Annotated in this window: 53 protein-coding genes and 4 tRNA genes (2 of these 57 cut by a window edge); 28 read left to right on the forward strand and 29 right to left on the reverse strand. The window is 49.6% G+C overall.

Annotated features, from left to right (window positions below):
* From pnp to EHT25_RS03880, 4 genes are all read right to left on the reverse strand, one after another.
* Positions 1-1,161 carry the 5' portion of a polyribonucleotide nucleotidyltransferase gene (gene pnp / locus EHT25_RS03865; RefSeq protein WP_124870917.1) on the reverse strand. Its footprint begins 981 nt before the window's first position, so 1,161 of the gene's 2,142 nt are visible here — the first part of the coding sequence; it begins with the start codon at positions 1,159-1,161; its stop codon lies off the left edge, out of view.
* Between the two features lie 197 nt (positions 1,162-1,358).
* A complete protein-coding gene (gene rpsO / locus EHT25_RS03870; protein WP_124870920.1) occupies positions 1,359-1,634 on the reverse strand; it encodes a 30S ribosomal protein S15 in 276 nt (91 codons plus the stop codon).
* A gap of 90 nt (positions 1,635-1,724) precedes the next feature.
* Complete coding sequence (locus EHT25_RS03875; protein WP_124870923.1) at positions 1,725-3,242, reverse strand: LptF/LptG family permease; 1,518 nt, start codon at positions 3,240-3,242, stop codon at positions 1,725-1,727.
* 5 nt (positions 3,243-3,247) lie between these two features.
* Entirely contained in the window at positions 3,248-3,643 is a 396-nt protein-coding gene (locus tag EHT25_RS03880; protein WP_124870926.1) for an START-like domain-containing protein, read from the reverse strand.
* Between the two features lie 111 nt (positions 3,644-3,754).
* On the opposite strand from EHT25_RS03880, the gene EHT25_RS03885 reads away from it, so the two are divergent.
* Positions 3,755-3,828 (forward strand) — tRNA-Met (locus EHT25_RS03885).
* Positions 3,829-3,986: 158 nt separating this feature from the next.
* On the opposite strand, the gene holA is transcribed toward EHT25_RS03885, so the two are convergent.
* The 6 genes from holA to EHT25_RS03915 form a co-directional block, all read right to left on the reverse strand.
* Positions 3,987-5,006 carry a DNA polymerase III subunit delta gene (holA, locus tag EHT25_RS03890; RefSeq protein WP_124870930.1) on the reverse strand — a complete coding sequence of 340 codons (1,020 nt, stop codon included), beginning with the start codon at positions 5,004-5,006 and terminating at the stop codon, positions 3,987-3,989.
* Positions 5,007-5,048: 42 nt separating this feature from the next.
* Positions 5,049-5,654, reverse strand: coding sequence for an acyl carrier protein phosphodiesterase (locus EHT25_RS03895; protein WP_124870933.1), 606 nt, complete (start codon positions 5,652-5,654; stop codon positions 5,049-5,051).
* A 12-nt stretch (positions 5,655-5,666) separates the two neighbouring features.
* Positions 5,667-6,167 (reverse strand): deoxycytidylate deaminase, encoded by a 501-nt coding sequence (locus EHT25_RS03900; protein ID WP_124870937.1) that lies wholly within the window; start codon positions 6,165-6,167, stop codon positions 5,667-5,669.
* A gap of 130 nt (positions 6,168-6,297) precedes the next feature.
* The gene (locus EHT25_RS03905; protein ID WP_124870940.1) at positions 6,298-7,641 is read right to left on the reverse strand and encodes an ABC1 kinase family protein; all 1,344 of its coding nucleotides are present in this window, start codon (positions 7,639-7,641) and stop codon (positions 6,298-6,300) included.
* A 76-nt stretch (positions 7,642-7,717) separates the two neighbouring features.
* Complete coding sequence (locus tag EHT25_RS03910) at positions 7,718-8,386, reverse strand: TetR family transcriptional regulator C-terminal domain-containing protein (RefSeq protein ID WP_124870943.1); 669 nt, start codon at positions 8,384-8,386, stop codon at positions 7,718-7,720.
* 31 nt (positions 8,387-8,417) lie between these two features.
* Positions 8,418-8,909, reverse strand: a complete 492-nt coding sequence (locus tag EHT25_RS03915) for a YajQ family cyclic di-GMP-binding protein (RefSeq protein ID WP_124870946.1) — start codon at positions 8,907-8,909, stop codon at positions 8,418-8,420.
* Positions 8,910-9,115: 206 nt separating this feature from the next.
* On the opposite strand from EHT25_RS03915, the gene EHT25_RS03920 reads away from it, so the two are divergent.
* Positions 9,116-10,381 (forward strand): T9SS type A sorting domain-containing protein, encoded by a 1,266-nt coding sequence (locus tag EHT25_RS03920; RefSeq protein ID WP_124870948.1) that lies wholly within the window; start codon positions 9,116-9,118, stop codon positions 10,379-10,381.
* A 3-nt stretch (positions 10,382-10,384) separates the two neighbouring features.
* On the opposite strand, the gene EHT25_RS03925 is transcribed toward EHT25_RS03920, so the two are convergent.
* From EHT25_RS03925 to EHT25_RS03940, 4 genes are all read right to left on the reverse strand, one after another.
* Positions 10,385-12,478 (reverse strand): ComEC/Rec2 family competence protein, encoded by a 2,094-nt coding sequence (locus EHT25_RS03925; protein ID WP_124870951.1) that lies wholly within the window; start codon positions 12,476-12,478, stop codon positions 10,385-10,387.
* On the reverse strand, positions 12,478-12,927 hold the full coding sequence (locus tag EHT25_RS03930; protein ID WP_124870954.1) for a GNAT family N-acetyltransferase: 450 nt from the start codon (positions 12,925-12,927) through the stop codon (positions 12,478-12,480). Before EHT25_RS03930 ends, EHT25_RS03925 begins: the two co-directional genes overlap by 1 nt.
* A gap of 110 nt (positions 12,928-13,037) precedes the next feature.
* Positions 13,038-14,366, reverse strand: coding sequence for a M43 family zinc metalloprotease (locus EHT25_RS03935; protein ID WP_124870958.1), 1,329 nt, complete (start codon positions 14,364-14,366; stop codon positions 13,038-13,040).
* Entirely contained in the window at positions 14,347-15,294 is a 948-nt protein-coding gene (locus tag EHT25_RS03940) for a PhoH family protein (protein ID WP_124873489.1), read from the reverse strand. Before EHT25_RS03940 ends, EHT25_RS03935 begins: the two co-directional genes overlap by 20 nt.
* A gap of 379 nt (positions 15,295-15,673) precedes the next feature.
* Here EHT25_RS03940 and dnaB point away from each other — a divergent pair, with 379 nt between their 5' ends.
* Positions 15,674-17,308, forward strand: coding sequence for a replicative DNA helicase (gene dnaB, locus EHT25_RS03945; protein ID WP_124873491.1), 1,635 nt, complete (start codon positions 15,674-15,676; stop codon positions 17,306-17,308).
* Between the two features lie 57 nt (positions 17,309-17,365).
* Here dnaB and rlmD read toward each other — a convergent pair whose 3' ends face one another.
* On the reverse strand, positions 17,366-18,817 hold the full coding sequence (gene rlmD / locus EHT25_RS03950; RefSeq protein ID WP_124870961.1) for a 23S rRNA (uracil(1939)-C(5))-methyltransferase RlmD: 1,452 nt from the start codon (positions 18,815-18,817) through the stop codon (positions 17,366-17,368).
* A gap of 68 nt (positions 18,818-18,885) precedes the next feature.
* On the opposite strand from rlmD, the gene EHT25_RS03955 reads away from it, so the two are divergent.
* Positions 18,886-21,135: a T9SS type B sorting domain-containing protein gene (locus EHT25_RS03955; RefSeq protein ID WP_124870964.1), complete on the forward strand. Its 2,250-nt coding sequence runs from the start codon at positions 18,886-18,888 to the stop codon at positions 21,133-21,135.
* A gap of 57 nt (positions 21,136-21,192) precedes the next feature.
* Here the strand turns inward: EHT25_RS03955 and EHT25_RS03960 are convergent, their stop codons facing one another.
* The gene (locus EHT25_RS03960; RefSeq protein WP_124870967.1) at positions 21,193-21,657 is read right to left on the reverse strand and encodes a CHRD domain-containing protein; all 465 of its coding nucleotides are present in this window, start codon (positions 21,655-21,657) and stop codon (positions 21,193-21,195) included.
* A 178-nt stretch (positions 21,658-21,835) separates the two neighbouring features.
* Here EHT25_RS03960 and EHT25_RS03965 point away from each other — a divergent pair, with 178 nt between their 5' ends.
* Positions 21,836-22,648 (forward strand): SDR family oxidoreductase, encoded by an 813-nt coding sequence (locus tag EHT25_RS03965; RefSeq protein ID WP_124870969.1) that lies wholly within the window; start codon positions 21,836-21,838, stop codon positions 22,646-22,648.
* A gap of 38 nt (positions 22,649-22,686) precedes the next feature.
* Here the strand turns inward: EHT25_RS03965 and EHT25_RS03970 are convergent, their stop codons facing one another.
* Positions 22,687-23,427 (reverse strand): SH3 domain-containing protein, encoded by a 741-nt coding sequence (locus EHT25_RS03970; protein WP_124870972.1) that lies wholly within the window; start codon positions 23,425-23,427, stop codon positions 22,687-22,689.
* Between the two features lie 117 nt (positions 23,428-23,544).
* Here EHT25_RS03970 and EHT25_RS03975 point away from each other — a divergent pair.
* From EHT25_RS03975 to EHT25_RS03985, 3 genes are all read left to right on the forward strand, one after another.
* Positions 23,545-23,620: transfer RNA gene (locus EHT25_RS03975), tRNA-Lys, on the forward strand.
* Between the two features lie 71 nt (positions 23,621-23,691).
* Positions 23,692-23,767 (forward strand) — tRNA-Lys (locus EHT25_RS03980).
* A 153-nt stretch (positions 23,768-23,920) separates the two neighbouring features.
* On the forward strand, positions 23,921-24,463 hold the full coding sequence (locus EHT25_RS03985; RefSeq protein WP_124870975.1) for a DUF4136 domain-containing protein: 543 nt from the start codon (positions 23,921-23,923) through the stop codon (positions 24,461-24,463).
* Positions 24,464-24,513: 50 nt separating this feature from the next.
* Here EHT25_RS03985 and EHT25_RS03990 read toward each other — a convergent pair whose 3' ends face one another.
* A complete protein-coding gene (locus EHT25_RS03990; protein WP_124870978.1) occupies positions 24,514-24,903 on the reverse strand; it encodes a DUF3127 domain-containing protein in 390 nt (129 codons plus the stop codon).
* Between the two features lie 136 nt (positions 24,904-25,039).
* On the opposite strand from EHT25_RS03990, the gene elbB reads away from it, so the two are divergent.
* The 3 genes from elbB (at position 25,040) to EHT25_RS04005 (ending at position 26,946) form a co-directional block, all read left to right on the forward strand.
* Positions 25,040-25,744: an isoprenoid biosynthesis glyoxalase ElbB gene (elbB, locus tag EHT25_RS03995; RefSeq protein ID WP_124870981.1), complete on the forward strand. Its 705-nt coding sequence runs from the start codon at positions 25,040-25,042 to the stop codon at positions 25,742-25,744.
* 374 nt (positions 25,745-26,118) lie between these two features.
* Positions 26,119-26,200: transfer RNA gene (locus tag EHT25_RS04000), tRNA-Leu, on the forward strand.
* A gap of 119 nt (positions 26,201-26,319) precedes the next feature.
* The gene (locus EHT25_RS04005; protein ID WP_124870984.1) at positions 26,320-26,946 is read left to right on the forward strand and encodes a hypothetical protein; all 627 of its coding nucleotides are present in this window, start codon (positions 26,320-26,322) and stop codon (positions 26,944-26,946) included.
* Positions 26,947-26,981: 35 nt separating this feature from the next.
* Here the strand turns inward: EHT25_RS04005 and EHT25_RS04010 are convergent, their stop codons facing one another.
* A complete protein-coding gene (locus EHT25_RS04010; RefSeq protein WP_124870987.1) occupies positions 26,982-31,163 on the reverse strand; it encodes a hybrid sensor histidine kinase/response regulator in 4,182 nt (1,393 codons plus the stop codon).
* 230 nt (positions 31,164-31,393) lie between these two features.
* Here EHT25_RS04010 and EHT25_RS04015 point away from each other — a divergent pair, with 230 nt between their 5' ends.
* Positions 31,394-32,020 carry an SOS response-associated peptidase gene (locus EHT25_RS04015; RefSeq protein ID WP_124870991.1) on the forward strand — a complete coding sequence of 209 codons (627 nt, stop codon included), beginning with the start codon at positions 31,394-31,396 and terminating at the stop codon, positions 32,018-32,020.
* A 62-nt stretch (positions 32,021-32,082) separates the two neighbouring features.
* Here EHT25_RS04015 and EHT25_RS04020 read toward each other — a convergent pair whose 3' ends face one another.
* Complete coding sequence (locus EHT25_RS04020) at positions 32,083-32,688, reverse strand: deoxynucleoside kinase (RefSeq protein WP_124870994.1); 606 nt, start codon at positions 32,686-32,688, stop codon at positions 32,083-32,085.
* Positions 32,689-32,784: 96 nt separating this feature from the next.
* Here EHT25_RS04020 and trhO point away from each other — a divergent pair, with 96 nt between their 5' ends.
* Positions 32,785-33,741, forward strand: coding sequence for an oxygen-dependent tRNA uridine(34) hydroxylase TrhO (gene trhO / locus EHT25_RS04025; RefSeq protein ID WP_124870997.1), 957 nt, complete (start codon positions 32,785-32,787; stop codon positions 33,739-33,741).
* Here the strand turns inward: trhO and EHT25_RS04030 are convergent.
* Positions 33,727-34,233, reverse strand: coding sequence for a GNAT family N-acetyltransferase (locus EHT25_RS04030; protein WP_124871000.1), 507 nt, complete (start codon positions 34,231-34,233; stop codon positions 33,727-33,729). The two genes, trhO and EHT25_RS04030, sit on opposite strands and share 15 nt — an antisense overlap.
* Before the next feature lie 135 nt (positions 34,234-34,368).
* Here EHT25_RS04030 and surE point away from each other — a divergent pair, with 135 nt between their 5' ends.
* On the forward strand, positions 34,369-35,202 hold the full coding sequence (gene surE, locus EHT25_RS04035) for a 5'/3'-nucleotidase SurE (protein ID WP_124871003.1): 834 nt from the start codon (positions 34,369-34,371) through the stop codon (positions 35,200-35,202).
* A gap of 13 nt (positions 35,203-35,215) precedes the next feature.
* The gene (locus EHT25_RS04040; protein ID WP_124871006.1) at positions 35,216-36,808 is read left to right on the forward strand and encodes a GH3 family acyl-acid amido synthetase; all 1,593 of its coding nucleotides are present in this window, start codon (positions 35,216-35,218) and stop codon (positions 36,806-36,808) included.
* A gap of 72 nt (positions 36,809-36,880) precedes the next feature.
* On the opposite strand, the gene EHT25_RS04045 is transcribed toward EHT25_RS04040, so the two are convergent.
* Both EHT25_RS04045 and EHT25_RS04050 read right to left on the reverse strand, forming a co-directional pair.
* Complete coding sequence (locus EHT25_RS04045; protein WP_124873493.1) at positions 36,881-37,519, reverse strand: LysE family translocator; 639 nt, start codon at positions 37,517-37,519, stop codon at positions 36,881-36,883.
* A gap of 7 nt (positions 37,520-37,526) precedes the next feature.
* On the reverse strand, positions 37,527-38,075 hold the full coding sequence (locus EHT25_RS04050; protein WP_124871008.1) for an NUDIX domain-containing protein: 549 nt from the start codon (positions 38,073-38,075) through the stop codon (positions 37,527-37,529).
* Positions 38,076-38,145: 70 nt separating this feature from the next.
* Here EHT25_RS04050 and EHT25_RS04055 point away from each other — a divergent pair, with 70 nt between their 5' ends.
* Together EHT25_RS04055 and EHT25_RS04060 are read left to right on the forward strand one after the other, a co-directional pair.
* On the forward strand, positions 38,146-39,144 hold the full coding sequence (locus EHT25_RS04055) for a cation diffusion facilitator family transporter (RefSeq protein ID WP_124871011.1): 999 nt from the start codon (positions 38,146-38,148) through the stop codon (positions 39,142-39,144).
* A 231-nt stretch (positions 39,145-39,375) separates the two neighbouring features.
* Positions 39,376-40,311, forward strand: coding sequence for a sugar phosphate isomerase/epimerase family protein (locus EHT25_RS04060; RefSeq protein WP_124871014.1), 936 nt, complete (start codon positions 39,376-39,378; stop codon positions 40,309-40,311).
* A gap of 75 nt (positions 40,312-40,386) precedes the next feature.
* On the opposite strand, the gene folE is transcribed toward EHT25_RS04060, so the two are convergent.
* Both folE and EHT25_RS04070 read right to left on the reverse strand, forming a co-directional pair.
* Complete coding sequence (folE, locus tag EHT25_RS04065) at positions 40,387-41,121, reverse strand: GTP cyclohydrolase I FolE (RefSeq protein ID WP_124871017.1); 735 nt, start codon at positions 41,119-41,121, stop codon at positions 40,387-40,389.
* Complete coding sequence (locus EHT25_RS04070; protein WP_124871020.1) at positions 41,084-41,500, reverse strand: 6-carboxytetrahydropterin synthase; 417 nt, start codon at positions 41,498-41,500, stop codon at positions 41,084-41,086. Before EHT25_RS04070 ends, folE begins: the two co-directional genes overlap by 38 nt.
* A 338-nt stretch (positions 41,501-41,838) precedes the next feature.
* Here EHT25_RS04070 and EHT25_RS04075 point away from each other — a divergent pair, with 338 nt between their 5' ends.
* From EHT25_RS04075 to EHT25_RS04105, 7 genes are all read left to right on the forward strand, one after another.
* Positions 41,839-43,197: a Gfo/Idh/MocA family protein gene (locus EHT25_RS04075; RefSeq protein ID WP_124871023.1), complete on the forward strand. Its 1,359-nt coding sequence runs from the start codon at positions 41,839-41,841 to the stop codon at positions 43,195-43,197.
* A gap of 114 nt (positions 43,198-43,311) precedes the next feature.
* A complete protein-coding gene (locus EHT25_RS04080) occupies positions 43,312-44,544 on the forward strand; it encodes a sugar MFS transporter (RefSeq protein ID WP_124871026.1) in 1,233 nt (410 codons plus the stop codon).
* Positions 44,544-45,620 (forward strand): mevalonate kinase family protein, encoded by a 1,077-nt coding sequence (locus EHT25_RS04085; protein WP_124871029.1) that lies wholly within the window; start codon positions 44,544-44,546, stop codon positions 45,618-45,620. The genes EHT25_RS04080 and EHT25_RS04085 overlap by 1 nt, the downstream gene beginning before the upstream one ends.
* Before the next feature lie 149 nt (positions 45,621-45,769).
* Positions 45,770-47,788 carry a (E)-4-hydroxy-3-methylbut-2-enyl-diphosphate synthase gene (gene ispG / locus EHT25_RS04090; protein WP_124871032.1) on the forward strand — a complete coding sequence of 673 codons (2,019 nt, stop codon included), beginning with the start codon at positions 45,770-45,772 and terminating at the stop codon, positions 47,786-47,788.
* Positions 47,789-47,881: 93 nt separating this feature from the next.
* A complete protein-coding gene (locus tag EHT25_RS32910; RefSeq protein ID WP_221622238.1) occupies positions 47,882-48,070 on the forward strand; it encodes a DUF6728 family protein in 189 nt (62 codons plus the stop codon).
* Entirely contained in the window at positions 48,067-48,420 is a 354-nt protein-coding gene (locus EHT25_RS04100) for an MmcQ/YjbR family DNA-binding protein (protein WP_124871038.1), read from the forward strand. The genes EHT25_RS32910 and EHT25_RS04100 overlap by 4 nt, the downstream gene beginning before the upstream one ends.
* A gap of 66 nt (positions 48,421-48,486) precedes the next feature.
* Positions 48,487-49,035 carry a tetratricopeptide repeat protein gene (locus tag EHT25_RS04105; protein WP_124871041.1) on the forward strand — a complete coding sequence of 183 codons (549 nt, stop codon included), beginning with the start codon at positions 48,487-48,489 and terminating at the stop codon, positions 49,033-49,035.
* A 12-nt stretch (positions 49,036-49,047) separates the two neighbouring features.
* Here EHT25_RS04105 and EHT25_RS04110 read toward each other — a convergent pair whose 3' ends face one another.
* From EHT25_RS04110 to EHT25_RS04120, 3 genes are all read right to left on the reverse strand, one after another.
* The gene (locus EHT25_RS04110) at positions 49,048-50,241 is read right to left on the reverse strand and encodes a TlpA family protein disulfide reductase (RefSeq protein ID WP_124871044.1); all 1,194 of its coding nucleotides are present in this window, start codon (positions 50,239-50,241) and stop codon (positions 49,048-49,050) included.
* 119 nt (positions 50,242-50,360) lie between these two features.
* The gene (gene gldC / locus EHT25_RS04115; RefSeq protein ID WP_124871047.1) at positions 50,361-50,711 is read right to left on the reverse strand and encodes a gliding motility protein GldC; all 351 of its coding nucleotides are present in this window, start codon (positions 50,709-50,711) and stop codon (positions 50,361-50,363) included.
* Between the two features lie 153 nt (positions 50,712-50,864).
* Entirely contained in the window at positions 50,865-51,617 is a 753-nt protein-coding gene (locus EHT25_RS04120; protein WP_124871049.1) for a DUF4197 domain-containing protein, read from the reverse strand.
* A gap of 194 nt (positions 51,618-51,811) precedes the next feature.
* Here EHT25_RS04120 and EHT25_RS04125 point away from each other — a divergent pair, with 194 nt between their 5' ends.
* The 4 genes from EHT25_RS04125 (at position 51,812) to EHT25_RS04140 (ending at position 55,718) form a co-directional block, all read left to right on the forward strand.
* Positions 51,812-53,071: a competence/damage-inducible protein A gene (locus tag EHT25_RS04125; protein ID WP_124871052.1), complete on the forward strand. Its 1,260-nt coding sequence runs from the start codon at positions 51,812-51,814 to the stop codon at positions 53,069-53,071.
* A gap of 53 nt (positions 53,072-53,124) precedes the next feature.
* Positions 53,125-54,441, forward strand: coding sequence for a dihydrolipoamide acetyltransferase family protein (locus tag EHT25_RS04130; protein WP_124871055.1), 1,317 nt, complete (start codon positions 53,125-53,127; stop codon positions 54,439-54,441).
* Positions 54,442-54,579: 138 nt separating this feature from the next.
* The gene (locus tag EHT25_RS04135; RefSeq protein ID WP_124871058.1) at positions 54,580-55,191 is read left to right on the forward strand and encodes a hypothetical protein; all 612 of its coding nucleotides are present in this window, start codon (positions 54,580-54,582) and stop codon (positions 55,189-55,191) included.
* The gene (locus EHT25_RS04140; protein ID WP_310588723.1) at positions 55,188-55,718 is read left to right on the forward strand and encodes a 5' nucleotidase, NT5C type; all 531 of its coding nucleotides are present in this window, start codon (positions 55,188-55,190) and stop codon (positions 55,716-55,718) included. The genes EHT25_RS04135 and EHT25_RS04140 overlap by 4 nt, the downstream gene beginning before the upstream one ends.
* Before the next feature lie 165 nt (positions 55,719-55,883).
* Here the strand turns inward: EHT25_RS04140 and hemN are convergent, their stop codons facing one another.
* Positions 55,884-57,225, reverse strand: the 3' portion of a protein-coding gene (hemN, locus tag EHT25_RS04145) for an oxygen-independent coproporphyrinogen III oxidase (RefSeq protein ID WP_124871061.1). It continues 26 nt past the right edge of the window; 1,342 of the gene's 1,368 nt are visible here — the last part of the coding sequence; the start codon falls outside the window, past its right edge — the gene reads right to left on this strand; the stop codon is at positions 55,884-55,886.

Below are 57,225 nucleotides of genomic sequence, written 5' to 3' on the forward strand. Positions count from 1 at the left end.
ATTATAGTGCAACAGGAATTTGGAGAAGCCCTGGAACATGGCCTGATCAACGATCTGCTCATCCATTTTTGTCCCGAGCGTCACGGTCGTCAACGATTGGGTTTCCCCGCGGGTGAAAACCGCTGACCCGTGGGCCGAAGGTAAATAATCGACTTCCGTTGTGATCTGGCGGATTTCGTCCAGTTTCCGACCATCCAGCCGGTAGCGTTCGTCCAGTACCAACCGGCGCGAGGCTTCCCACTGCACATCGTGGAAATAGGTTTTGGCCAGCGACAGTTTAAACGCATCGACTTCTCCTTCGGGAAAAAGTGTGTTTTTGAATTCATCAAAAACCGCTTTAAACGATTCGCTGCGAACCTTTTTATTTTTATTGGCCTGCAGGGCAACGGCATAAACCTTGTCGTAACACTGCTGAGTTACCAGCTGACGCAACTCTTCGTCGTGGGTTTCGTGGCTGTATACGCGTTTTGCCTGTTTGCCTACCGCGGCTTCCAGTTCTTTTTGAGCGGCACACTGAAGCTTGATCACTTCATGAGCAGCTTTGATGGCTTCCACAACTTCTTCTTCGGAACATTCATTCATATGGCCTTCTACCATACAAACGTCTTTTGCGGTAGCCGCAACGATCAGATCGAGCGTCGCCCGTTCCAGATCGGAAGTTTTGGGATTGATCAGGTATTCTCCATCAATTTTGGCCACCCGCACCTCCGAGATCGGTCCGTTGAACGGAATGTCTGAAACCGCCAGGGCTGCTGATGCCGCCAGAGCCGCCAGAGCGTCGGGCAACACTTCCGCGTCGGCCGAAATCAGCGTGATCATAACCTGCGTATCGGCGTGGTAATCTTCGGGGAAGATCGGGCGCAGGGCGCGGTCGACCAGCCGACTGATTAATATTTCGTGATCGCCCAGGCGTCCCTCCCGGCGTTGAAAACTGCCTGGAATGCGACCCGCTGAAGCGAATTTTTCCTGATAATCAACGGAAAGCGGCAAAAAATCGGCGCCTTCTTTTCCTTCTTTATTCGATACCACCGTTGCCAGCAACATGGTATCTCCCAACCGAACAACTACCGCACCGTCGGCCTGGCGAGCCAGCTTGCCGGTTTCGATCGTAATGGTACGCCCGTCAGGAAGATTAATGGATTGTGTGATGATTTGTGACATGCTTTTTTTTAGAATATACCCGACAGCCGCTTTTTTAACCGATTGTTGCTGGTAAAAGACCGCAACTACAAAAACTTACTCGCAGACCGCTTCGTCGGACCATCCGACTGTAAAAAAATTTAAAAATAGAAGTACCCGTAAGGCAAACATGAAATCAGGGAACCTGTTTGGCGGGTTCCCTGATTGTATTGAAGGCGTTACTTCCGAAGACCTAATTCAGCAATAATGGCCCGGTAGCGATTAATGTCCTTTTTCGTTAAATAGTCCAGCAGCCGACGGCGCTTTCCTACTAGTTTCAGCAGACCCAGGCGGGTGCCGTAATCGTGTTTGTGCTTTTTCAGATGCTCTGTCAGGTGGTTAATCCGGAATGTGAACAGTGCAATCTGAGATTCAGCCGACCCAGAGTCTTCCGCAGTTCTGTTGAACCCCTGAGCAGCAAAGATTTCTTGCTTTTTCTCGGTATTTAAATACATCGTCAGATAGCTAAAACGAATGAAAAAATTGAATGAAACGCAAAAGTACGATTTTATTCATTTAGATGCAGAAAACCAGGTCAGATTTTTTCAGGCCAACTGCTTTTCCGACCGTCCGGCGCGCCAGTTGGCGTACCGGTTTTTCATTCGTCCCCACCAAATCACGTACACATCTTTGTCGAACAGACGCGAATCGTTGCGGGCCTGTTTCATCAGATAAAGTCCCAGGGGCAGTAAAATAGCGTTTGCCATCCAGGCACCAGCCGGTACCCAGATCAAATCGTCCTTGGCGTATTTATCGCCGGTCAGCGTCAGAACGTACAGCAGAATAAAAAACAGAATGGAAACCAGAACCGGGACCCCAAAACCGCCTTTCTTGATGATGGCTCCCAACGGAGCACCGATGAGAAACATGATAAAACAGGAAACCGCCTGGGTAAATTTATGGTGGCTTTCCAATTCATACCGGTTAACGGTTTTCGCTTTTTCCTTCAAATACGTCTGGTTTGACTCGGCGTAGGAAAGCATGTTTTTAGCCTGCGAAAGCGCCATGTCACTGATTTCACCCTTGATTCGGGGTTCAACGGGTCGGGCCAGCAGCGAATCGATCCACTTTCCGGCCTTCAAAACAGGTGGAACGGGTGTCGATGGATTCGTAATAATCACTGGCTGTGGTTGCCGGAATTGATACGTGTAATACTGCCGGGAAGTAGCCGCCGTTCCGGCAACGGTGGTTTTCAGTTCCTTTTTGAGCGAGTCTGTCAGCGTCGACAATTCTTTCAAATTCTTCATGTACTCGTGGTACTCGAATTGCTGCTCGTTGGTCCGTTTCAATCCATACGAATCCAGACTGATACGAAGTTTATAGTGCTGAAAACCATTCCGGAGAAATTTGGCCAGCGAATTTTGCGAACCATTGCTGGCGTACGAAACGCTCGACGAATTGTCGGTGTATTCGGTATAATCATTTCCATTATACAGCTCGAAAACCAGGTATTGTTTATCGGGCGTGGTGTACATCCGGCCCGAATCCGCGAGAATGATTTCCCGGTTTCCGGTTTCCATCCCGTTTTCCTGGTGCTTGTAGATCACCATGCCCCGGAGGGTTTCACCTTCTTTTTTATCGGCTTTAATGCTATAACCGGGCAGGTCATTGTAAAAAATCCCTTCTTTGATGCTCAGCGTAGCTTTCGAGGATTTAATATCCCAGAGCAGACTATAGCCTTTCAGATTGGCCCAGGGTGCAACTTTGTTGTTAAACCAGAAGGAAAAGATGGCAATTCCGGTCGCCACGATCAGCAACGGCCGCATGGCCCGGGTCAGCGAAATGCCCGCCCCTTTAAGGGCCGTCAGTTCAAAAAATTCCCCCAGATTGCCGTAGGTCATCAGTGAAGACAACAAAACCGCCAGCGGCAACGCAATCGGAATGGTAATGAGGCTAAAAAAGAAGATGATTTTCGCGAAAACCCGCAACTCAATGTCTTTCGACACAAACTGATCGATGTAAAACATCATCAGCCGCATCAAAAAAATAAAAACCACGACACAAAGCGTCAATACGAACGGCCCCCAAAACGACTTCAGTACGAGCTTGTCAATTTTTTTCATGCCCACTAACTACCCACAATTTCTTTTAACTTATCGATTAAACTGTTCCAGAGGGATTTAAGTTCGTCGGGATCGTTGTTGGACGAGTAGTCCGTGATGCGTAAAAACGTAGATTGAGTCAGTTCACTGACATCGACGCGGAAATCGATGTAATTATGTTCTTCCGAAGTAGCGCCGTTGCCGTTCAGAAATTCGAAGCGAACGCTTTTATTCTGGCGCATGGAAACCTGTTTGGCCAGGTGACTTTCATTATCCCAATAAAAATCAAATTGATGATCCGGGCGCATGTTCACTTTCTGAGCGAACCATTGGGAGAGTCCGGAAGCGGTGCTGATATAGGGAAACAGAACCTTTGGAGAGGCCCGAAGCTCGTATTCCGCGACAAATTTATAGTTTTCCATATCAGTGAAATTAAATAGGTAATGTGGCAAAGTTAGCAGAATTTTAATACGGTACTTAAAAAGGTGTGTTGGAGTACAAGTTTTTTTTCCTACTTTTGTGGCACGAAATCTGGCGGGGTAGCTCAGTTGGTTAGAGCACAGGATTCATAACCCTGAGGTCACGAGTTCAACTCTCGTCCCCGCTACAAATAAAAAAACCGCCCCTTTAGCAGGCGGTTTTTGTGTTTACGCCCAGTCAGCCGGTCGAAGACCCTAACCGCGGTGAAATAATAGGGGAAGCAAAAGATAACCGATGGCAGGGTCTCCCGACCGTACGACGGCCCGGCACCGACAGGGTTTGAAGTTAATGCAAAATCTCGTACACCAATTGCTTCAGAATTGCGCCCTCGTTTAAGGAAGGCGAATCGATGCCTTTCGAAAGTGCGTCGGCCTGCCGGATGGAATGGATAATTCCGGCTACTTTCCACAGCGGATACGCCCGGGCGGTTTGCAAATAGTCTTTCACAAAAAAGGTGTGAACGCCCAACAGGGTAGCCAGTGTCTTTTCGGATTGGTCGCGCGATGCCTGCACCATCAATACTTTCGTAAAAAACTGGTACAGAATAATCAGCATCGGCGGCAGCGGATTGTCCTTCGGGTTTCGGCTAAAATAGTCGGCGATGCGGTTGGCCTTCAGCACATCCCGTAATGTGAGCGCTTTTTGCAGTTCAAACACATTGTATTCTTTACTGATCCCGACCAGCCGTTCCACGGTGTCAGCGCTGATTTCCTCCCCGACTTTCAGATTGATCATGATTTTGTCGATTTCACTGGCCAGTCGTTTCAGGTCATTGCCAATGTAATCAAACAGCATCTGAATGGCTTTCAGGCTGATTTTCACGTTCTGACGGCGGCAATAGTCACCAATCCAGTCCGGTACTTTATTATCGTACAGCTTTTTGGAATTGAGCAAAATACCCTTCTGGGCAATGGCTTTGGCCAGCGCCTTGCGTTCGTCAAACGGACCGGCATGACACAGGACGAGTATCGTGGACGCCAACGGCGCCCTGGCGTAGTCTTCCAGCAGGGTCTGGCTTGCCTTCTCGTTCAAACCGCCCATCTGCTGCGCTTCCTTCACAAGTACCAGCTGCCGGTCGGCCATAAACGGATACCGCCGGGCCATGTTAATCACCGCCCCGATCTGGGTATCTTTCCCGAAAACCGTGAACTGGTTAAAGCCCCGCTCGTGCTCCGGTACGGCCACTTTTTCAATTTCATCGGCTACCAGATCGGTAAAATACGGTTCGTCGCCGTGCAACAAATACACCGGCGCAAAATTTTTCTTCCGGACGTCCTTTAATATCTGATCAATTGCCGGTGTCATAACGATACTGTATATACGTAATGAGTTTAAAAATGGGGTACCTTACCTAACCGGCGGATGAGTCGCCCGAAAAATCCAAACCTCCTGTTCCAATTCGGGAAAAAACCGGTCGAAATACGCGCCAAAGCTAGTGTAATTGTCCTTTAAATCCTCGATGGCCGTATCCAGATTGGACGGAAAAGCCGTTCGGCGCGCCATCCCTTTCAAACTTCGATCGATGCCTTCCAAAAACTGGTAATTCAGCAACCAATCGTGCTGCATCATATAACCCGCCATCCGCCGGGCCGCGTCGGGCAACTGATTCCGGTGACTTTTCAGAAAATCATAAAAACCGCTTACAAAATCGGCCAGCGACTGGTTGGCAATCTCGGAAAAACGCCGGGCCAGAAAATGATCCAAAAAGACATCAATGGCCGGCCCGGCGTACTTATGACAACGCGGTCGAACCACAATGCGCATTTCTTCAATAATCGGATGGTGATCCGTAAATTGATCGATCTGACGATGCAACCAGATACCGCGCTGAATTTCAGGTGATAAGCCGTGCCGGGGATGCGCGGGATTCCCCTTGATAAAATCCGCAATAAAATTACCAATGATCAGTCCTTCATCCGGTCCGGAAAGGTAGGCATGTGCTAATATATTCATCGATGAAGTTGCCTACAAATGAGGGTCGCCCTGCGAAATCGCGGATTCAAATCCCGGTGTCGGCTGGTATTGTACGGTTTCTACCCCGAATTTACGCAAAAACTCGACACCTTCGTCCGTCGGAATGCCTTTGTATTGCGCGTAGGAATGCAGAAAAACCACCTTTGAAATTTTCATACTATAGATAATCCGTGCGCAGGCAATGCAGGGCGACAGCGTGACGTAAATGGTTGCCCCTTCGATGGCGGAACCGTTTTTAGCCGCGTACAAAATCGCATTTTGTTCGGCATGAAGCGCCAGCGAACAACTTCCTTTGGAATCGCGGGGACAGCCTACTTCGGGAAACTCCTCGTCACAATTATGGGTTCCGGCCGGTGGACCGTTGTACCCAATGGAAATAATCCGGGTGTCTTTGGTTAAAACCGCACCTACCTGCGCCTTGATGCAGTGTGACCGCTGGGATAAATTGACGGCCAATTCCATGAAAATATCGTCAAACCGGGGCTTGCTCATCGAACGTGATTTATTTAATGGCAACACGGAATGTACCGATGGAACGGATTTTCACGGCCAAAATCCGTTTTAATTCGTTCCATCCGTCCAACCCGTGTTGCCATCAAACTTAAAACTATTTACCCGCTAATCAAGCAGCATTCTGCATTTCCTGCCGCAGTTTTTTCGAAATCAGCCAATCCGGTTTGTGCGTAACAACCTTGGCTTTCAACTCGTTGAGCATTGAATACAAGCCGAAATACGTCCGGTTGATGTATAAACCGTGCTGCGACCCGCGGGCCACCTTCGAGTTTTTCAATTCTTCCACCTGAGCCAGTTCTTCCGCAAACGCATAAACCGTATCGAAATAGCTGTTGTCCCCAAAATCGAAGGTTTGTTTCTCGAACGGTTTTCCGAGCAAAACGATCATTTTCTTGAACAAATCGATAAAAAACGCCTGTTCGCCGGGCGAATCTTCGGGAACGATAAACTCCAGGTTGCGAAACGTTTGCAGCGTGGCATCCTCATCGTCGAGCATGTCGAAGTTGATCAGGCGGAAATAATTGTCATAAAAAAATTCCGAAATGACCTTCACACACCCAAAATCGATAACGCCCATTGTACCGTCGGCGCGCATCAGGAAGTTACCGGGATGCGGATCGGCGTGCACCTGCCGGAGGTCGTGGATCTGGAAATTATAGAAATCCCACAAGGCCTGGCCGATGCGGTTGCGAATTTCCTGCGACGGATTCGTTTTCAAAAAATCCTTCATGTGTAGCCCGTCCAGCCAATCCATCGTCAGAATGCGCCTGCTCGACAATTCCGGATAATAGTTCGGAAAAACCAGATTTGGGATCGATGCACACTGCTCCGAAATATACATCGATCGTTTCAGTTCCAGCTCGTAGTCAGTTTCTTCCAGCAGCTTGGATTCCACTTCGCCCATGTACCGGTTGATGTCTTTTTCGTTCAGATTCAGCAACCGAATGGCGAGCGGTTTGGCGATCCGCAAATCCGAACTCACACTATCCGCTACGCCCGGATACTGCACTTTAACTGCCAGTTTTTTGTCGTTTTTCCACGCCAGATGCACCTGACCGATGGAAGCCGCATTAACCGCTTCCATCTCAAACCGGTCATAGATCTGCTGCGGAGTTTTGCCAAAATACGTTCGGAACATCTTGACAACCAGCGGCCCGGACAATGGCGGAGCGGAATACTGCGACATCGCAAACTGATCGACGTAAGCCCGTGGCAGGATATTTCGATCCATGCTCAGCATCTGCGCCATTTTCAACGCACTGCCTTTCAGTTCACTCAATGCATTATAGATATCGGTCGCATTGTCCTTGTGTAGCTCCTCCTTCGTCCGCTCGGGATCAAGTAGTTTTTTGCTGTAATGCTTCAAATAATTCCCCCCCACTTTCACACCCGCTTTCACAAACTGGCTCGCCCGGGCAACTTTGGTGGTGGGGATATGGTTTTGCGTTTTCATTGCATGAAAATGAACAATGAACAATGAATAATGAAAAGCATGGGTACGCATTTCATTATTCATTATTCATTGTTCATCATTTATTTTGAAAAATGAATTTGGCCAGGTCGAACAGGGAATCAAGCGGAGAGCGGCCGATGAGATCGAAAGCCGTGTTGACCGATTTCTCGATGGCGGTATCGGTTTTCTCAAAGTTTTTGCTGACATCGTTGATCCAGAAATGGAGAATAAACAGGGTCTGCGTCCACAGTCCATCGGCGTAGCGATCCGACAGAAATGGCCGGGGTTCCACTTCTTTGCTTTCCCGACCTTCCGCCAGCAAATCCCGGACGTAGTCGAAATACGACTCTTTAAAAAGTTGCAAAACCCGCGACGATTGGTTTCCCATTCGGGCTTTCGTCATTGGGGAAGCCTGCGCGTGGGCCTGCCGAAGCCGGTTATAGCTAAAAACCGCAAAACTGCGCTGGGCTTTCAGTACCTCAATCCAGGTGTAGTAAAAAGCCAGCAGCTTTTCACGAACGGAATAGGTCTGGTAAATGGGATCGGTTTCGACGGTTTGCAGGGCTTGCCGAAAATAGTCCCGCCAGATATCGGCTTCAATAGACTCAAACGACGTAAACTCCTGATAAAAATCGGCTTCAGAAATCTTCAGTTTCTTCGCAAATTGAAAAACACTCGGTGGTGGGGTTCCGTTTTCAAGCACGTAATCGATGTAGGCTTTACGGATTTTTTCCAGTTTTTCCATACCTGACCAACGCTCCGTTTGGCAAAAAAGTTTAGCTTTTCATGTTCACAAACTGCAAAGAAATTTCCAGCTCGGCCCGGCGCAACATCCCGATTACGGCCTGCAAATCGTCGATTTTTTTACTCGTCACCCGCACCTGGTCATCCATCGCCTGAGCGGTTATTTTCGGGAAGTGTTCCTTGATCAGTTTCAGGATTTTCCGTTGCTGATCTTTGTCCAGGCCCTGCCGGATTTTCAACTCCCGACGCAGCCGGTTTCCGGATGGATACGGCTCCGCCGAAAAATCCAGGCTCCTTCCGTCGACCCCCTGTTTCACCATGCGCGCCAGCAATATATCCTCCACCGATTTCAGACTCATGTCGTTGTCGGTGTCCACCTTGATAGTCAGCTCTTTTTTATTGAGTTCCACATTGGTTTTGCTGTTCCGCAAATCGTATCGATTGGCAATCTCCTTGATAGCCACATTGATGGCATTGTCCAGGGTCTGGAGGTCAACTTTACTGACTATATCAAATGAGGCCATTGTTGTGGTTTCGGAATAATGTTTAACATCAAGTTTTCACAAAAGTAGAGTCATTTACAGACCCAGTCAACCCTTTCGATGGGTATTTGAACCATGAATAACCCTGCAAACTGATCGTTCGTTGCATAATCCCCGATTAACATTGGTTGCGCGTGCAATTAAAAATACTTTCACGCCTTCAATTCTTCTCTGTTCAATCAATTACCATGAAAAGTAACGTTTACCTGATTGCCGCAGTGTGCCTGCTGCTGCCCTGTTTATCCTGGGGTCAATGCGCTCCGCCCTCCCCGTCGTGTTCGGGCTGCTCGCCATTAACCGCTGATAATCAAAACCTTTCTTCCGGAACATACTGTATTTCCACCACCGTAAGCAACATTAATATTTTACCGGGAGCCGTGGTGTGCATTAGCGCCCCGGGCTCAATCGTAAACGGCAACCTGAGCGGAGGAACATTGATCTACAACGGCGGAACACTGACCAATTTCAATGCTAATTCCGGGGACCTGCGCATTCAGGGAGCGCTTACCAATACGGCCAGCACCGGTTTGAATGGAGCCCGCGTCATTGTCGAAAACGGCGGTTCGTTATCGAAAACCGATCTCGACGTCAATTGGAGTCTGGTGGTCGACGGGGGGACCGTTGACATTAGCAATCTATTCAGAATCAACGGGAATGGCAGTGTTTGCCTTTCCAACACGGGTCAGATTCACACCCAATACCTGCAAAACAACAGCACCAACGGAACGACGGCCCAATCAACAAAAGGATGTATTTCAATATCGAATCCGCAGGGACAAACTAATCTGAACAATATACTCACCAATACATCCAATGTGTTCGTGTGCCTGCCCGGCTCGTTCACACCTTCTAATCTCGGTTCTGCCACCACCGCGACGAATTGCACCAATTGCACGACGGCTTTGCCCGTTACCTACGCCTATTTTCGGGCGCAACCCTTGCAAAAAGGCGTTCAACTGGAATGGCAAACGACGAACGAACTCCGTCACAGCCATTTCATCGTGGAGCGATCGATCAACGCCATCGATTTTCAATCCGTCAGTGGTCCCGTCATTGATCCATTCGGAACCCGGAACGATACCAAAGTATACCGGTATATCGACGGCGAGGTTTCGCAGGGGACGTTTTATTACCGTCTGAAACAAGTCGATACCGATGGCAGTTTTGCCTACTCCAAACTGGTGGCGGTGAACTTAGGCGACCAGAATGCAGCGGTCCGGCTGTTTCCGAACCCGGTCGTTGATCAACTTCAGATTCGTTTTGATACGGAAGAAATGGGCATTGTTGACGTGGAGTTATCAGACTTGAGCGGTAAAGAGTGGCTAAGCCAAAGCGGGAATAAAACGGAAAAAAGCCACATGCAGCAGCTGAATGTCCAATCGCTCCCCAAAGGATTCTACCTGGTGACGATCCGCCTGGGAAATCAGTATTTTATTCGAAAGCTTTTGAAGTAAATTTTACATACGAACCAGATAAGCACCCTGCTGGCGAACGGAATGGCACGAAATCCCCAAAACACGGGCTTCGGCCAGCAAACGGTCGGTCAGCAGGGTTTTGTTGGAGTCATCAAAAATGATGTTCCGGGCAACCACACGACTTTTCAATTGATTCCAGTCCTGCACGGCATTCCGGCTAATAACCAGGAAATCGACTACAATCGGCAAATGGCGGTCTGCTTTTTTTGTTAATTTATTGAGAATCAATACCGATTTTGCCTGCCACCGAACCAGCGAGAACGACCGGTTTTGGTAAAGACTCAACTGTTTTTCGGGCCGATCCGGTTGCGCAAAGCCAATCCGGCTGACGCCGAGGCTATCCCAGGTATTTCGGATGTAAAAGGTTACTTCCCGGCTTTTAGCCGAAACTGGTTCCTTCGTCAAAAGAACGGCGGCATTGGCCTGCACAAAACTGATGGCCGATTGATGCGGCACAAAATGGACAATGAATAACCGCTGGCTTTTTCGCTGAATGGTTGTCCAGCCTACTGAAACGACCAACAAAACCGCACTCATCGCCACCAACCACACATAGCGTCTCTCCCGGAATACCAGCAACGCAATTCCCGACAGAATGATCGCATACAACAGCCCCAACTCCCGGCTGGTGGTCATGAGCGGAGTCAGAATCGAGTTCGGCAATTTTTCCGTATAAATGATGCATTGGTTCAGTAGCCACATCGATCCGAAAAGCATTTTCCCAACCCAAACACCGACATAGGGAATCCAGCCCACCACCAGCAAACCCATCGCGAGAATCAAAACCAGGGACGAAACTGGAATAACAATTGGATTTGCCAACCAGAAATACGTCGGAAACTGATGAAAATAAAATACGCCCAATGGAAAAGTCACCAACTGGGCGACGAGCGAAACTGCCGTAATTTTCCACCCCCAATCGGCCCAGCAAGACCGAAACGTAATGGTTTGGTACAGGCTGCGGTGCCACAAAATCAACGCACCTACGGCCAGGTAGGACAACTGAAAACCGGCTGTTGTCAGCGCATAGGGATCTAACAACAAGATTAGGAAAGCCGATGCTGCCAGCGTATTCAGCGGGTTATTCGTCCGCCCGATCGTTTGTCCAATCAGTAACAGATTAAACATGAAGGCGGATCGCAGAACCGGTGCCGAAAAACCGGTCATCAACGCGTAAAACCACAACAGACCGAGCATGATGATGGCAAACAGGTAGGTTCCGCCCTTCCGGCGTTTCAAGAACCCAAGCATAAAACTAACCGCAGCAAACAACACGCCCACGTGCAGCCCCGAAACCGACAGGACATGAACGGCTCCGGCGGCCGAATACGCTTGTTGCAAATCGGGATCGATGCCGTCCCGCACGCCCAGAATCATGGCTTTCACAATAGCAAATTCCTGCCCGGCGCCCAGGTGACTGGTAAAAACGCTATCGGCCCAGGCATTAACCGCATAGGCTGTTGCAGTCAGCCGATTCACGGGTTGATAACCGAAAACGATTCGTTCCGTCGGACGTAAATACTGCTGGTGGTAAATTCCCCGGTTAGCCAGGTGACGTTTGTAATTAAATTCGCCCGGATTCAACGGTGGGTCAATCGTTCTGGGTGCGCCCCTAACCAGCCAGAGGTCGCCGTATTGGGGCTTTTTCGGTACAGTCTTATCGATGTAAACAATCAACCGTCCGCTCGCTGAACTCCATCCCTGATTCGTCAATAACCGCCGTACTTCCAGCTCCAGCCGAAAGGTTTTGGTACGGTTTTCAGCTTGCGAACTGACGACTGCTTCGTAGGCCCGAATGGGTTGCTGAACGTGAATCAGGTTATTCGAGTCAGTGCGGGCCGTATGATAAAAGGTGAATAACCAGCCTGTACAAACAAATATCATAAAACCGGTTAGTCCCTTCAGTAGGGTCGAGGATGATAATCGGACGGTAAAAGCCGCAAGCATCCCCAACACACTGAGAATCAGAAGAACAAAAACGAGCTGCAGGGCCGTTGGGAAAGTAAGATAACCCACTATACCGCTCATCAAAGCGCCGACATACCGGACGAACGGGAAAGCATTCCAGCGCAGCATCAGTCTGGAAAGGAAGAAGCGGGTAATACCATTTTATAATGCTGAATTCCGCATTCTTCGAACATGGGTCCAACGGCCTTGAACCCGAATTTGGCGTACAGGGGCATGGCCGTCAGTTGGGCGTTCAGGTAAACGGATTCGATGGGTTCGGGTTGTTGACTGAAGATGTCGTCCAGAACGGCTTGAACAAGTCGTTGTCCGACCCCTTTGCCACGGTAAGCGGCTAACACTGCAAACCGCTCCAGTTTTACACCGTTCGAGGTCGTGCGCCAGCGGGCCGTTCCGCAGGGTGTTCCATCGTATAAAGCCAGAAAGTGGTGACTGGTCGTTTCAAATTCATCGTATTCATCCTCCTTTCGAACGTGTTGTTCTTTCACAAACACTTCCTCGCGAATGGCAAAAACATGCTGCATTTCAGCCGGACGGACAATCTGAGTCACTGTAATCATACGGCAGGTGGTTTGGTGGCTAACAGCTTTCGGTAACCGGTTTTCGGACGCGAACACGCGCTTCCAAGACAATGCGACAGCATCCGCAAACCGGTTACCGAAAACGCTTTTTAACGAATCAGTAACCGTTTCGATGCGGTTTCTGTATCGGTATGCACTTTTACAAAATAGACGCCCCGACTAAATTCATCCAGCGGAATCGTGATCGACGAACTGGGATAATTCGAATAATTCTGGCTTCGAACGATCCTTCCGGACAAATCCGAAATATCCACCTGAAACGACTGAAACCCGGTAAACAATACCTCCAGCGTTGATTGTTTTTGGGCGGGATTTGGAAACACATTAACCGTCAGTGTCTCCGTCTGGGGCAGCGGATCGGCAGATCGTACGACGCGCTGACGTCGCGGACTGGCTTCAATTACCGCCCGCATGCGCGTCCGCTGATCCTGCGTAAACAGGTTCATACAGGCGTCGGGCGTGTAATCGAGGTAATTTTCAATTTGGTTTCGCGTGCGCGTCCCGTTGCAATTGGAATACTTCTCCGGGCACTCGATGGTTTGATTCGCGCTTTCGGTCGGGGGCGTGTCATTGCAATAATCCGTTCCGCAAACCGCATCGCCCCAGGTATGAATCAGTCCCAGCCAGTGACCGACTTCGTGGGTTGTGGTCCGCCCGTATTTATAGGTCTTGCTGGTGACCGACCCGATGTCGCTGCCAAAATACCGGTAGTCGATAAAAACGCCATCGGTCAGTTCGTTTTCGGGCGACAACAACCCGTCGATTCCTTCCGCTTCCGGAAACTGGGCGTAACCCAAATATTCGTTTTTAAGGGTCGTCACCCAGATATTCATGTATTTATCACTGGGCCAATACGCAATTTTCGACAATTGCAGATCGTCACCGGTCGAACTGTCGTATACATTGAAGGTGGTTTTAGCCGAATAATGCCGGGTAATGCCGCTCGTCTGTTTTCCATCGGGATCAGTTCGGGCGAGAAAAAACTCAATCCCCGTATCGGCACCGATCGGGTTCGTGTTGAAGCCCCGCGTATCGGCCATCCTTCGGTAATCTTCGTTTAAAACCCGGATTTGCGATGCGATCTGTTCGTCGGAAATGTTGGAATTATTGGCACCACCCACAAAACCGGACGAGTTATTATGCACCACATGAACCACCACCGGAATGCGGTAGATGACCTCACCAACCCGGATTTTCCCCTGTTGGGCGGTTTGCTCGGCAATCAGCTGTTCAATTTTCTCATTGAGTTTCAGGCGCCTGGCCAGCCGCTGCGGATCCCGTTTTTGCAGGGATTCTTCCCGTTGAACAATCCCGCAACGTTGCGGAACCGTGGGCGTCTGGGCCTGATCTACCGACAAACCAACGCTGAACAGAATCCCCAGGGCAGCCAGTAAAGGTCTATTTTTCAGCCCGTTCATATGCGGTAATGATTTCTTTTACCAACCGGTGCCGAACCACATCGCTTCCATCCAGTTCCACAAACGCAATCCCTTTGATATCTTTTAATAATTCGACGGCTTCAATCAGGCCGGATCGCTGATTTTTGGGTAAGTCAATCTGCGAACGGTCGCCGGTAATGATTGCCTTTGAACTGGGGCCCATCCGGGTCAGAAACATTTTCATCTGCATCGGCGTCGTATTCTGGGCTTCGTCCAGCAGGATAAATGCGTTGTTTAATGTCCGTCCGCGCATGTAGGCCAGCGGAGCAATTTCGATGGTCCGGCTTTCGATGTACAATTTGAGCTTTTCAGCCGGAATCATATCGTCGAGCGCATCGTAAATCGGGCGCAGGTACGGGTCAATTTTCTCCTTTAAATCGCCGGGAAGGAAACCCAGATTTTCACCGGCTTCCACCGCCGGGCGCGTAATAATTATTTTTTTGACTTCCTTATTTTTCAGCGCCCGAACCGCAATGGCCACGGCGGTGTACGTTTTTCCGGTTCCGGCCGGTCCCACGGCAAAAACCAGGTCATACTTCTCGGAAACATCCACCAGTCGCTGCTGATTAGCGGTTTTGGCCCGAACAATGACGCCCTTCGTTCCGTACACCAGAACGCTGTCATCGTTTGGCAAAGCCGCTGCCGGTTCGCGTTCGTTATTTTTCAGGAAACTGCGAACGTTCTCGTGGGTGAGTTTGCCGTATTTCTGATAGTGCTCGATGAGCGAGTCCAGAATATCGGTAATGCGGGAAATTTCCGGGGTCGTTCCTTTGATTCGGATTTCGTTGCCACGGGAAATAATTTTACTCATCGGAAACGCAGCCGCTACCTCTTTGATGTTGTTGTTTTCAACGCCCAGGAAGTCGATGAGTGATACATTGTCAAGGGTAATTACTTTTTCTACCAAATCTCCATTCATATTTTCAGGGTGAACGATACGTATTTTCTCTTCTAAATTTAGAGGATCGTATGAACTAAACAACAAAAATCGTCAATTATTATCACACTTGCCTACCAATTTTGTGCAAGCACTTCATGATTAAACAGTTGCATTTTATTTCGGGCATTCTTCAAAAGTGGTACAAACAAGGATCGTGAAAGACCCCGATCGCAACAATAACCGTAAGCTAAATCCCCGTTTTTTTTTTACTTTTTTTTCAGACAGACCGGCGATAATATGTACTTTAGAGACAAGAAGTTAATGCCTCCATTCCTGTCCACACACCGCCGAAACCCAGAACCTGCGGCTTTTCATTCTACCGATGAATGGCTATACTTGCAATGCAATGGAGAACGATCGCCCAACCAATTCAAACTTTAGAAAGACCCCGTATCTGGGCAATCGACGTAGTCAGTCGGATGGTGTAAACCACATGTTGACACCAACGGGCCTGGGCAAACTACCTCCGCAGGCGATCGATCTGGAAGAAGCCGTACTCGGGGCGCTGATGATCGAAAAAGATGCACTTTCGGCCGTCATTGACATCCTGAAACCGGAAAGTTTCTACAAAGAAGCCAATCAGCGAATTTATAATGCCATTGTCACCCTGTTCGGAAATGCCGAACCGGTTGATATGCTGACCGTTACGCAGCAACTCCGTAAAAGCGGTGAAATCGAAGTAGTGGGTGGTGGCGGCTACGTTACCGAATTAACTACCCGAGTTACTTCGGCGGCCAACATTGAATACCACGCCCGGGTTATTGCCGAAGCTTCCATCAAACGGGCGCTCATCACCGTCGCCAACGAAATCCAGCGCGATGCCTACGAAGACACGACCGACGTCTTCAATCTCCTCGACCGGATCGAACAATCCATGTTCAAGATTTCCGAGTCCAACATTCGGAAAAATTATGCCGACATGGGAACCATCATGCGGCAGGCGCTGGACGAACTGGAGCAGAAAAAGAACATGAAGGACGGTCTGACGGGCGTTCCGTCAGGTTTCAGTGCGCTCGACCGGCTAACGTCCGGCTGGCAGCGGTCGGAATTGATCATTCTGGCGGCAAGGCCAGGGATGGGAAAAACCGCTTTTGTCGTCAGCGCCCTTCGCAATGCTTCCGTCGATTTTGGTCAGGCAGTGGCGATTTTTTCGCTTGAGATGTCCTCGGTCCAATTGGTCAACCGGCTTATCTCGGCGGAAGCGGAGATCGACAGTGAAAAAATCAAGAAAGGAAACCTGGCTCCGCACGAGTGGGCGCAGTTACACCATAAAATTCAACGGCTGACCGAAGCACCTATTTTTATCGATGACACGCCCGCACTTTCCATTCTGGAAATGAGGGCCAAATGCCGCCGGTTGAAAGCCCAGCACGATATTCAATTGGTCGTAATCGACTATTTGCAATTGATGTCCGGGGATACGTCGGGGAAAATGGGCGGAAACCGTGAACAGGAAATTGCCTCGATCTCGCGGGCGATGAAAAACCTGGCGAAAGAGCTGAATGTACCGGTGATTGCGCTTTCGCAGTTAAGTCGGGCCGTTGAAACCCGTGGTGGCGACAAAAAACCGCAACTCTCCGACCTTCGGGAATCCGGTTCCATCGAGCAGGATGCGGATATGGTTATTTTCCTCTACCGTCCTGAATATTATGGCATTACCGCCGACGAAGCGGGCAATTCGGTCTCAGGAATCGGTGAGGTAATCATTGCGAAAAACCGCTCCGGGTCCTTGGATACCGTGCAGCTCCGGTTCATCGGGAAATACACGAAATTTGGTGATCTGGATTCCTATTTTATGCCCCAGACCCCTCCCCCATTCAGCAGTCCGTCGGCGGGTTTTGACGCAAAAACTTCCGGTGCGCAGTCTTTCGAAAATCAGGGCGGTATGGTCAAGAGCAAAGCCAACACGCTGAACACCCCCAATACCAATTTCACCAATTTCGGTCACATCGACCCCAACCAGCAGGAAACTCCCTTTTAAAGTGATGCGTGGGGGGTTGTAATGCGTCAGCCAGCTTACACCCCTCCCCGCGTGCGCTTAACTCACCATTCGTTTCTCCAGCCTGACCACATTCTCGACGTGGTGGGTGTGGGGAAACATATCGACGGGTTGAACATCTTTTACTTCGTACAGGGAATCCAGAATGGCCAGATCGCGGGCCTGCGTCGCCGTGTTGCAACTGACGTACACGATTCGTTGCGGAGCCGCCAGGAGCAAATTACGCGTTACGGCTTCGTCCATTCCGGCCCGGGGTGGATCGGTTATTACAACATCCGGCTTGCCATATTTCCTAAAAAGAGTGGGCGTCAACAGGGTTCCCATGTCACCCGCCAGAAACGTTGCATTCTGAATTCCGTTGATGGCGGCATTCACGCGGGCATCTTCCACGGCGGCTTCAATGTACTCAATCCCAATGACTTCCCGCGCCTGGCGGGCCACGAACAACCCGATGGTTCCGGTTCCGGTGTATAAATCGTATACCCGTTCGGTGCCGGTCAGACCGGCCCAGTCGCGTGTAATCTTATAGAGTTCGAATGCCTGACGCGCGTTGGTTTGGTAAAATGATTTCGGACCAACCCGAAACGTCAGCGGTTGACCACTGCCATCGTCCATCTGTTCTTCGATATACGGTTTTCCGCCATACGAAATCACTTCCTGATCCTGATACGAATCGTTCAGTTTTCGGTTCAAAATGTAATTCAGGGAGGCAATTTGCGGAAACGTTTGCTGCAGCATGGTCAAAAGTCCTTCCAGATCATCCGGTCGTTCTTCCGCTACCTGAATCGTCACCATCACCTGGCCCGTCGAAGCGGTGCGAATGATTACCGTCCGCAGAAATCCAAGGTGGGTATTCAGGTTATACATGGAAAACCCGTGCTCCCGTGCGTAAGCATCCACGGCTAATCGGATGGCATTCGAGGGATCGGGTTGCAGGTAGCAATGATCAATGGAAAGAATTTTATCAAACCGCTTCGGAATGTGAAAACCAACCACCCGCTTGTCCATTGCCAAACCGGACCGAATTTCCGCTTCCGTCATCCAGCGCCCGTCGGCACAGGTAAATTCCAGCTTATTGCGGTAATACCTTGTTTCCTGAGAAGGCAACGTGGGATGAATCGGCGGAAGCTGCACCTTCCCGATCCGGCTCAGGTGGTCGAATACCTGCTGACCTTTAAACCGAAGTTGTTCCTCATACCGGATGTGTTGCCATTTACAACCGCCACAGGTTCCAAAATGGGGACAGAACGGTTCTGAACGACTGGGTCCAAAAGCGTGTATTTTTTCTACGACGGCTTCGCGATACTGCTTTTTCCGGTTCACAATCCGGATATCCACCACATCACCCGGAGCCGCCACCGGACCGCCGGTGCGACCTTCCACAAAAATGACGCCTTCCTCCGTTCGAATCAAACATTTTCCTTCGGCAGCAACGTCATCAATCCGAATGCCTTGCAACCGTTGCACTATCTTTTGGGTCTTTCCTGACATACTAAACTGTAATAAATTCTGTAAATTAAGCACCGTATTTTGGTTTCGGCAACCTTATTCGAATTTGGATGAAACAGTTTTACCGGATTGGGGTTTCGTGCGGTTGGTTCGTATGGTGTTTTTTGGGCCTGTTTGGGTCCGCGATGGCAACCCACATTGTCGGCGGTGAGTTGGAGTTGAAAAGACTGACCAATCAAAGTCCGTATACCCACCAAATTAGCCTTAACCTTTATTTTGACGATTTGAACGGCAATCCACAGGCTGAAGATCCGACCGTGGGCGTCTTTGTGTACCGAAAAGGCGACAATGCTTTTATCGGATCGATTGACTTACCGCAGGTTAGTTCCCGAGTTGTCGATTACACCAAACCCGAGTGTGCGCTTCCCTCGCTCCGCACCCGCCTGCTTCGCTACAGCGGACTGGTGATTTTCAACATGAGTGCCTTTACCGATCCGCGCGGTTATTACATGGTCTGGGAGCGGTGCTGCCGGAACAATTCCATCAATAACATTCAGAATCCCGGTTTGGCCGGTTCAACCTTTTACCTGGAATTCCCGGCGCAAAGGGCGGCCAATGGCACGGATTACATCAATTCCTCCCCTTCTTTCCGGCCCGTTCGGGGCGATTACATCTGTATCAACCAGCCCTTTGCGTTCGATTTTGGCGCTACCGATCCCGACAACGACAGCCTGGCGTATCGGTTGGTAACGCCCTACAATGGCTACAGCACTTCGGGCAATCCTCGGCCACAAATGGCTCAGCCCAGTTCGGCTTATCCCGAAATTCGCTGGGTAAACGGCCTCAGTCAGGACCGGGCAATACCGGGGCCGGCCCCCCTGAAAGTCAATGCCCGAACCGGTTTGCTAACCGTAACGGCCGGACAGGTTGGCCTGTTTGTTTTTTGCGTCCAGGTGGACGAATACCGCAAAAATACCTCGGGTGTCTGGCAAAAGATCGGGCTCGTTCGGCGGGACTTCCAATTAAAAGTCATTGACTGCCAAAAGAATAATCCACCCTCCATCGCCATGCGACAGGTGGGTCAGGTGAATTTCTACAAAGAGGGAACGGTTTTGAAATTGACCGAAAAAGACGCCCGTTGTGTCGAAATCTACCTCACCGACCTGGACGCCAACCAACGGGTAAAACTTTCGGTGCTGGAAGGCCCGAAAGAAGGCATATCCTTTGCCCCGGAGGAGGTGTTGATTCAGAAATCGGGTGACACGCTTCGCTCCAAAGTGTGTTTCGATAAATGCCTGGCCGACGGTCAGCCGCTGAAACTGGCCTTGCTCGCAACCGACGAAGGTTGCCCGCAGGGGATGCGAGATACCCTCTTTATCTCTTTGATGATGGAAGCCGACCTGAACCGAAAACCGGATGCTGAAACCACTTTACCGGGTAATCAGACCGCCGTTCAGGCCGGAAAAACGCTCCAGTTCAAGGTAGTGGGAACGGACCCCGATCAGGACCAGATTACCCTCGTTGCCGTGGGACGCGGTTTTTCGCTGGCATCGGTGGGCATGAGTTTTTCGGCGGTTTCGGGTCAAGGCTCCGTGAGTCAGCAGTTTAACTGGTCGCCCCAGTGCGCACAGGTAAAAAACACGGAATATGTCGTGGATTTCATCGTGACCGACAACCGTTGCAATCGAAATTTGCGCGACACGGTCACTGTTCGGTTGAAAGCTTTGCCCGAAACCGGCCGCCCGCCAACGGTTCGAACGACGCTCAACGAACCGGTTGTTGAACTGACCATTACCCACACCGATTCGATTCCGGCAGCGGTTCGATTCGACGTCATTGCCGAAGACCCCGACCCGGATGTGCTGAAACTAACCGCTGTCGGCAACCAATTCGACTGGACACGTTTGGGGATGAAATTCGAAAATAAAACCGGGCTAAGTCCGTTGATTTCGCCCTTTGTCTGGCAGCCGGGCTGTGCGGTTTTACAGGGGAAAGAAAAAGCAACGTACGAACTGGACTTTATTTCGCAGGACAGTAGTTGTCCCAATCAATACGATTCGACCCGCGTCACGTTTATCATTAAAGACATTCCGGTGGATTACAACATTTCGATTACAAACGTGATTACCCCCAACGGTGACGGTAAAAACGACGTTTTCAATGTTCCGAATCTCCCCGCCGATAATTGCGCCGACCAATTTCGGCGGGTCGAAGTGGTCAATCGCTGGGGCAAAGCGGTTTTTTCGTCCACTGACCGGTTTTTCCGCTGGGATGGAGCCGATTACCCGCCGGGGCAATATTATTACCTGATTCAATACACCCACCGATCCTACAAAGGAACCGTCACCTTACTCCGGTAGTGGGCAACAAAAAAAGCGGTCCGTCTTGAACCGCTTTTTTGACTGGTATCAGTATTTTTAAAAGGCTTTCCGCTTGATGAACGCCCGTATTTCGCCACCGGGAAATTTTGTCGTGTGCAAATTGACGTAGAGTCGTCCTTCCACCAATGCATTTTCCCAATCTTGATTTCTTTGTTCAAAAGTAACTCGTCCGCTTATTGGACTCGTTAATGAAGCAAAGGGAATAATGACGGGACCATTCGTTCCGGGACCGCCCGGTGAAAGGTGAATGTGTCCGGCAGTGGGTGTAATCCCGGAATAATTGACAGTGTAACTTAGTTCCCTGGTAACCTTGTTATAAGTACCTGTCATTGTGCCGGTTCCTGCCGATTGAACGGAGGGTACCTCCTGAGCACCGTCCAATGTTCCTACAAACTCAATTGTATCTTTTTTGTCGGGAGCATCTTTCGTCGGTGAACAGGATGTTACCGTTATGGCCGTTGCCACAAAGGCAGTCATCAAATACGCAAATGTTCTTTTCATAAATGGTGAATGTTGAATGGTCCAGATTGCACCGCAATAATACTAACTTTGCCGGATTTATCTACGACTTTCAGCGGGCAATACGCATATAACTTATTAAAACCGGAAGTTTCTTATTAAAAAATGCAAATCATTTCCATCCTCCTTTTTCCAGTCCAATCCGAATTTTCACAGTTTCATGAAAGATAAAGTAGTTGTTATAACGGGGGCTTCGTCGGGCATCGGCAAAGCACTGGCATTTGCTTTTGGCCGCGAACAGGCTTCCATCGTCATATGTGGCCGCAGCCTGGAAGCGCTCGAAACCGTCGGCCGCGAATTGAGTCAGCACGGCATCGATCACCTCAGTCTGCAAGCCGATGTCAGCCTGGAGTCGGATGTCATGAAGCTGATCGATACCACCATTCAGCACTATGGCCGTCTGGATATTCTGATCAACAACGCCGGAATTACCATGCGCTCGATGTTGCAGGACATGGATCCCGAAGTCATCCGGAAAGTCATGGACATCAATTTCATGGGGACGGTTTACGCCACGCGTTATGCTCTGCCCCATATTTTGAAAACGAAAGGCTCCATTGTTGGCATTTCGTCCATTGCCGGTTTTCGCGGATTGCCGGTTCGAAGCGGTTATTCGGCCTCCAAGGCGGCCATGAACGGGTTTCTGGAAGCCGTCCGAACCGAACTGCTGCACACCGGTGTCCACGTCCTGCTAGCCTGTCCTGGTTTCACGACCACCAACATTCGTTTCTCGGCCTTGGACAAAGAAGGCCAGGTTGCGGGCGAAACCGTGCGTGACGAAAGCAAAATGATGAGTGCCGAGGAATGTGCCGATCACATCCTGAAGGCCGTCAAACGCCGGAAACGCGACCTAATCCTGACCACCGAAGGAAAATTTGTGGTTTTCATGAACAAGTGGTTTCCTGGCCTCATGGATCGCCTGGTCTACAATTCACTGGCTAAAGAGAAAAATTCCCCTTTGAAAAAAGCATAGGGATGTGGACAGGAGCAATCGTGTAATTAAGATTTTCCCTATGCCCCAATCAGCCAGACGTTGTCTTTGCGGACGTAATACAGGCCATCGTTCCAGAACACATGCAGCCAGATGTCCTGACTGCCGAGGATGTTGACTTTATGGCCGCGACTGATGACGTCGGCTACGGGAGCTGCGGAAGATGGGGCACGCCGGAGCAAAACGCGGTCGCGGTTGACGATCCCCGACTGGTAACGTTCCGGCAGGTTAACCAGTAACAGCAAACCGGTCAGGTAGGCCAAAACGATCAATTTATGACGCCGGCGGGCGGGTTCCCGGTTTCGGTATTTCAGCCAGAAAATACCAAAGGCGTAGGTTCCCAGTAACACGAGCGCCAGTGTGATGTAGAGTCCGTATTGTTTGTAGAAGAGGTAAAAATAATTCAGATCATCGGTTTCGTAGCCCCGCAAGTTATTCTGAATGGCGATATCGTGCATTTTTTTAAGGACGGCTTCGTCGGGTCGACGGTCGAAATACACCTGGAGATAATACAGCATTTTTGCCACATCTCCCTGCTTTTCCCACATGTATGCCAACTTTAACAGCATGGGATCTGTCGGTTTATACCCCTGTCGAATATGGTTTTCATAGCCCGCTACGGCGGCCGGATAACTACCCGCAGCAAACAGAGAATCAGCCTGATAGAGGGTCACGGATGCCGATCTGGCCACGGCGTTCTGCCCCCCCACAAACAGGATAAGTGAAAAAAAATAGACCAATTTCAAAAGGTAATCTTGCATTTTCACGTCAGTAATGGTACTTTTGCATCGCAATTTTGGGACACGCCCTAAAATTACAAAAGGTAAAAGTAGAAAGGTTTCCGATTCGCATCAACTCTTTTCATCTGCTCCTTTTTTGATCTGGTAGCTCAGCTGGTAGAGCAATACACTTTTAATGTATGGGTCCTGGGTTCGAATCCCAGCCGGATCACCAAAATCATAATGAACAATGAAAAAATTACCATCCCAATTCATTATTAATTGTTCATTGTCAATTAACTCCCCGATCTGGTAGCTCAGCTGGTAGAGCAATACACTTTTAATGTATGGGTCCTGGGTTCGAATCCCAGCCGGATCACCAAAATACAGGTTACGTTTTTACACGAGCCGCCGTTTTCAAACCCGCATCCTTCCCAGGAGCGGGATTTTTGTTTTATTATTTATCGCTCAGCGTTGCGGTTAACCTTTTCGCAAGCAGGTCAGTTATTACCTACACTGCTCAACTGCCACACCCATGAAAAATTCACTTTATTGCAGTCTATTTATTCTGCTTATTCTATCTGCATCCTGCAGTTCCATCCGCGTTGTCAAAACCGAACCGGCTGACAATTTTGCCTTGTCCAGCTACCAAACATTTGCATTTTCCGACATCGAATCGGCGGGAGATATTCCCCAAAGCCGTTTTTTCCGTTCGCAGGTCGATGCGTTGAAAACCGCTATTGAAAAGCAAATGGCGCGTAAAGGACTGCGTCGGGTGGATACACAACCGGAATTAATGATGAACATTGGCATTAAAATCGACGAAAAGACCCAAACTCGTCAAACGGATATCCGGAGCGATCCGCCAAACTACATTGGTCAACGGCGGTATACCTGGCGCAGCCGCGAGGTGGAAGTTGGAAAATATCGCCAGGGGACAATCGATGTGCATCTGGTCGATCCGAAACGAAATGAACTGGTCTGGCGGGGAATCGTCGAAGGAATTGTGCCGAATAAGCCGGAGAAGCTTCAGAAACAGATCGACGAGGGGATGGAGAAGTTGTTTGACAAACTCTGAATCGGGCGGTTTTCAGTGCGCTAAAAACCGCCCGTACACAGCTTTAAGATTTAGAACGGTAACCCGTTATCATCTTCTTCAAACGTTGTCAGCGGCCGGTCGTTGGCCGCACGCGGCTCCTGTCGACGGGGGGCCGCCGGCGCTGCGGCAGGTTGTTGCTCAACGCCATCTGCCGACTCGATCCGCCACGCCCGCACATCCGTATACCACCGATCGTTGTACTCCCGCGACTCAATGCTGATCGCGCATTTCATCGTATCGCCGGGTGCAAACTGAGCCAGATCAGCGGCTTTTTCACCCCAGGCCATCAGACATACTTGTTTGGGAAACTGGTCGATGGTTTCAATCACAAATTGTTGTTTCGTCCAGGTTCCGTTGCGGCCCTGACCGGTTTGTTCGGGTAAAACTTTGACCAGTTTACCGATTAATTCCATTGCCATATGCTATGTATTGCTTTCTGTTTGGTTACTTGCGGGACGAATACCTTTCGTTGGGCGAAGGTTACAATGAATCGTTGAAGATACAACTTTTTGCCTTACTTTACACGAAAAAACCACTTGATCGATCCCCCGAAGTATGAAAATCGGAGTCTTGTTACACGGAAATGGCGTCTACGACGGAACCGAAATTCACGAAGCTGTGCTGACATTACTGGCACTCGCCGAAGTCGGCGCCGAAGCGGTCTGCATTGCCCCGGACGTCGATCAGCACCACGCGGTTAACCACCTGACGGGTGAGGAAATGCCCGAAACGCGGAATGTGCTGGTCGAATCAGCCCGGATTGCGCGGGGAAACATCCGGAACCTGGCCACGCTGACCGCCGACGAGCTGGATGCAATGGTCATGCCGGGCGGTTTTGGCACCGCGAAAAATATTACCAAATGGGCATTTGAGGGCCCGCCGGGTCCGATTCTGGAACCGGTCAAGCAGTTGATCGTCGATTTGATCGCACTGAAAAAACCGATTGTCGGACTATGCATGAGTCCTACCACCATTGCGAAGGCGCTGGAAGGGAGTGGCGTTTCGGCCACCTTAACGGTGGGTAGCGATTTGGAACCCAGTCCGTACGAGATCGGGGGTATCGCCAACGGAATTGGTTCGTTGGGTCACCATACCGAAATGAAAACCGTCCGTGAAATTTCGATTGATCGCGAACACAAAATTATTACAGCGCCCTGTTACATGATGGAAGCATCGATTCTGGATGTCCGTAACAACATCCGGGCCGCCATTGACGCGTTGGTGGTTTTGCTGCGTGGGGAAAGCGATTTTGACGATTGACCAATGACGATTGACAATCGTTAAATGAGTAATTTATAGTTGGAGTTAGCCTTAAAAATCATGGATCGATGGTCAATTGTCAATGTTCGATTGTCTTTGGTCCATCATTAAAAAACACTGGCTCCTCTGTCGGGAGAAGAGCCAGGTTCCGTGCTAACCTATGAAGAACGCATCGGTCCGGTTTACTGAACCGGTTATCAAACCGTTGGCGTTTTTTTCGGATCAACCAATGGCTGACGTACGTTCCAAATGAAAAAGGGGTTAATGCGGTTTACTTACTTGTTAATTCCATCCTTTTTTAGTTTAAACAGACTCAGGCTTGATTTTTTGAAGTCCGTTGCCTACTTTTGCATCCACAAAAATAGTGCTTCCGCGTCCATGTGGTGAAATTGGTAGACACGCCATCTTGAGGGGGTGGTTCCGCAAGGTGTGAGGGTTCGAATCCCTCCGTGGACACAATCAAAATCCTCAAAGTGCTGTAAGCTAACGACTTACAGCACTTTTATTTTTAATTAGTGATCTCAATTCTGTCGTTTCGGTCAATTTCTTCCTATTTACCCCCCGCTTTCACGGATATGAAACTTCTTTTCCTGATGGTCGGATTTCTGATTCTGTCGGTTCACTCTTTGGCCCAAACCGTAAAGTACGACACGCTGGAGCGGGAAACCATCGGCAACTTTTTCAATGCGCATTTTTTAATCGAAATCCCGAGCGAAAATCCGGAAGACATAAAAAAAACGACGATTTCCGTTTTGAATCATTTTACGTCGGATGGCAAAAAGTTGAATGAGGTTTATTTCTGGAAAGACAAAAATGCCTATGCTAAAATGTACTATCGGGATGGGCACTACCGTACCGATAATTTCCAGTACAGCAAAGCAAAGCTGGCAATCGCTTTGAATCAATGGAATAGCGACAACTGGCCCTATATGGGGGATAATCTGATCGCTATTTATTCGGATCCAAAAGCCGGAATCGACCTTTTTCCGTACCGGGATTCTCTATATGTCAAATACGGTGGCACACAAAAACGGCCGATCGAATCCTTCATTCCGCTGCAACTAGCTCCCTCAGCTAATCAGAATTCCCGGGATATTACGGAACAAAGCGGTGTCTCAATGTTCCAACTTGCGTTATTGTTAATAGCAATTGCAGGTGCGTTTTATGTTCTGGTTTCCCGCGTAACGACCGCCAAAAAATAGAATCCGCGATTCGGGGCTCCCGGCATTCGAACCCGCTACGAAACTTGCTGTTGCCGACGGGACGACGCCTTTTGCAGGGCAGTTTTCAAAACGTCCAGCAACAACGGTTTGGAAATGTAATCATCCATGCCCGCTTCCAGGCATTCTTCCTGATCTTCTTTCATGGCATTGGCCGTCATCGCAATGATAATGGGCTGCAGACCCGGCTGCCGACGGATCTGGCGCGTCGCTTCCAGACCATTCATTTCGGGCATTTGCACATCCATTAAAACCGCATCATACGGTTGCTCCCGGAGCATGGACAAGACTTCCAGACCATTCTGAGCAAGTTGGGGCTGATAGCCCAGCTTGTTTAAAATATTCAGAATCAGCTTCTGGTTGGCCAGATAGTCTTCAGCAACCAGAATATTGAGCGGGTTTTGCCGGGCAAAATCTTCCGATAAGACCTGCTGCGCCGGTCGGTAAGCCCCGGCCTGAGTATCGTCAGGCTGCTTGAGTTGCCGCTGAACCAGGTCGAACAATTGGTGCTGGCGGATTGGTTTGGTCAGAATTGCCGTAAAAAGATCCGGATACGATTTGCGGGTTTCTTCGCCAACGGAACTCAGGAGAATGATCGGAATACGTGGAAAATCCATCCGAATGGTCCGGGCCAGTTCAACACCGTTCATACCCGGCATCTGCATGTCGGTGATAATCAGGTGGAACGAGGGCCCCTCAGCCAGCATCGCAAGGGCCTGGCTGCCCGACAACGCGGTGGCAGGAACCAGTTTCCATTGCTCGAGCTGGTTTTTCAGAATGGTTAAATTGGTCTGGTTATCGTCCACCACCATCACCCGTTTTCCCGCGTTTTCGGTCGTATTGAACAACACGTAATGGCGTTTGGCGTGCTGGCTCATCCGGCAACGAAGGGTAAACGTAAATGTCGTTCCCTGGCCTTCTTCACTTTCCACCCAAATGTCACCGCCCATGAGCTTAACCAGTCGTTCGCTGATGGCCAGTCCCAAACCGGTGCCACCGTATTTGCGGGTCATGGACGAATCCACCTGGGAAAAGGCTTTGAAAAGGCGCGGCAATTTATCTTCAGGAATGCCAATACCGGTATCACGTACCTGGAACTTCAATTCAAGCTCCTGATCGTCAATGCGTTTCTGAACATCGGCGCGAACAAAGACTTCGCCTTTGTGGGTAAATTTTACGGCGTTACCGACAAGATTGATCAGAATCTGACGCAATCGTAAACCGTCGCCCACAATGTGCAAAGGCACCTGGTGCTCAAATTGATAAACCAGATCGAGGCCGTTTTCGGCGGCTTTTCCCGCAAACAAATCCAGCACATCTTCCACGCAATGGAGCAGATCGATGTCGCCTTCCTCCAGTTCCAGACTTCCGGACTCGATCTTGGAGAAATCGAGAATATCGTTGATCACACCCAGCAAATTGGTTCCGCACTGGTGAATCGTGTCGACATATTCGTATTGTTCCTCCGATAATTCAGTCTCCTGCAACAGATAGGTCATCCCCAGTACGCCGTTCATCGGTGTCCGGATTTCGTGACTCATCGTAGCCAGGAAAACGCTTTTGGCCTGATTCGCTTTCTCGGCTTCCTCCCGCGCCTGTTTCTCCTGAACCCGCTGTTCGTGAATTTCCTCCACCAGCGCCTGTAAATGCTCCGACTGCGTCTGTAATTCTTCCTTCTGGTAATGCACTTCTGCCGTTCGCTCGCTCACAATTTCTTCCAGTTTCGCTTTCTGAGCCTGCAAAGCCCGGGTCCGCCAGCGATACACCAGGTTGGGACTGGCCAGAAAAGCCAGTGCCAGCAGCGTTCCAAACCACCAGCTTTGCCAGAACGGGGGCTTAATGATGACCCGAAACGCGGTTCCGCGCTGGTTCCAAACACCGTCGTTGTTCGACGCCTTCACCCGGAATGTGTAGAAACCGGGGTCCAGATTGGTGTACGTTACCGACCGTTTGTTGTTTTTGTACTTCCACTCGTGATCAAATCCTTCCAGCAAATAGGCGTATTGATTTTTTTCGGGCAACGAATAATTCAAGGCGGCAAACTCGAACGTAACTGTGGATTTTTCGTGCGGAAGAGTAATCTTGTTCGACCGCAGCAGCACATCCTGATCAAAAACCTGAAGGTGCGTAATGTAAACCGGAGGAACGAATGGGTTATCGCGCAAACTATCGGGATAAAAAGCATTCACTCCGCTGATTCCGCCGAAAAACAATTTCCCGTTCTGTCCTTTAAAAACCGCCATGCGGTTAAAAGGACTTTTTTGCAATCCATCGATGGCGTCGAAATTCCGGAAACGGGCGGTTTTCAGGTCCAATTTCGATAACCCCTTGTTAGTGCTAACCCAGATGTTTCCTTTCCAATCGCTGGAAATGCCCATAATCACTTCATTCGCCAGCCCATTTTTCTGCCGGTATACCGTAAAGGTTTGTTTTTGGTGATCAAAGTGATTCAAACCGCCGTTGGTTCCGACCCACAATCGTCCCTGATCGTCTTCGTGAAGGCTGTTGATCAGGTTGTGGCTCAGGCTTCCCGGAACGGACCGGTCGTGTTGCCAGGCAGTAAATGTTCCCGTTTGCGCATTCAGTAAATTCAAGCCACCGCCTTCGGTGCCTACCCACAGATTACCATGGCGATCGTAACACAAGGAACTGATGTATCCTTGACTGATGCTGCCCGGCCGGGATGGGTCAGGGCGGAAATGGGTAAAGACACCGGTTTTCTTATCATATCGGCTGATGCCCGATCCGAGCGTGCCAAACCAGATTTCACCTTTTTTACCTTCCGTGATCACACAGGCGGTTTCGTGGATCAGGCCGGTAGCGTCGCCGGTTTTCCGAAAATTAATAAATCCCTGGGAGCCTTTTTTCAACAGACTCGCTCCTCCCTTGTAGTTCCCGACCCAAATGTCGCCGTCGCTATCCTGATAGACACTCATGATGAAATTGCTACCGACACTCCTTGGATCAGCCCCGGAGTGCCGGTATCGGAGGTATTGACCGGTGGCTTTAAGCCGGACATTTAATCCGCCCCCATCGGTACCGACCCACATATTGCCTTCACGATCCTCCATAACTGCCATTACATTGCTGTTATTCAGGCTATTGGAGTTATTGTTATCTTTTTGGTATAACTCAAATTTGGCGGGCTCGCGGTCAAAAAAGTTAATTCCTCCACTGTACGTTCCGAGCCACATGTTACCGCTCCGGTCCCGACATATGGAATAAATGGAACCGTTGTTGAGGCCGTTCTCATTGTTTTCGTCGTACGGATAATGGTAGAATGCCGTGCGGTTTTCATTCAGCACACTGATTCCACCGTTTTCGGAGCCGACCCACAATTTTCCGTAGCTGTCTTCTGCCAGCGAGTTCAAGTCGTTGAGGCAGATTGATGTAGGCTGCGCGGGGTCGTGCATAAACCGGGTAAAGGTTTGCTGATCTGTATTCAGCAGATTCAGCCCACCGCCTTCAGTTGCGATCCAGAGCCGCCCTTTCGAGTCTTCAAAGAGTTTTTTTAGGGAATTGTGACTCAACGAGGTTTTATCCGCAGGACGGTTTGCAAAATGGCGAAATGTCTGAGTCAGCGTGTCCAGCCGATCGAGACCGCCCCCAAATGTGGCAATCCAGATCTGGTCTTTGCGATCGACCAGTACATCCCGGACAAAATCATGGCTGAGACTACCGGGAATACCGCTTTGGTTCACGTAGCGGGTAAAGGTATTGGTAGCCGGATTAAATCGGCAGAGACCACTTTCGGTCCCAATCCAGAGATTGCCTTTCCGATCTTCGGCAATGGCTGTTACCCGATTAGTGCCAAGGGTTTTAGTGTCGCGTTTTATGTGTCTGTAAATTGTAAATCCATCGGTATTTTTATTCAGCATACACAGCCCCCCATCGTCGGTTCCGACCCAAATCTGGCCTTTCCGGTCTTCATACAAGGCGCGTACGTAATTATCACTAAGGCTTTTCGGGCGATTTGGATCATGCCGGTAAACCGTAAACGAATATCCATCGTAAAGATTGAGTCCGTCCTGCGTTCCGAACCACATAAACCCCCTTTTGTCCTGCAGAATACAAGTCACATTGCTTTGTGAAAGTCCTTCATTGGTGGTTATATGCTTAAACCGGACCATGCCTGTTTGGGCCTCCGAAGGGGAATCGAATAGAAAAATGGCCAGCAAAAAGACAATTAGGATTTTCATGTACGACTCGATGGTGCTTAGCTATACAAATATATAATATTATTCAAATTATATATTAATGTCTGATAATAGAGTATAATTAACAAAATTTGATGTTAATTTTCAAACCGCTATTTGCGTACTTTCCATCAATACTCCTGCCAAAAATCACTAATCTATTATTCGGTCAGCACGCTTGAAAAATAGCGGCCTTTTTTGTATCTTGTAGTACTCAACATCCAGCCCATTTTATGTGCTATTACGTGAAAGCCATTCCCGAACTGGCCGATTATGCCAGGGAAATTAAAGCGCAAATCGTTGACGATATTCTCAGTGAATATAAACCGGCTGCCAAGCTGTCGGGATTTGCTCACCCGCTGTTGCCCGTTATTACGCAGGAAAGTCCGCGGGAGATCCAGTTGTTTCAATGGGGGTTGATTCCCGCCTGGGCAAAACCGGAACAGGTGGCCGAATTGACCAAAGGAACATTAAATGCGCGGGAAGATACCATTTTTGAAAAACCGTCTTTCCGCGACAGCATCGGAACAAAGCGTTGCCTGTTACTGGTCAACGGTTTTTACGAATGGCGCCATGACAAAAAAGATAAAATTCCGTATTACATTTCACTCACGGATGAAAAGCCTTTCGCACTGGGCTGCGTTTATTCGGTTTGGAAAGGGCAACCCACGTTTTCCATTGTTACTACAAATGCAAATCCGTTGATGGAATACATTCACAATACCAAAAAACGGATGCCCCTGATGCTTACCCACGAGGAGGAACGGCGCTGGATCGACCCGACATTGACGAAATCCGAAATCAAAGAAATGATGCAGCCCCTGGATGAACGTGCGATGAGCGCACGGGTAATTGGATAATGACCAACCGTCAAAGCCTCATCGAGGACCTTGGAAATCAAGCGGTTTACCGCTAAATTGGGTTACTGAATCACCCGATCGACCGCGTCAAAAACCGTTTTTAAATCCGCCGGATTATGCACGTAATCCAGCGCATTTACGTCGATAACCAGCAATTTCCCCGCTGAATAGGCTTCGGTAAAGGCCTCATAAAACCGATTCAGGTTTTCTAAATACGTCGGACTGATGGATTTTTCGTACGCACGTCCCCGCAAGCGGATGCGCTCCTGAAGTTTCGGAATGTCCGCCCGGAGATAAATCATCAAATCAGGTGGCCGGACCAGGGTGAGCATGTTCTCAAAGACATTGCGGTACGTCTGGTAATCGCGGGAGGTCATCAAACCGCTTTCGTGGAGATTGCGGGCAAAAATGTAGGCATCTTCGTAAATGGTTCGGTCCTGCACGACCGACCGGTTTCCGGCGTTGATCGTCAGCATCTGTTCAAACCGGCTGTTCAGAAAATAAATTTGCAAATTGAACGACCAGCGGTGCATGTCGGCGTAAAAATCTTCCAGATACGGATTGCCATCAACGGCTTCTTTCAGTACGTCCCAGCCATACCGTTTGGCCAGCAAAGCGGCCAGGGTAGTTTTTCCAGCCCCAATATTTCCGGTTATTGCAATGTGCATAGCAGCGGTTTTAAAGTCAGCATTCCGTTGAATGTGGTCATCAGGGATACATTTCGTATCTTTGCGTGTTAACCGATAACAGGAATTGTTTACAAGATGAAACCCTATCGCGTTTTATTATATTATTGCTATACAACCATTGAAAACCCCGCACAGTTTCGCGATGAACACCACCGGCTGTGCATCGACCTGAATCTGCTGGGCCGAATTATTGTAGCGCCCGAAGGATTGAACGGGACGGTTTCCGGTTTGCCTGCCGACTGCGACGAATACATGCGGGTGGTTAAAACCGATCCGCGTTTTGAAAGTCTGGAATTCAAGATCGATGAATACGACAGTCACGCATTTCAAAAACTGAACGTACGACTGAAAGACGAAATCGTCAACTCCGACCTGCCGGTCGATCCGCTCGTCCAAACCGGTATCCATCTCGAACCGGACGAATTCAAGCAAATGAAAGACGAGGAGGATGTGGTGTTGATCGACATGCGGTCCAATTACGAGCATTCGGTTGGCAAATTCAAGGGAGCGATCACATTCGACATGGAAAACCTGCGGGAATTACCGGATCACCTGGACGAAATCAAGCACCTGAAAAACAAAAAAATCATCACGTATTGCACGGGCGGAATCAAATGCGAAAAAGCCAGTGCCTACCTGCTGAAACAGGGTTTTGAAAATGTCTACCAGCTGCACGGCGGGATCATCAAGTACGGTATTGAAGCGGGCGGGGAGGATTTTGACGGCAAATGTTACGTCTTCGATAACCGCGTCGCCGTGGACGTAAACCAAGTCAATCCGGTGGTTATTTCAAGCTGTTTCCGCTGCGGAACACCGACCGACCGCATGATTAACTGCGCCAGCCCGGCCTGTAATAATCACGTTACCCTCTGCGAAAACTGTGGCTCCGACCATCAGGGAACCTGTTCAGACGATTGTAAAAACGACCCGGAATTGCGGTTATATGACGGCAGCGGCTACTATGCAAAGGAAACACGTGGTTATTCACCCCTGCTAGGTTACCGAAGCCTGCAGTCCTTAGTGAGTCGTTAACGCCTTTTCCAGTACAAAATCATTCATCCAGTACGGTCCGATGGGAATATCCTCTTCGCGGACTACCTCAAAGCCCAGCCGTTCGTAGAATTGCCGGGCTTTATTGTACCGGTTTACATTCAGGTACAGGCGCGTTCCACCAGCCGCAACACAGCGACGCATCACTTCTTCCAATAATAACCGCCCGGAGCCTTTTCCCTGCTCCGAAGGCAATACGTAGATTTTATGTAATTTAAACCGGTCTTCTGCGGACGAATTTTTCGAATATGACGCAAAACCGATCAATTTTTCGTCCGAATACGCCAGAATAAAGGCATGCTGCTGTTTAACCATCTGTTCCAGCAGGGCTTCCCGGGAATAAATGGCCTGAAACATGTAATTGATTTGTTCCTGATCCAGAATAGCCCGGTAAGTCGGTTCCCAGATTTGTTCCTGGAGCGATATAATGGAATCGATGTCGGAAACGGTAGCGGTTTTGTACGCGAGTGGCATGTATTTTTGCGATTTGATCCACAAAGATACCGGTTTTTACCAACCGCTCTCACCCGTATCTTTCCTCGTTTAACGCGTACCCATTTCATTAATTGATTACCTTTGGAATTCAGTAAACACGCAAACCGAATTACCATGTCGGAAAAAAAACCGTTGATTTTGGTCACGAATGACGATGGCATTACCGCGAAAGGCATTCGTACCTTAGTTGAATTAATGAAACAACTGGGTGATGTTGTGGTCGTTGCACCCAATAGCCCGCAGTCGGGAATGGGGCACGCCATCACCATCGCTTCGCCCCTGCGCTTAAATAAAGTTGACCTTTTTGTGGACCTTCCCGCCTACGAATGCTCCGGTACACCCGCCGATTGTGTCAAGCTGGCCAAACATTTCGTTTTAAAAGACCGGAATCCGGATCTGGTGGTGAGCGGGATCAACCACGGCAGTAATACGTCGATCAGTGTGCTCTATTCCGGAACCATGTCGGCGGCTATTGAAGCGGCTATCGAGGGAATTCCGGCCATCGGTTTTTCACTTTGTGATTACGCCCACGACCCCGATTTTTCCCACACGCACGATCATATTCTGAAAATTGCCAGCCATGCCCTCGAACACGGCATTCCGAAAGGGGTGGCGTTTAACGTGAATTTTCCGGCGAAATCGGACCAGCCGTTACAGGAAATCCGGATTTGTCGCCAGGCAGATGCCCGCTGGCAGGAAGAATTCGATCAGCGCAAAGACCCCTATGGACGCAGCTATTTCTGGATGTCGGGTAAATTTGTGAACGATGATACCGGGCAGGATACCGACGAATTTGCATTGTCACAAAATTGCACGGCTCTCGTGCCGTGCCAGCTTGATCTGACCGATTACAAGATCATTTCCGAATTACAATCGTGGAATATCAACGAACGAAACGCAGCCGCATCGGTTTCTGAATTCGTTGAATCCCGGAAACGAACCTCCTAACCCCCATAACCGCATGGCCTTATTAGGAAGCATATTGAAACGTGGCATTTCGCTGACCAATGTAGTCAGGCGGAAAAAACTGAACGCCCTCAAGTTACAGAAGAAAACCTTTGTCAAACTGATCGGGAAAGCGCGTTATACCCAGTTTGGACAGGCATTTCAGTTTGAGGATATTGAAAATTCGGCCTTTTTCGACGATGAAAAGGAGTTTTATACCAAATACAAGGAACTGGTTCCCATTTACGATTACAACAAGATTTATAAAGACTGGTGGAAACGGTCGGTCGAAGGCGAAAAAAATGTCTGCTGGCCGGGTCGGGTGAAGTATTTTGCGCTGAGTTCGGGAACATCGGAAGCGGCTTCCAAGTACATCCCAGTGACCAAAACCATGTCGAAAGCGATTCAGAAAACCAGCATCCGGCAAATTCTGAGTCTGGGGCGCTACCAGCATCTTCCCTCCCAGCTTTACGAAAAAGGATTTTTGATGCTGGGTGGCAGCACCCAGTTGAACTACCGCGATAACCATTTTGAAGGCGATTTGAGCGGAATTACAGCCAGTAAAATTCCTTTCTGGTTTCAAAAGTTCTACAAACCGGGGAAAGAAATTGCTGCCGAGCGCGACTGGGCATTGAAACTGGACGAAATTACCGAACAGGCCGATCAATGGGACATCGGTTTTGTGGTGGGCGTTCCAGCCTGGATTCAGTTGCTGATGGAGAAAATCATCGCTCATTATAAGGTCAAAACGATTCACGACATCTGGCCTAATCTGATGGTTTTCTGCCACGGCGGGGTGTCTTTTGAACCCTACCGGCAGGGCTTCGAGCACTTACTGGCACGGCCCATCACCTACATTGAAACCTACCTGGCGTCGGAAGGCTTCATCGCCTACCAAACACATCCGGATGCGGTGGGCATGCAGCTGGTGCTCGACAACGGCATTTTCTTCGAGTTTATCCCTTTCAATGACGAAAATTTCAATGCCGACGGAGAGGTGATCGATAAACCGCAGACCCTGATGATTGATGAAGTCGAGGAAGGCAAGGAATATGCCTTAATGATTTCAACCTGCTCGGGTGCCTGGCGGTATTTAATTGGCGATACGGTTAAGTTCGTGAATAAAAAACGCTGCGAAATTGTCATCACCGGCCGAACCAAACACTTCCTTAGTTTATGTGGTGAGCACCTTTCAGTTGATAACATGAACAAGGCTGTGGAACTGGCTTCGAACGATTTAAAGATCAACGTCCGGGAATTTACGGTCGCCGGTATCGCATACGATACCCTTTTCGCCCATCACTGGTACATTGGTACCGACGATAAAGTGGATGAAACGGTTTTGAGAGATCTGATTGATGCCAAACTGAAAGAACTCAATGACGACTATGCCGTTGAGCGTCGGCACGCTCTGAAAGACGTTTTTGTGACGGCCCTGCCCACCGCAACTTTCTATAAATGGATGGAGTCGAAAGGCAAAATGGGCGGTCAGCACAAATTTCCGCGGGTGCTGAAAAAGAATCTGATTGCCGATTGGGAGGGTTTTTTGAAGACACAGGGAATTGACGCGGCCGCAATCCGAAAACCCGTTACCGGCCCCACTTCTTAAAAATCCGCGCTCCCAATTTTCCAGGAATATATCATAAATCCGCTGTCAGTTCCGTTGAATACTGGCAGCGGATTAGTGTTTTATCAGCGTAATGAGCGGATCGTATAAGCGGGTCCAGGCCAGGTTCAGGGCGATACCGATAAACACGATTCCGGTGGTTCGGTTAAAGACCAGCACGACTTTGGGCGTAAAAAACCGCTTCAACTTGTGGGCAAAAATAGCCAGTGCCGACTCCGTCGCGAAGATGCCGATCAGGCTCATGATCATGAACACATAGCGCTCACCGGCGCTATAATGCAGGGAGTTGGTGAGGTAAGCAGCCAGCGTGACCCAGGTAATGAAGTTGATCGGATTGATCGCATTCAGAACAAAACCGGTCGTAAAATAATAAAGAAAGTTACCAAAGCGGGTTTTTGGGTAAGCCAGCCGGGGCGCCCCTTTGAAAATGTTGGCAACGCCCATGGCCATCAGCAAAACGACCCCAAACAGGGTTAAATAAAACTCAAATCCTTCAATCCGGGGCAGGAAAGCCGTGCCGAACAATGCACATACCACAAAAATGGCGTCACAAACCACAACCCCAAAGGCAATCTTAATGCCCGACCGGTAACCATTATCGACACTATTCTGTAGTAAAGAAAAAAATACGGTTCCGAAGGTCAGACAGAGTAAAATACCTGCAATTAAACCGTAAAATGTAGCTTCAATCATCATCCGCTCAAATCTGTTTCAGACGCGCCACTTTCAGGAGTGCGCAGACACTGAGTGCATCGGTGATCTCGTTGTTCATCACCATTTCGACAGCATCCGTCAATAAAACCCGCCGGATTTGCAATTGTTCAGTTTCTTCAGGTTCGTGCGTTCCCTGACTCAGTTCTTCGGCAATGTACAGAAATCCTTCTTCGTCCGTCGCCGAATTTGAGGTGTGAATTCGGCCGATCATTGTCCATTTGCCGGCTTCCAGGCCGGTCTCTTCCTTCAGTTCCCGACGGGCCGACTCAAGCAGATCTGTGCCGATGGGGGCTCCGCCTTCCGGAATCTCCCAGGAGTATTCTTCCAACGGGTAGCGGTATTGACCAACCAGGTAGGTATATCCTTCCTGATCGAGCGGCACGACGGCCACAGCTTTATTCTTGAAACTAACAACCCCGTAAATACCGGGCGTATTAGCCGGGGTTACAACATCTTCGTGCCTGATTTTCAACCAGTTATTTTCGTACCTTACTGTTGAAGTCAGTGTTTTCCAGGGATTCTCGGTAAACTCCATAACGGCAAATGTAAAGAGAAATCCTCAACTGTTTACTACCTTTGCAGGCCATAAACCGGTCAACGGCTTCATGCAATCCAGTCAGCGAATTAAATACAAGTGGATGACAATCTCGCTGGGGCTGAGTGTGGTGCTGACGCTGCTTAAATTTACCGCCTGGTGGCTAACTTCCTCAACAGCGGTTTTGAGCGATGCGCTGGAATCCATTATCAACGTGATTGCCAGCAGTTTTGCCTTGTACAGCATTCACCTTTCCGGTCAGCCCCGCGACCGAAATCATCCGTATGGCCACGGGAAAATTGAGTTTTTTTCCTCCGGTTTTGAAGGAGCCCTGATTCTTTCAGCGGGGATTTTTATCATTTTTCAGGCCTTCCAATCGTTTTCAGCTCCTCAGCAAATTACGCATTTGGATTGGGGAGTCGGCCTGATTGCCCTAACTATGGTTGCCAATGCCCTGATCGGCTGGCTATTGATCCGAAATGGTCGCGCCACGCACTCCATCGCGCTCATTGCTGACGGTCGGCATTTGCTGACGGATAGCCTGAGCAGTCTGGTCGTTGTAATTGGCATCAGCGTCATTCTGCTCACCGGGCTGACGTGGTTCGACGGTGTTCTGTCGCTGATGCTGTCCATCCTCATCATCTGGAATGGGCTGGGGCTGATGCGTCACTCGGTCGCCGGTTTGATGGACGAAACCGATCTGAACCAGCTCCAGCGCATTATCAATATTTTGAATCAGTATAAAAACCGCAACTGGATCGATATCCATAACCTGCGCGTTCAGCGGTATGGTGCTGATTTGCACATCGACTGCCACCTGACGCTGCCCTATTACTGGACGCTGGCGCAGGTTCACCAGGAGGTACACGAATTTGAAGAAGTGATTAAAAGCGAGACGGAGACCGAAGTCGAAATTTTCATTCACGCCGACCCGTGTTTGCCCGAATGCTGCCACTATTGCCGGATTGCTGACTGTCCGGTTCGGGTTAATCCATATCAGAGCGACGTGGAGTGGACGGTATTCAACATCTCCACCAACCAAAAACATTTTGTTACCACGCAAGCGTAATACCTGCAGGATTCATTCTTAAAAAAAATTACAAAATCCTTCCAAAAAAAGTTGGCTGTTAGCAACTTTTTTGTAATTTTCGGTGAGAATTTAGTGCTCAAATGAGATACTTAATTCAGGTTGTATTCATATCCAGAAAGGTTGGCTGTATTTTCAGCCAACCTTTTTCATTAACTTGCCTCCCAAGTTCATCCCCGGCTTCGGGTTGACCCAACCTAAAACGTCAACAACATGTCTTCACGTCGTTCTTTTTTAAAACAATTAGGCGCAGTTACGGCCTTCTCATCTGCGCTTCCGGCGATCGCGGAAGCTGCGGCAAAAAAACCGTTCTTCGAAATTTCCCTCGCCGAATGGTCATTACACAAAGCACTCTTTAACGAGAAAAAAATCACGAACCTGGACTTTCCGGTTCTCGCCAAAAAAGAATTCGGAATCGAGATTGTCGAGTATGTCAATCAATTTTTCAAGGATAAAGCGCAGGATGCTACGTACTTAAAAGAGTTATTGATGCGCTGCAAAGACAACGGCGTTCGGAACCACCTCATCATGATCGACGGAGAAGGCTTTCTGGGTGAAACCGATGCTGCCAAACGCAACGAAGCTGTCGAAAAGCACAAGCCCTGGGTCGAATGTGCCAAAACGCTCGGTTGTAAAACCATCCGCGTTAACGCGTTCGGCAAAGGCACGGAGGAGGAAGTCGCCAAAGCTGCCATCGACGGACTGGGCAAACTGGGCGAATTCGCCAAAACCATGAACATCAACGTCATTGTCGAAAACCACGGTAGTTACTCCTCCAACGGACAGTGGCTGACCGGTGTCATGAAGCAGGTAAACATGAAAAATGTTGGCATTCTACCCGATTTCGGCAATTTCTGCATCAAACGCAGCGATGGGTCGGAATGGGGCGGCAAGTGTGTCGAAGAATACGACCGCTACAAAGGCGTATCGGAAATGATGCCTTTTGCCAAAGGCGTCAGTGCGAAAACCCACGATTTCGATGCTGAAGGCAACTGTACCGATACCGATTACATGCGCATGATGAAAATCGTGAAGGACAGTGGGTTCAGGGGAATTGCGGGTATCGAATACGAAGGCTCAACCCTGAGCGAATACGACGGCATCAAAAAAACCAAAGCCCTTCTGGAGCGCGTAGGGACACTTGTATAATTTTTTTAATGAACAATTAATAATGAATAGGCTGACGCAAGAAATTCATTATTAATTGTTCATTGTTAATTTTCATTAAAGCGAAGCCGTCGGTTCGCTGACATGGCGCAAAAACTCCTGACGCGTGGCTTCGTCTTCTTTGAATTTACCTCCGTAATGAGCGGTTACTGTCGAGCTATTCACGTCCTGCACCCCGCGCATTGAAACACACAGGTGCCGGGCGTCGATGATCACGGCTACATCTTCTGTTTGCAATACGGTTTTCAACTCATTGGCAATCTGCTCCGTCAATCGTTCCTGCACCTGCGGGCGTTTAGCGAAATACTGCACAAGGCGGTTTAATTTGGACAATCCGATGACTTTTCCGCTCGAAATATAGGCCACGTGGGCGCGTCCGATGATTGGCACCAGGTGGTGTTCGCAGTGTGAATGAACGGTAATACCTTTTTCCACCAGCATTTCATTGTACTGGTATTTATTCTCGAATAAGGTCGCTTTCGGTTTTTTCGCCGGATTCAACCCGCTAAAAATTTCCTTAACGTACATCTTGGCCACACGGTGGGGCGTTCCTTTCAGACTATCATCAGTCAAATCCAGGCCAAGAATAGTCAATATTTCGCGAAAATGATCCTCAATTAATTCAATTTTGGTATCGTCACTGATCTCGAATGCATCTGCCCGCAACGGAGTTTCAACGGCAGACGCCACATGGTCATCACCCATTTCATCGATTGTCAAGTCACTCAGCACATCATAAGCGGGGTGATGCCCGTTAGACCGGGTATTCAACGAAGTTCCGTTCGGTTTCATAGAGTCTGATTTTCAAGTCCAGAGATGCAGCAAGCTGGCTGCGCAGCGAATCGTAAATAACGATGGCAATATTTTCGGCAGAAGGATTGAGATTTTTAAATTCTTCGGTGTCCAGATTCAAATTTTTGTGATCGAATTTGTCCGTCACCTGGGTTTTGATCAAATCGCTTAGCACTTTCAGATCGACGACAAAACCCGTAACCGGATCGACTTCGCCGATGACCTGAACGATCACTTCGTAATTATGACCATGAAAATGGGGATTGTTGCACTTGCCAAAAATCCGTTGGTTTTCTTCGTCCGACCATTCCGGGTTATGGAGACGATGAGCCGCGTTGAAGTGTTCTTTGCGGAACACCGCTACCCGTTTTTTGTCCATTCTGTCAGAACCGGTCCCCCGGTTTTTTGCGATTAGTAAAAAATGCTCGACCAAAATGTCGTCAGAAAGGTTGTCTGCAACACATTTGAGCCGTCAGGCGAAGGATGATCCGCCTTCAGGAGAAATTTTAGTGAGTTTCGTGGGTATAACAGCCGGGTTACCGGTTTGGTTCATCGATGTGTTACGCTTGTGTTAATTAAGTATAACCGCATTGCGCTGTTCGGGCGGTTTTCAATTAAAATTTTAATCCGGAAGTAATCGATGCTTTTTTTTGGCCCTACCGATATTTTGCTTTTTTTTACGGCTTCGTGCATACTAAACCCAAATTTTGACTCCCCTTGAAAACAAATCGACGTCATTTTCTGCGTTCTGCGGCTGTTACGGTCTCTTCCGCCCATTTATTTCCAACTATTTTAACCGGTGCCCCGGAGCAGGATAAGAAAGTTCGACTCGCTTTCATCGGCGTTGGCGGTCGGGGGCGCAGCCACGTTGAACAGGCACTTTATCGGCCGGATGTTGCCATTACGGCAATCTGCGATATCGATCCCGAAGCCATCAACCGCACCAAAGCCATGATCAGCAAAGCCGGACGCCCGGAAGCTGCGGTTTACGGAAAAACCGATCGGGATTTTGAAAACATGCTGAAACGCGATGACATCGACGGCGTCGTGATTGCAACGCCCTGGGAATGGCACGTACCCATGTCGGTGGCAACCATGAAGGCCGGTAAATACGCAGGTGTTGAAGTGTCAGCGACGGTAACGCTGAAAGAGTCCTGGGATCTGATCGAAGCGTCGGAGAAAAGCGGAATGCCCTGTATGATCCTCGAAAATGTTTGTTACCGACGCGACGTAATGGCGGTTTTGAACATGATTCGGCAGGGCATGTTTGGGGAAATGCTCTACGCTCACTGCGGTTATCAGCACGATTTACGCAACGTTAAATTCAACGATGGAACGGTAAAACAGGGCGTTGGCGCCGAATTTGGGGCCAAAGGCTATTCAGAAGCCCGCTGGCGCACCCAGCATTCCGTCGACCGCAACGGTGATTTGTATCCGACGCACGGTTTGGGACCCGTGGCCCACTGGCTGGATATCAACCGCGGGAACCGGTTTTTGCACCTGACTTCGACGGCGACAAAATCCCGGGGATTGCACAAATACATCGTTGATAAGGGTGGACCGAATCACCCCAATGCCAAAGTCAATTTCAAACTGGGCGATATTGTTACGACGGTCATCCAGTGTGCCAATGGTGAAAATATCGTCATCATGCATGATACCAACTCGCCCCGCCCCTATTCACTCGGATTTCGGGCGCAGGGAACGCAGGGTATCTGGATGGACGACGGAAAAACGATTTACCTCGAAGGAACGAGTCCAAAACCGCACCAGTGGGAGCCGTTTAAGGAGTATCAGGAAAAATACGATCACCCGATCTGGAAGCGCCACGCCCAAACCGCCGAAAATGCCGGGCACGGCGGGATCGATTTTTTTGTCATCCGGGCTTTTATTGAATCGGTTAAACGAAAAGTCGCTCCGCCGATCGATGTGTATGACGCAGCGGTCTGGAGCGCCATCAGTCCGTTGTCGGAAGAATCTATCGCCAAAGGCAGCAAACCGATTGAAATTCCGGATTTCACGCGGGGTAAATGGAAAACCAACAAACCCATTTTTGCGTTGAACGACGACTATTAATCGGATATCCCGCAGAAATCGAAATAAAATTCTTATTTTTAAAAAAATTTAAAAATATTCCGAATTGCGCGGACAAAGTAGTCCGTTGCCTAAACGTTTTCAACATTCATCTCAATGACCCCGACTGCAACCCGGAATTCAACAAGCAGCTACCTAGGACCACTGCTGATTGTCGGCATGTTATTTTTCATTTTTGGCTTTGTGACCTGGGTCAACGGCGTCCTGATCGCTTTTTTCAAACAGGCGTTTCAGCTCAGCACCGTGGGGTCGAATCTGGTCGCCTTTGCGTTCTTTATTTCGTATACCGTGATGGCTATTCCATCATCTGAGTTGCTCAAACGGACAGGTTTCAAAAACGGAATGTCCCTGGGTTTGATTGTCATGGCAGTTGGAACAATCATTTTCATTCCGGCGGCTAAGGCGGTTTCCTATCCGTTGTTTCTGGTCGGGCTGTTTCTGATCGGTATTGGTTTAACGGTTTTACAAACGGCATCGAATCCATACGTTACAATTCTGGGACCGCGCGAAAGTGCTGCGCAACGCATCAGTTTTATGGGTGTCGCCAACAAACTGGCCGGAATCATCAGCCAGTTCATTTTCGGTGGGCTGCTGCTGACGGGCGGAAATGTTCTTTCTGCTTCCGAATCATTGAATAAAGTGGTAACGCCATACATGATTCTGACGGGCGTCCTGATTGTACTGGCCTTGTTGATCCGGTTTTCAACGCTGCCCGAAGTTTCGGAAGAACAGGAAGAGGACACAACCGTGGTAACCAAAACCGCAACGACGGATAGCGTTTGGCAACACGCCAATTTGGTGTTGGGTGTCCTGGCTATTTTCTGTTACGTGGGTGTCGAGGTAATCTCCGGCGACACCATTATCAATTACGGAAACGCGCTCGGCTTCTCGAACGACGAAGCAAAGTACTTCACCGCCTACACCTTATACGGCATGTTAGGCGGCTATATTCTGGGAATTATTCTGATTCCACGCTTCCTTTCTCAACAAAAATCATTGCTGTACGGAACAAGCCTTGGTGTAATTTTGACAATCGGCGCGCTAGTAACCGACGGTTTTACCTCCGTATTGTGCATTGCATTGCTCGGATTTGCTATCGCTCCGATCTGGCCGGCCATCTGGCCATTAGCGCTCAATCGGTTGGGGCGGTTTACGAAACTGGGATCTGCCTTGTTGATCATGGGTATCTCCGGTGGAGCTTTGTTACCATTGTTACACGGTTATTTAACCGACACCATCAGCCCTAAATTTGCATACGCCCTAATCCTTCCCCTCTTGTGCTACATCCTGTATTATGCGCAGGTGGGAAGCAAAAAAACCAATTGGTAATGAGTCAGTTAAGCGTTTCTACTCCCGGCCGGATCTGTTTATTCGGTGAACACCTGGATTACCTGGGTCTGCCCGTTATTGCCGCTGCCATTAACCGGCGCATCCGAATAACCGGTTTTCATCGCAACGATTCCAAGGTCATTATCAACCTGCCGGATGTCAACGAACGGGAGGAATTTGAATTGTCGGGCTCGAGTTTGATCTATACCAAACCGCGCGATTATTTCCGGAGTAGCTACAATGTGCTGGTCCGGCACGGCTACCGGTTTTCGAAGGGCGTTGAATGCGAAGTCCGCGGCAACATCCCCATCAATTCGGGTACTTCAAGCTCGTCGGCTCTTGTGGCTTCATGGCTCCATTTTTTGATGCGCATGAGCGACCGCCCCCGCTTACTGAGTCGTCAGGAAATCGGAAATCTGGCCAACGAAGCCGAAACCCGCGAATTTGGCGAACCGGGCGGCATGATGGATCATTATTCCACCGCCATCGGAGACGTGATTTACCTGGAATCGGAACCCGAAATTGAAATTGAAGAATTGCGTCCCAAACTCGGCGCTTTTGTGCTGGGCGATTCGCTGGAGGCCAAAGATACGCTGACGATTCTGGGGCGGTTACGCTCCGGCGTCAACGAAATCGTGAAGAAAATCGAAGCGCTCAATCCCGCATTTTCGTTGCACACCACGGATGTGCTCGAACTGGATGATTACCGCCCGTATTTGTCCGATGGCGAAAATACCCTGCTCGAAGGCACCATTTCCAACCGGGATCTCCTGCGCGAAGCCCGTCAGGAACTGGAAGCAGCTGACTTGAATCACAATCGTTTGGGCGATTTGTTAAACCGTCACCAGGCGAACCTGCGGGATGCGCAGCGAATTTCTACGCCCAAAATTGACCGGATGCTCGAAGCCGCACTGAATGCGGGCGCTCTCGGCGGGAAAATTAACGGCTCGGGTGGTGGCGGCTGTATGTTTGCCTACGCCCCCGGACACGCCGGTGCGGTTGCCGAAGCCATCGAACGCCAGGGCGGTGCTGCCTATATTATTCGTGTTGATGAAGGCACAAAAGTAGAAGAATAATCAACTATCTGATTATCAACACATCCAGCATAAACTCACTTTAGCCTAAACGGAACAATTTCGGCCTAAAGTGAGTTCTTCACCTAACGTTTGCGGGGAAAACACACCGGTTTTTCTACCTTTGTATCTTCTGCACCCGCTGTTTAGCTATGCTCGATTTCGCAACACCCTCATCTTTCATATCGGCCGAAAAACCGGCACTCTACTGCAACTCCCTCACCGGATATTCCCGTCGAAAAACCATTACCGTTGCCATCGGCTCGGTTCCCCTGGGTTCGGATTTCCCCATTCGGGTGCAATCGATGACAACCATCGATACGATGGATACGCTCGGTTCGGTCGAACAGGCCATAAAAATGATTGAAGCGGGTTGCGAATACGTCCGGATAACCGCACCGAGCGTGAAAGAAGCGCAAAATCTGGAAAACATCCGCAAAGAATTACGCGCCCGCGGCTACACCACTCCGCTCGTTGCCGACATTCACTTTACACCCAATGCCGCCGAACTGGCCGCCCGAATCGTGGAAAAAGTTCGGATCAATCCCGGGAATTACGCCGATCGGAAACGGTTTGAAACCATCGATTACACGGACGCTTCCTATGCCGCCGAGTTGGAGCGGATTCGGGCCAAGTTTATGCCCCTGATCCGGATTTGCAAGGAATACGGTACGGCCATGCGCATTGGCACCAACCACGGATCGCTTTCCGACCGGATTTTGAGTCGCTACGGCGACACGCCCCTGGGCATGGTCGAGTCGGCACTTGAATTTCTGCGGATTTGTGAAGATGAAAAGTATCATAACATCGTCCTGTCGATGAAATCCAGTAATCCGCAGGTGATGGTCGAAGCGTACCGTTTACTGGTTCATCGGCTTGATGCTGAGGGGTTAAAACCGTATCCGCTGCATTTGGGCGTTACGGAAGCGGGCGAGGCTGAAGACGGGCGGATTAAATCGGCGGTGGGTATCGGAACCTTGCTGGAAGACGGTCTGGGCGATACTGTTCGGGTTTCGTTAACCGAGGACCCCGAATTGGAAGCGCCGGTTGCTCAGGCTCTGATCGATCGCTATACCCAGCGGGCTGGGCACGCTCCCATTCCAGAAATCAAGCACTATCCGATAGATCCCTTTCAATACGCACGTCGGAAAACCCACGAAGTAGCCAATTTCGGCGGACTCAACGTGCCGCGTGTGGTGGCCGATTATTCGAAAATACCGGTGGATGATCACGAGCAGCTCCGGCCCGTTGGTCATTTCTACCTGCCAATTCCCGACAAATGGCGGATGAACGATTTAGGAACCGACTACATATATACCGGTTCCCGGCCGGCAACGTTTATGTTGCCAAACGGGCTAAAGGAAATTTTAGATTATGATGCCTGGCAAACTGCCGGAGATCTGGTCCACAAATTCCCGCTACTCGAAACCGGACCCTATCTTATCAACCGCCAAAAAGCGGGCGGTTTGCACCCGGTTCTTAATTTTGTTTCAACCAGTTTGCGCAAAGTTTCGGACGACTTGATCAGTGCTTTACTGGAAGACCGGAACGTGGTTTTGGTTGTTCGAACGGAGAATGCACATGCGATGGCCGAACTTCGGCGGATTTACGTTGAATTAATCAACCGAAAAGTCACCTGCCCGGTTGTTAATCTTCGGAGTTTCCCGGATCGTCAGGGCGATTCGTTGCAGTTATATGCGGCTACGGATATCGGTGGGTTACTAGTGGACGGCCTGGGTGATGGCGCCTGGCTGGCGACCGATCTCTTGCCAGCTTTGACGCTCGAAGAACGGCTGGCAACCGCAAACCGCTACAATTCGACGGCATTTGGCATTTTGCAGGCCGCCCGAACCCGCATGTCGAAAACGGAGTATATTTCCTGCCCATCGTGCGGTCGAACCTTGTTCGATTTGCAGGAAACCACCGCCATGATTCGGAAACGCACCGACCACCTGAAAGGAATCAAAATTGGCATTATGGGCTGCATTGTCAACGGCCCGGGCGAAATGGCCGATGCGGATTACGGGTATGTCGGGATCGGAAAAGACAAAATTTCGTTGTACCGTGGTCAGCAAGTTATCAAACGATCCGTTACCGCAGAACACGCGGTCGACGAATTGATCGGCCTCATCAAGGAAGATGGCCGTTGGAACGAACCGGAAACTGAATGATGCATGAAGGGTATGAACAAGGAATGACTGGAATCCATTTTTGGACGGTAAACGTCATAACTCATCATTCACACCTCGTAATTTTATCTGCATATGTCTAAAATTGGTGAATATTTTAAACTAGGCGAGGTCTTCCGCTACTTTTACCGGGTTTTCCAAAAACCGGATCCAAGCCGCCCTACCAACGCCAACATCCGCATGATGCACGGAATCAACCGGATTTCAATCATCATGTTTTTGATTTGTCTCATTGTCATGATTGTCAGAGCCATCCTGCGATGAACATTGAAACGCTGCGCCAGTATTGTCTGTCCAAAAACGGAGCAACTGAATCCTTCCCGTTTGGGGAGGAAACGCTGGTTTTCAAGGTTGGCGGCAAAATGTTCGCGCTCACTTCGTTGAATGACGCCCCCCTGTCGGTCAATCTGAAATGCGATCCGGAACGGGCCGCTGAGTTGCGGGAACAGTACCAGGCCGTTCGGCCCGGTTATCACATGAACAAGGTTCACTGGAATACGGTCCTGATTGACGGAACAATTCGGGAAAGTGAATTGAAAAGGTGGATCGATCATTCTTACGAACTCATTGTTCAAAGTTTGCCTAAAGCCGTGCAGCGCGAACTCGGAAAATAGGGCTTTTCTTGCAAAAACCGGTCTTTTTCGCTAGTTTACACTGCAAATTGAGAAAATTTCAGACGTATGGAAGTTGCGCTGCTGGGATTCCTTTTCGTAGTTTATCTATTTGTCCGGTATTTCGTGATTGATCACGATACCCCGGCGGAAAAAGACCGTCTTCGTTTTGCTGAAGGGATTCAACTGGTTCAGTTTCACCGCTACGAAGAGGCTTTTGTTTATTTCAACCAGGTTGTCAAGCAATGCCCGAAATCCTCCATTGCATTTGCCTACCGCGGGAAATGTCACCTTCGAAACGGGAATCCTTACTCCGCACTTTTTGACCTGACTGTTGCTTTAAGCCTTGATAATACCATTCCGGATTCGTATCTCGACAAAGGAATTGCGCTCTTTCAATTGGGTCAGTTTGGGGAAGCTTTTAAAGAATTTGATAAAGCCGTCTGGTATTTCCGGGGTCAACAGCCTGATGCCATCCGCTGGCGTGCTTTAGCAAGAATGCAACTGGATCAATACGGACCGGCCCGGAATGACCTGATTCGTGCCATTGAACTGGGGGATGAAAATTCGGCGTATCTGTTGAAGCAGCCGCCATTTTCCAATGTCATTTTCTCCTGAAACGCTAAGCGGTTACTTCAAACGGGCCAGTTGCTCCGTGTTACGCTTCGTGTCCAGTTTAGCGGTTTTGGCCATTTCCAGCGACTTCTGGGCGGCTTTCAACCCTTCAGCATTTTTTCCGCCCCGGTGGTAAACTTCGGCCAGTTCAAAATACAAATCAGCCTGTTCGGCTGGGGTTTTAGCCTGCGGAATCGCCTTGTTCGCCCAACGTGCCACCGTTGGTGCATCGCTCGCATCCGGGCTTTTCCGATTAAACAACCGAATGACGTACAAGTATTCGGGGGTCGAAAACTGGTTCTGAGCGATGTGCTCGTCCATGCGGGAAGCGGCTTTGGTAGCTTGTCCGGCGCGGAAATAGGCGTTTACTTCCGGTAATAAAGTCCGGTTGCTGGCCACGCGCGGGTCAATTCCCACCTGCTGAAGCTGATGCCGGATGGTCAGGATTTTAGCGGCCGGATACTGATTGCCGCGACTGCTGTACAACGACGACATCAGAATATTTTCGCCCACGGTTTTCACCATTTCGGCTCCATTTGGCTTCACAAACTGGTCGAGGTGTCCCATCATGTATTGAAACATCGGGTTATCGACATCCAGAATCAGCTTTTGCAGCACCAGCCAGTTGGTCGGACTGGAATACGTACCGGGCGCCTGTTTGGAAGCATATTCGTTCATCACTTTGATGTTCGTCACGGTATCGCGCGTCACGCGGGCCAGCATGCCGTAGTCAATCAGGAAATTGGGTGAGCGTTCCCCGTCCTCATACCGTTTCTCCATTGCCGACGAGCGGATTTCCGGATTCAACGCCGTCGTTCCGTGCCGGATCACTTCCTCAGCCGAGTTGTTACTCATCGCCATGTGAATCAGATTCCCCTTTGCATCCATGTAGAGAAACAAAGGTAAAGAAGGGACAAAGAGATGGTTTTTATCCAGAAAGACGATTGTGCTTTTAGCTGAAATATCAATTTTTGTGTTAATAAAACGGGTGTTGTAGAATTTCCCAACGCTCTTTTCCGCAAACGTGGGGATGAAACTCTGGCACACGTGACAAGTTTCCGAGAAGACCTCGATGAACACCGGTTTTTTCGCTTTTTTAGCCGCATCAAAAACCGCCGGTAGCGCTTCTTTCCGAAATTGTACACCCTGCGCGGCTACCACACCCACGGTAAGCCAAACAACAATCAAGAAGGAACTAAATTGTTTCATGATGAGATTCTGGAATGGGATACGGTTTTCGGTATACGGTTTTCGCAAGGCTGCCGGAGCGGTTATCGCCTGGACTGGGGTAAACTGAAAACCGATTACCGAAAACCGTATCCCGTCATTTATGCCTGTTTCTGCTGCTCGCGGTATTCTTCTTCGACTTTTTTGCTCAATGCCCGGCACAGGTTATCGATTTCGTCGGCCATTGGCTGGTCGCCCGTAGCGGTCACAATGGTGTCGGCCAGGCTGCCCAATACTTCGATACAAAACCGCTTCATGTCGGTTACCGCCATGTCTTTGGTCCATAGATTCAGGCGAAGCGTTCCCTGATTGTAATGATCCCAAACCGAAACAACCACGGCTTTGGTGTCACTCAGCCCCTCGTTTGGGTTGTCCGTAGCGTTCCAGAAGATTTTTTCCGGGATATTGTGATCGTCTAATTCAACTGAAAAATTGATTTCTGATTTTTTCATTGTTTTCGTATCCAAACAGTCAAAATGCCGCGCGGTCGTTTTGAAGAGCCCCTGCCCCCGGCGGAATTACACAGCCTCAAAGGTAACCATTTGTGAAATGGATTTGCAACGCTCCCGGTGCGATTCAGAATCAATTTCAACCGGTTTTCCCGCTTATTGCTGCCCAAATACTTTTTTCAGCAGGTCATTGACCCGGGCTGCCGGATTTTCACGGATTTGCTTTTCCTCCTGTTCAACCAGCACGAAAATACCGTCGACGGCTTTGGTGGCCGCATAATTGGTCAGGTCAGGATTTGCTTTTTGCGTAACAATCGGCAATTTGTTGTAGGTATTGACGAGGTCGCTGTAATAGCGGGTGGCGCTGTTTTTTTTCAAGGTACTGTCGATAACCGGTGTAAATGCCGCCATCAATTCCGTGGAGGTCGTTTTCTTCAGGTACTGCGTGGCCGCGTTTTTTTCACCCCGCAAAATCCCGACTGCGTCCTGAATGGTCATTGACGTCAGGGCATTCAGGAAAATCGGTTTGGCCTTCTTTGCGGCATCTTCGGCGGAGCGGTTCAGCGACAGAATAAACTGATCGACCTGTTTTCCCATTCCGATTTTGCGCAGGGCCGATTCCACTTTTTGCGCTTCCGGCGGCATCAGAATTTTGATGAGCGAATTCTTGAAGTAACCATCTACCGCGGATGCCTGATCGGAACCTTTGCTAATTCCAATGCGCAGGGCTTCTTTTAAACCGCTGGCGATTTCATCGCTCGACGAGGTTCCGCCGGATGCAGCCTGTCCTACTTTATCGAGAATCTGTCCGAATACATTCTTCTTTTTCGGTTGGGTTGAATCCGACTGGGCCTGAACCGATCCCGCGTAAACGGCGATCATCAGACCAATAATTACTGTTTTTTTCATGTGCTAATCAGGTTGACTCTATGGATGAAACGCTGGCCGGGGGTTTATTGGCAAAAGATAAACCGTTTTTTTACGTATTTTTGGCGGGAAACCAATCGATCGATTGTTGTTTCATTGCCCGCTTTTACTTGCTAAGACAGGAAATCTGCGAAAAAGTCAAACGGCAAACCACAAAAACTTGTAGATTCCTTTTCATGAAACCCATTTTGGCCGAAGTCATAACGATTGGTGACGAAATACTGTTCGGACAAATTACCGATACCAACACCCAATGGCTCGGTGCCGAATTAACGAAAATTGGAATACGGACCGTCCGGAAATCGTCCGTTGGCGACCAGAAGGAAGCGATCCTGACCATACTGGACGAAGCAACCAAACGCGTCGATCTGGTCATCCTTACCGGCGGTTTGGGGCCTACCAAGGATGACATCACGAAAGTAACCATTTGCGAGTTTTTCAATACAACGCTCGAACGAAATCCCGAAGCGCTGGCTTTCGTGACCAAATTCTTTGAAAGCCGGGGACGCCAGATTACGGAAATCAACGCTCGACAGGCCGATTTGCCCCTGAATTGCACGTACATTCCAAACGATTGGGGCACCGCTCCCGGCATGTGGTTCAATGAAAACGGAACCATTTACATTTCGTTGCCGGGGGTGCCGTTTGAGATGAAAAACCTGATGCAACACCGGCTCATTCCGATGCTGCAGAAACATTTTGAAACTCCGGCCATCGTCCACAAAATGATTCTCACTGTCGGCATCGGTGAGTCGTTTCTGGCCGAAACCATTGCTGCCTGGGAAGATGCGCTACCCAGCCACATCAAACTGGCGTATTTGCCGAGTTTCAGTCAGGTAAGGCTTCGGCTCACCGGAACGGGAACCGACCCGATTTTGCTCAAAAAAGAACTGGATGAACAGGTTGCCGCCGTTTTACCCTTGATTCAGCCGTTTGTTTTTGGGTATGACGACGACCAGCTGGAAACCAAAATCGCAGAGTTGCTGTCCGCAAAGACCTGGATGCTGGCCACGGCCGAAAGCTGCACAGGCGGTTTTGTCGCCAGTCAGATCACGAAGTATGCCGGATCCTCCGCTTATTTTGTCGGTGGCGTGGTCAGTTACAGCAATACGGTTAAGGTCAACCAGCTAGGGGTAAAACCGGAAACACTAAGCCAGTTTGGCGCCGTGAGTGAAGAAACCGTGCGGGAAATGGCCGAGGGCGTCCGGAAAAACCTGGGGGCCAATGTGGGAATTGCGACAAGCGGTGTGGCCGGACCCGACGGCGGTACGCCCGAAAAACCGGTCGGAACAATCTGGATTGCGTGTTCGACCGAAAAGCAAACGGTTGCCCGCTTACTGAAGTTCGGACCGCATCGTGAACAGAATATTCAACTGACCAGCGTTCATGTATTAAACCTGCTCCGGCAAACGTTGCTGGACGAGCAGGAGGAATGAATCGCCCGGCGGTTTATTCCTCCTATTTCACGCAGTAGAAAAATGTAAAATCTATGGCACTTGTTGACATGGTAATGCCCAAAATGGGCGAAAGTATTATCGAATGTACGGTTATTTCCTGGCTCAAAAAGCCGGGTGATCGCATCGAAGCCGATGATTCCATTCTGGAAGTCGCTACGGATAAGGTGGATACGGAAGTTCCGGCATCGCACGGCGGTATTTTGAAAGAACTGCTGGTGCAGGACGGCGATGTAGTGGCGATCGGGAGCCCCGTAGCCCGGATTGAAGTGGAACAGGAAGAAGGCATCAGCAAAGAACCGTCGTCTACCGAAGTCATTTCGGCCGGCGAAACCGAGGAGCAGGATGTTGCCAGCGTTGCCGCCAGACTGGAATCGGAAATGTCGCAGATTTCCGTCCGAAATCCACCCATTCGGACGGATGCGGAAATTACGGTGAGCGATGCCGGGCGGTTCTATTCGCCTTTGGTGTTGAATATCGCGAAGGCCGAAGGTATATCGACGCAGGAACTGGCAACCATTCCCGGAACCGGAGCCGAAAACCGGGTCACGAAAACCGATATTCTGGCGTATCTGAAAACGCGAAAACCGGAACCGGTTTCCTCCGCGGCTCCGCAACCGAAGGCCGCTTCGCTCAACGGACAGAACGACATCATTCAGATGGACCGGATGCGGAAAATGATTGCCGAACGAATGGTGGAATCGAAGCGGATTGCGCCCCACGTTTCGTCGTTCGTCGAAACCGATATGACCGTTCTGGTTCAATGGCGCGAACGGATCAAAAAGGCTTTCCAGCAGCAATATAACGAAAACATCACGTATACACCCCTCCTGATCGAAGCCGTTGTGAAGGCCATTCGCGACTTCCCGATGATCAACATTTCGGTGGATGGCGACACGATTATCGTTAAAAAATCGATCAATATCGGCATGGCGGTGGCCCTGCCAAGCGGTAATCTGATTGTGCCGGTGATTCACAATGCCGACCAGTACAACCTCGTCGGGTTGACCCGGAAAGTAAACGATCTGAGTCGTCGCGCCCGCGAAAACAAACTCACCGCCGATGATCTGGCCAACGGGACCTATACGGTTTCCAACATTGGTACTTTTGGCAACCTGATGGGAACGCCCATCATTGTGCAGCCTCAGGTAGCAATCATGGCGTTTGGTACGATTGAGAAAAAACCGGCCGTCATTGAAACCCCGCAGGGCGATATGATCGGCGTCCGGCAGAAAATGTTTATTTCTCACAGCTATGATCACCGGGTGGTCGACGGGTCGCTGGGCGGTCAGTTTGTCAAACGGGTTTCTGATTACCTGGAAGGTTTCGACAGCGAGCGCAGCCTGGTTTGATCAAAGGCGGTGGTTCAGTTCAATCGCTCCTTTCGGCGGTTCATGGATGGAATATAACAAATGGTACAACGTGGGGCGGTTTCTGGCCGGTTTCGGAGTTAGTTTACGGTCATTATGTACATAACCATGCGAATTCTGATGAAATTAAAACTGATTATGGCCGGTGTCTTCTGCACACTCGCCGGTTTTTCCACCGTATTGGCCCAGAGTAACGCCCGGGTCGAAAAAATTCAAGGCATCGAAACCTACGTCATGTGCGAACCGTTGCGGGCCTACGAAACCGTGTTTGAAATTAGTTCAGGGGCCAAAGCGGCTTCCTTATTCACCGGTGGCGTTGTCAATGAAGGGGTTTCCGATAAAGCATCCCAGTTTGTCAGAAGAGCCAGCAAGCAGGGCAAAAATGACAACAAGGAGTTTGATGCGGTGGTCATTTCGGGATCAAAAACCGCCATTGCTGTCAAGTTTAAAGGGGATGGTGGTGAAAAGGGAATGGCCAAAGTCCGGAAAATTGACGGGTTGGCCGTTTACGTCATGAATGAACCGCTCAAAGATTACGAAACCGTGGTCGACGCGTCCGGCGGGTTGAAAGCCAAATCCTATTTCACCGGTGGGATTGTCAATAATTCCATTGAAGAAGATATCGAACAGTTTGTCCGCCGGGTAAAAAAAGAAGCCGATGAGATCAAAAAACCGATCGACGCCGTGGTGTATTCCAGCGGAAAACGGGCGATTGGTGTAAAATTCAAATGATGAAACCTCGCATAGCCATTGACATGGACGACGTGCTGGCGGATACCGTTGGCAAGTTCATTGACATTTACCGCCGTGACTTTGACACGGAAGCTTTACCCACGGTTTTTCGTGAAAAATCGTTTCACGAACTGCTGGAGAAAGACGTTTATAAAAAATTAGCGGACTACGTACACGAACCCAGCTTTTTTACCGACATCGCCGTCATGCCGGGAGCCCAGGAAGTGACCCGTGAACTGTCGGAAAAATACGATCTTTTCGTCACCTCGGCAGCCATGGAATTCCGTAATTCGCTGTCGGAAAAATACGACTGGCTGGACGAGCATTTCCCGCATATTCACTGGAAAAACCGGGTATTTTGTGGGGATAAAAGCATCATCCGGGCCGATGTGATGATCGACGACATGCCTTATAATCTGGTGAGCTTTCAGGGAAAAGGTTTGTTGTTTGATGCGCCACATAACCGCGAAAACTCGCTCTTCCAGCGGGTGCATTCGTGGGAGGATGTGGCAAAGGCTTTGCTGTAAACAGGCGTTTTGCGCAGCTTTGACAAGCCAACGGTTTTGATTATACCCGCTTCAGAAATGCGAAAACCGTATTCCTGAATCGGGTATACCCTACCCAAAAGCATTCTTCGTGATTCAGAAGCCGTGGATGCCGCAACTTGCGGTTTTCCGGTCGTCCGAAAACGCCTATACCGTTTGGGAAAACAGTTTCTGAATCGGTTGCGCCTGATTGAGCCGACGATCGAACGCCATGCAGATGTTGCGCAGAAAGGGCCGGCCTTTTTCCGTAACGATCAAACCGCTTTCATGATACGTAATAAGACCGTCGGCGTAAAACGCTTCCAGTTTCGGTTTTAGTTGGCTCCACTCTTCCGTCGACCAGTCTTGGGGGTTCCAGCCGGTCTTGAAACGGCACATGATGTTCTGGATTTGGTGGCGGACCCACCCATCCGTTTCGGTGAGACCGTGTCCCCGCATCAGGGGTAATTCACCCGCCAAAACACGATTGATATACGCGTCGATCTCCTTTTCATTCTGGGCAAAGGCCGTTCCGGCGTCGCCAATGGCCGAAACGCCCAACCCGATCAGACATCGGGTTGAGGTTGTGGTGTAGCCCATAAAATTCCGATGCAGGGCTCCGTTTTGACGGGCCTGGTAGAGCGCGTCGTGGGGTAATGCAAAGTGATCCATACCAATTTCGCTGTACCCGCCCATTTCCAGCAATTCACGGCCGATTTCGTATAACGCCCGTTTCTCGGTGCCGGAAGGAAGATCCTCATCCTGGAATCCCCGCTGACCGTTACCCTTGATCCAGGGAACGTGCGCGTAGGAATAAAACGAGATGCGATCGGGACGAAGCCGCCGGGTTTCCAGCACAGTTTGCCGAATGGAATCCGGTTTTTGAAAGGGTAACCCATAAATCAGGTCGTGGCTGATCGACGTATACCCGATTTCCCGCGCCCATTCGGTCACCCGCTGCACATTTTCAACTGGCTGCATGCGGTGAATGGCGCGTTGAACAGTGGGATCATAATCCTGAACGCCAAAACTGACACGCCGAAATCCAGAATCATACAGCACGTTTAAATGTTCCCGACTGGTATTATTGGGGTGTCCTTCCCAGCCGTATTCAAAACCGCCGGACGCCCGATCGGCCGAACTAAAAAGTCCGTCGAGGAGCCGTTTCAGATTCTCCGCTGAAAAAAAGCTCGGTGTTCCTCCGCCCAGATGCAACTCCGCAATCTGCGGCTTCTCGGGCAACCGATCGCAATACAGATTCCACTCGGCTAAAACCGCTTTGATGTACCGTTCTTCCACAGCGTGGTTTCTGGTAATCCGCTTGTTACAGCCGCAAAACGTACAGAGGCTTTCGCAGTACGGCAAATGAATGTACAAACTGATTCCCTGGCGACGGTTGGTTGCCAAAAAACCGGCCAGCAACCGATCCAGCCAGATGGACTCGCTGAACGATGCAGCCTCCCAGAAAGGTACCGTTGGATAGGAGGTGTAGCGCGGGCCGGGAACGTTG

Source organism: Larkinella rosea, from assembly GCF_003858635.1.
GTDB lineage: Bacteria > Bacteroidota > Bacteroidia > Cytophagales > Spirosomataceae > Larkinella > Larkinella rosea.

Excerpts from the sequence above, each read along its gene's own strand:
- rpsO (WP_124870920.1), bottom strand. The coding sequence starts at position 1,634 with ATGTATTTAAATACCGAGAAAAAGCAAGAAATCTTTGCTGCTCAGGGG.
- EHT25_RS03875 (WP_124870923.1), bottom strand. The coding sequence starts at position 3,242 with ATGAAAAAAATTGACAAGCTCGTACTGAAGTCGTTTTGGGGGCCGTTC.
- EHT25_RS03880 (WP_124870926.1), bottom strand. The coding sequence starts at position 3,643 with ATGGAAAACTATAAATTTGTCGCGGAATACGAGCTTCGGGCCTCTCCA.
- holA (WP_124870930.1), bottom strand. The coding sequence starts at position 5,006 with ATGACACCGGCAATTGATCAGATATTAAAGGACGTCCGGAAGAAAAAT.
- EHT25_RS03895 (WP_124870933.1), bottom strand. The coding sequence starts at position 5,654 with ATGAATATATTAGCACATGCCTACCTTTCCGGACCGGATGAAGGACTG.
- EHT25_RS03900 (WP_124870937.1), bottom strand. The coding sequence starts at position 6,167 with ATGAGCAAGCCCCGGTTTGACGATATTTTCATGGAATTGGCCGTCAAT.
- EHT25_RS03905 (WP_124870940.1), bottom strand. The coding sequence starts at position 7,641 with ATGAAAACGCAAAACCATATCCCCACCACCAAAGTTGCCCGGGCGAGC.
- EHT25_RS03910 (WP_124870943.1), bottom strand. The coding sequence starts at position 8,386 with ATGGAAAAACTGGAAAAAATCCGTAAAGCCTACATCGATTACGTGCTT.
- EHT25_RS03915 (WP_124870946.1), bottom strand. The coding sequence starts at position 8,909 with ATGGCCTCATTTGATATAGTCAGTAAAGTTGACCTCCAGACCCTGGAC.
- EHT25_RS03920 (WP_124870948.1), top strand. The coding sequence starts at position 9,116 with ATGAAAAGTAACGTTTACCTGATTGCCGCAGTGTGCCTGCTGCTGCCC.
- EHT25_RS03925 (WP_124870951.1), bottom strand. The coding sequence starts at position 12,478 with ATGCTGCGCTGGAATGCTTTCCCGTTCGTCCGGTATGTCGGCGCTTTG.
- EHT25_RS03930 (WP_124870954.1), bottom strand. The coding sequence starts at position 12,927 with ATGATTACAGTGACTCAGATTGTCCGTCCGGCTGAAATGCAGCATGTT.
- EHT25_RS03935 (WP_124870958.1), bottom strand. The coding sequence starts at position 14,366 with ATGAACGGGCTGAAAAATAGACCTTTACTGGCTGCCCTGGGGATTCTG.
- dnaB (WP_124873491.1), top strand. The coding sequence starts at position 15,674 with ATGGAGAACGATCGCCCAACCAATTCAAACTTTAGAAAGACCCCGTAT.
- rlmD (WP_124870961.1), bottom strand. The coding sequence starts at position 18,817 with ATGTCAGGAAAGACCCAAAAGATAGTGCAACGGTTGCAAGGCATTCGG.
- EHT25_RS03955 (WP_124870964.1), top strand. The coding sequence starts at position 18,886 with ATGAAACAGTTTTACCGGATTGGGGTTTCGTGCGGTTGGTTCGTATGG.
- EHT25_RS03960 (WP_124870967.1), bottom strand. The coding sequence starts at position 21,657 with ATGAAAAGAACATTTGCGTATTTGATGACTGCCTTTGTGGCAACGGCC.
- EHT25_RS03965 (WP_124870969.1), top strand. The coding sequence starts at position 21,836 with ATGAAAGATAAAGTAGTTGTTATAACGGGGGCTTCGTCGGGCATCGGC.
- EHT25_RS03970 (WP_124870972.1), bottom strand. The coding sequence starts at position 23,427 with ATGCAAGATTACCTTTTGAAATTGGTCTATTTTTTTTCACTTATCCTG.
- EHT25_RS03985 (WP_124870975.1), top strand. The coding sequence starts at position 23,921 with ATGAAAAATTCACTTTATTGCAGTCTATTTATTCTGCTTATTCTATCT.
- EHT25_RS03990 (WP_124870978.1), bottom strand. The coding sequence starts at position 24,903 with ATGGCAATGGAATTAATCGGTAAACTGGTCAAAGTTTTACCCGAACAA.
- elbB (WP_124870981.1), top strand. The coding sequence starts at position 25,040 with ATGAAAATCGGAGTCTTGTTACACGGAAATGGCGTCTACGACGGAACC.
- EHT25_RS04005 (WP_124870984.1), top strand. The coding sequence starts at position 26,320 with ATGAAACTTCTTTTCCTGATGGTCGGATTTCTGATTCTGTCGGTTCAC.
- EHT25_RS04010 (WP_124870987.1), bottom strand. The coding sequence starts at position 31,163 with ATGAAAATCCTAATTGTCTTTTTGCTGGCCATTTTTCTATTCGATTCC.
- EHT25_RS04015 (WP_124870991.1), top strand. The coding sequence starts at position 31,394 with ATGTGCTATTACGTGAAAGCCATTCCCGAACTGGCCGATTATGCCAGG.
- EHT25_RS04020 (WP_124870994.1), bottom strand. The coding sequence starts at position 32,688 with ATGCACATTGCAATAACCGGAAATATTGGGGCTGGAAAAACTACCCTG.
- trhO (WP_124870997.1), top strand. The coding sequence starts at position 32,785 with ATGAAACCCTATCGCGTTTTATTATATTATTGCTATACAACCATTGAA.
- EHT25_RS04030 (WP_124871000.1), bottom strand. The coding sequence starts at position 34,233 with ATGCCACTCGCGTACAAAACCGCTACCGTTTCCGACATCGATTCCATT.
- surE (WP_124871003.1), top strand. The coding sequence starts at position 34,369 with ATGTCGGAAAAAAAACCGTTGATTTTGGTCACGAATGACGATGGCATT.
- EHT25_RS04040 (WP_124871006.1), top strand. The coding sequence starts at position 35,216 with ATGGCCTTATTAGGAAGCATATTGAAACGTGGCATTTCGCTGACCAAT.
- EHT25_RS04045 (WP_124873493.1), bottom strand. The coding sequence starts at position 37,519 with ATGATTGAAGCTACATTTTACGGTTTAATTGCAGGTATTTTACTCTGT.
- EHT25_RS04050 (WP_124871008.1), bottom strand. The coding sequence starts at position 38,075 with ATGGAGTTTACCGAGAATCCCTGGAAAACACTGACTTCAACAGTAAGG.
- EHT25_RS04055 (WP_124871011.1), top strand. The coding sequence starts at position 38,146 with ATGCAATCCAGTCAGCGAATTAAATACAAGTGGATGACAATCTCGCTG.
- EHT25_RS04060 (WP_124871014.1), top strand. The coding sequence starts at position 39,376 with ATGTCTTCACGTCGTTCTTTTTTAAAACAATTAGGCGCAGTTACGGCC.
- folE (WP_124871017.1), bottom strand. The coding sequence starts at position 41,121 with ATGAAACCGAACGGAACTTCGTTGAATACCCGGTCTAACGGGCATCAC.
- EHT25_RS04070 (WP_124871020.1), bottom strand. The coding sequence starts at position 41,500 with ATGGACAAAAAACGGGTAGCGGTGTTCCGCAAAGAACACTTCAACGCG.
- EHT25_RS04080 (WP_124871026.1), top strand. The coding sequence starts at position 43,312 with ATGACCCCGACTGCAACCCGGAATTCAACAAGCAGCTACCTAGGACCA.
- EHT25_RS04085 (WP_124871029.1), top strand. The coding sequence starts at position 44,544 with ATGAGTCAGTTAAGCGTTTCTACTCCCGGCCGGATCTGTTTATTCGGT.
- ispG (WP_124871032.1), top strand. The coding sequence starts at position 45,770 with ATGCTCGATTTCGCAACACCCTCATCTTTCATATCGGCCGAAAAACCG.
- EHT25_RS32910 (WP_221622238.1), top strand. The coding sequence starts at position 47,882 with ATGTCTAAAATTGGTGAATATTTTAAACTAGGCGAGGTCTTCCGCTAC.
- EHT25_RS04100 (WP_124871038.1), top strand. The coding sequence starts at position 48,067 with ATGAACATTGAAACGCTGCGCCAGTATTGTCTGTCCAAAAACGGAGCA.
- EHT25_RS04105 (WP_124871041.1), top strand. The coding sequence starts at position 48,487 with ATGGAAGTTGCGCTGCTGGGATTCCTTTTCGTAGTTTATCTATTTGTC.
- EHT25_RS04110 (WP_124871044.1), bottom strand. The coding sequence starts at position 50,241 with ATGAAACAATTTAGTTCCTTCTTGATTGTTGTTTGGCTTACCGTGGGT.
- gldC (WP_124871047.1), bottom strand. The coding sequence starts at position 50,711 with ATGAAAAAATCAGAAATCAATTTTTCAGTTGAATTAGACGATCACAAT.
- EHT25_RS04120 (WP_124871049.1), bottom strand. The coding sequence starts at position 51,617 with ATGAAAAAAACAGTAATTATTGGTCTGATGATCGCCGTTTACGCGGGA.
- EHT25_RS04125 (WP_124871052.1), top strand. The coding sequence starts at position 51,812 with ATGAAACCCATTTTGGCCGAAGTCATAACGATTGGTGACGAAATACTG.
- EHT25_RS04130 (WP_124871055.1), top strand. The coding sequence starts at position 53,125 with ATGGCACTTGTTGACATGGTAATGCCCAAAATGGGCGAAAGTATTATC.
- EHT25_RS04135 (WP_124871058.1), top strand. The coding sequence starts at position 54,580 with ATGAAATTAAAACTGATTATGGCCGGTGTCTTCTGCACACTCGCCGGT.
- EHT25_RS04140 (WP_310588723.1), top strand. The coding sequence starts at position 55,188 with ATGATGAAACCTCGCATAGCCATTGACATGGACGACGTGCTGGCGGAT.